This is a genomic window from Pokkaliibacter sp. MBI-7, assembly GCF_029846635.1.
Classification (GTDB): Bacteria; Pseudomonadota; Gammaproteobacteria; order Pseudomonadales; family Balneatricaceae; genus Pokkaliibacter.
This window is the reverse complement of the sequence record NZ_JARVTG010000001.1, coordinates 1985001-2042399: the sequence shown is the minus strand read 5'-3', so window position 1 is coordinate 2042399 and position 57399 is coordinate 1985001. Positions and strand designations below refer to the sequence as shown.

At 59.6% G+C, this 57399-nt stretch carries 51 protein-coding genes (2 of these 51 running past the window's edge); 21 read left to right on the top strand and 30 right to left on the bottom strand.

Annotation, left to right across the window (positions count from 1 at the left end; translation table 11 throughout):
- The 4 genes from QCD60_RS09090 to QCD60_RS09075 all read left to right on the top strand — a co-directional run.
- Positions 1 to 12, top strand: the final stretch of a protein-coding gene (locus QCD60_RS09090; protein ID WP_279784472.1) for a sigma-70 family RNA polymerase sigma factor. Its footprint begins 492 nt before the window's first position; 12 of the gene's 504 nt are visible here — the last part of the coding sequence; its start codon lies beyond the left edge, outside the window; the stop codon is at positions 10 to 12.
- 14 nt (positions 13 to 26) lie between these two features.
- Positions 27 to 998: a FecR domain-containing protein gene (locus tag QCD60_RS09085; RefSeq protein WP_279784470.1), complete on the top strand. Its 972-nt coding sequence runs from the start codon at positions 27 to 29 to the stop codon at positions 996 to 998.
- A 327-nt stretch (positions 999 to 1325) separates the two neighbouring features.
- Positions 1326 to 3761, top strand: a complete 2436-nt coding sequence (locus QCD60_RS09080; protein WP_279784468.1) for a TonB-dependent siderophore receptor — start codon at positions 1326 to 1328, stop codon at positions 3759 to 3761.
- 1 nt (position 3762) lies between these two features.
- Positions 3763 to 5004: a PepSY-associated TM helix domain-containing protein gene (locus QCD60_RS09075; protein WP_279784466.1), complete on the top strand. Its 1242-nt coding sequence runs from the start codon at positions 3763 to 3765 to the stop codon at positions 5002 to 5004.
- A 162-nt stretch (positions 5005 to 5166) separates the two neighbouring features.
- Here the strand turns inward: QCD60_RS09075 and QCD60_RS09070 are convergent, their stop codons facing one another.
- Positions 5167 to 6060, bottom strand: a complete 894-nt coding sequence (locus tag QCD60_RS09070) for an alpha/beta fold hydrolase (RefSeq protein WP_279784464.1) — start codon at positions 6058 to 6060, stop codon at positions 5167 to 5169.
- A 155-nt stretch (positions 6061 to 6215) separates the two neighbouring features.
- Complete coding sequence (locus tag QCD60_RS09065) at positions 6216 to 6521, bottom strand: LysR substrate-binding domain-containing protein (protein ID WP_279784462.1); 306 nt, start codon at positions 6519 to 6521, stop codon at positions 6216 to 6218.
- A 59-nt stretch (positions 6522 to 6580) separates the two neighbouring features.
- On the opposite strand from QCD60_RS09065, the gene QCD60_RS09060 reads away from it, so the two are divergent.
- From QCD60_RS09060 to QCD60_RS09050, 3 genes are all read left to right on the top strand, one after another.
- Entirely contained in the window at positions 6581 to 6751 is a 171-nt protein-coding gene (locus QCD60_RS09060) for a hypothetical protein (protein ID WP_279784459.1), read from the top strand.
- Between the two features lie 174 nt (positions 6752 to 6925).
- Positions 6926 to 7789: an aldo/keto reductase family oxidoreductase gene (locus QCD60_RS09055; protein WP_279784457.1), complete on the top strand. Its 864-nt coding sequence runs from the start codon at positions 6926 to 6928 to the stop codon at positions 7787 to 7789.
- A 155-nt stretch (positions 7790 to 7944) separates the two neighbouring features.
- Positions 7945 to 8343 carry a hypothetical protein gene (locus tag QCD60_RS09050; RefSeq protein WP_279784455.1) on the top strand — a complete coding sequence of 133 codons (399 nt, stop codon included), beginning with the start codon at positions 7945 to 7947 and terminating at the stop codon, positions 8341 to 8343.
- Positions 8344 to 8401: 58 nt separating this feature from the next.
- Here the strand turns inward: QCD60_RS09050 and QCD60_RS09045 are convergent, their stop codons facing one another.
- From QCD60_RS09045 to gabT, 5 genes are all read right to left on the bottom strand, one after another.
- A complete protein-coding gene (locus tag QCD60_RS09045) occupies positions 8402 to 8797 on the bottom strand; it encodes a T3SS effector HopA1 family protein (RefSeq protein WP_279784453.1) in 396 nt (131 codons plus the stop codon).
- Positions 8739 to 9653 (bottom strand): hypothetical protein, encoded by a 915-nt coding sequence (locus QCD60_RS09040; protein ID WP_279784451.1) that lies wholly within the window; start codon positions 9651 to 9653, stop codon positions 8739 to 8741. Before QCD60_RS09040 ends, QCD60_RS09045 begins: the two co-directional genes overlap by 59 nt.
- 81 nt (positions 9654 to 9734) lie before the next feature.
- Entirely contained in the window at positions 9735 to 10223 is a 489-nt protein-coding gene (locus QCD60_RS09035; RefSeq protein WP_104156918.1) for an Lrp/AsnC family transcriptional regulator, read from the bottom strand.
- 97 nt (positions 10224 to 10320) lie between these two features.
- On the bottom strand, positions 10321 to 10983 hold the full coding sequence (locus QCD60_RS09030; RefSeq protein ID WP_279784448.1) for a hypothetical protein: 663 nt from the start codon (positions 10981 to 10983) through the stop codon (positions 10321 to 10323).
- A gap of 199 nt (positions 10984 to 11182) precedes the next feature.
- Positions 11183 to 12475 (bottom strand): 4-aminobutyrate--2-oxoglutarate transaminase, encoded by a 1293-nt coding sequence (gene gabT, locus QCD60_RS09025; protein WP_279784446.1) that lies wholly within the window; start codon positions 12473 to 12475, stop codon positions 11183 to 11185.
- 274 nt (positions 12476 to 12749) lie between these two features.
- Between gabT and QCD60_RS09020 the strand changes: the two genes are divergently transcribed.
- Positions 12750 to 13676 carry a glyoxylate/hydroxypyruvate reductase A gene (locus tag QCD60_RS09020; protein WP_279784444.1) on the top strand — a complete coding sequence of 309 codons (927 nt, stop codon included), beginning with the start codon at positions 12750 to 12752 and terminating at the stop codon, positions 13674 to 13676.
- A gap of 92 nt (positions 13677 to 13768) precedes the next feature.
- Here QCD60_RS09020 and QCD60_RS09015 read toward each other — a convergent pair whose 3' ends face one another.
- The 14 genes from QCD60_RS09015 to QCD60_RS08950 form a co-directional block, all read right to left on the bottom strand.
- Positions 13769 to 14185: a hypothetical protein gene (locus QCD60_RS09015; RefSeq protein WP_279784442.1), complete on the bottom strand. Its 417-nt coding sequence runs from the start codon at positions 14183 to 14185 to the stop codon at positions 13769 to 13771.
- Positions 14182 to 15039 (bottom strand): DUF6402 family protein, encoded by an 858-nt coding sequence (locus tag QCD60_RS09010; RefSeq protein ID WP_279784440.1) that lies wholly within the window; start codon positions 15037 to 15039, stop codon positions 14182 to 14184. Before QCD60_RS09010 ends, QCD60_RS09015 begins: the two co-directional genes overlap by 4 nt.
- A 144-nt stretch (positions 15040 to 15183) precedes the next feature.
- The gene (locus QCD60_RS09005; RefSeq protein ID WP_279784438.1) at positions 15184 to 16659 is read right to left on the bottom strand and encodes an NAD-dependent succinate-semialdehyde dehydrogenase; all 1476 of its coding nucleotides are present in this window, start codon (positions 16657 to 16659) and stop codon (positions 15184 to 15186) included.
- Positions 16660 to 16762: 103 nt separating this feature from the next.
- Positions 16763 to 17917: an acetylornithine deacetylase gene (gene argE, locus QCD60_RS09000; protein ID WP_279784436.1), complete on the bottom strand. Its 1155-nt coding sequence runs from the start codon at positions 17915 to 17917 to the stop codon at positions 16763 to 16765.
- The gene (locus tag QCD60_RS08995; RefSeq protein ID WP_279784434.1) at positions 17914 to 19101 is read right to left on the bottom strand and encodes an FAD-binding oxidoreductase; all 1188 of its coding nucleotides are present in this window, start codon (positions 19099 to 19101) and stop codon (positions 17914 to 17916) included. Before QCD60_RS08995 ends, argE begins: the two co-directional genes overlap by 4 nt.
- A complete protein-coding gene (locus QCD60_RS08990) occupies positions 19098 to 20522 on the bottom strand; it encodes an FAD/NAD(P)-binding oxidoreductase (protein WP_279784432.1) in 1425 nt (474 codons plus the stop codon). Before QCD60_RS08990 ends, QCD60_RS08995 begins: the two co-directional genes overlap by 4 nt.
- Positions 20501 to 20812 carry a (2Fe-2S)-binding protein gene (locus QCD60_RS08985; protein WP_104157246.1) on the bottom strand — a complete coding sequence of 104 codons (312 nt, stop codon included), beginning with the start codon at positions 20810 to 20812 and terminating at the stop codon, positions 20501 to 20503. Before QCD60_RS08985 ends, QCD60_RS08990 begins: the two co-directional genes overlap by 22 nt.
- Before the next feature lie 220 nt (positions 20813 to 21032).
- Positions 21033 to 22898, bottom strand: coding sequence for an ABC transporter ATP-binding protein (locus QCD60_RS08980; protein ID WP_279784429.1), 1866 nt, complete (start codon positions 22896 to 22898; stop codon positions 21033 to 21035).
- A gap of 11 nt (positions 22899 to 22909) precedes the next feature.
- A complete protein-coding gene (locus QCD60_RS08975) occupies positions 22910 to 23755 on the bottom strand; it encodes an ABC transporter permease (RefSeq protein ID WP_279784427.1) in 846 nt (281 codons plus the stop codon).
- Positions 23752 to 24708 carry an ABC transporter permease gene (locus QCD60_RS08970; protein ID WP_279784425.1) on the bottom strand — a complete coding sequence of 319 codons (957 nt, stop codon included), beginning with the start codon at positions 24706 to 24708 and terminating at the stop codon, positions 23752 to 23754. The genes QCD60_RS08975 and QCD60_RS08970 overlap by 4 nt, the downstream gene beginning before the upstream one ends.
- Before the next feature lie 230 nt (positions 24709 to 24938).
- Positions 24939 to 26561 carry an ABC transporter substrate-binding protein gene (locus tag QCD60_RS08965; RefSeq protein ID WP_279784423.1) on the bottom strand — a complete coding sequence of 541 codons (1623 nt, stop codon included), beginning with the start codon at positions 26559 to 26561 and terminating at the stop codon, positions 24939 to 24941.
- 181 nt (positions 26562 to 26742) lie between these two features.
- Positions 26743 to 28017, bottom strand: a complete 1275-nt coding sequence (locus QCD60_RS08960; RefSeq protein ID WP_279784421.1) for an FAD-binding oxidoreductase — start codon at positions 28015 to 28017, stop codon at positions 26743 to 26745.
- 89 nt (positions 28018 to 28106) lie between these two features.
- Positions 28107 to 28781 (bottom strand): haloacid dehalogenase type II, encoded by a 675-nt coding sequence (locus tag QCD60_RS08955; protein ID WP_279784419.1) that lies wholly within the window; start codon positions 28779 to 28781, stop codon positions 28107 to 28109.
- Between the two features lie 896 nt (positions 28782 to 29677).
- Positions 29678 to 30394: a hypothetical protein gene (locus QCD60_RS08950; protein WP_279784417.1), complete on the bottom strand. Its 717-nt coding sequence runs from the start codon at positions 30392 to 30394 to the stop codon at positions 29678 to 29680.
- Between the two features lie 437 nt (positions 30395 to 30831).
- On the opposite strand from QCD60_RS08950, the gene QCD60_RS08945 reads away from it, so the two are divergent.
- The 3 genes from QCD60_RS08945 (at position 30832) to QCD60_RS08935 (ending at position 34933) form a co-directional block, all read left to right on the top strand.
- Positions 30832 to 32985 (top strand): ferritin-like domain-containing protein, encoded by a 2154-nt coding sequence (locus tag QCD60_RS08945; protein ID WP_279784415.1) that lies wholly within the window; start codon positions 30832 to 30834, stop codon positions 32983 to 32985.
- Between the two features lie 116 nt (positions 32986 to 33101).
- A complete protein-coding gene (locus QCD60_RS08940) occupies positions 33102 to 34058 on the top strand; it encodes a DUF692 domain-containing protein (protein ID WP_279784413.1) in 957 nt (318 codons plus the stop codon).
- Positions 34055 to 34933: a DNA-binding domain-containing protein gene (locus QCD60_RS08935; protein WP_279784410.1), complete on the top strand. Its 879-nt coding sequence runs from the start codon at positions 34055 to 34057 to the stop codon at positions 34931 to 34933. The genes QCD60_RS08940 and QCD60_RS08935 overlap by 4 nt, the downstream gene beginning before the upstream one ends.
- A 12-nt stretch (positions 34934 to 34945) precedes the next feature.
- Here the strand turns inward: QCD60_RS08935 and QCD60_RS08930 are convergent, their stop codons facing one another.
- Positions 34946 to 36427: an aldehyde dehydrogenase family protein gene (locus QCD60_RS08930; protein ID WP_279784408.1), complete on the bottom strand. Its 1482-nt coding sequence runs from the start codon at positions 36425 to 36427 to the stop codon at positions 34946 to 34948.
- A 499-nt stretch (positions 36428 to 36926) separates the two neighbouring features.
- Here QCD60_RS08930 and QCD60_RS08925 point away from each other — a divergent pair, with 499 nt between their 5' ends.
- The gene (locus QCD60_RS08925) at positions 36927 to 37784 is read left to right on the top strand and encodes a GNAT family N-acetyltransferase (RefSeq protein ID WP_279784406.1); all 858 of its coding nucleotides are present in this window, start codon (positions 36927 to 36929) and stop codon (positions 37782 to 37784) included.
- Between the two features lie 101 nt (positions 37785 to 37885).
- Here QCD60_RS08925 and QCD60_RS08920 read toward each other — a convergent pair whose 3' ends face one another.
- The 4 genes from QCD60_RS08920 to QCD60_RS08905 are packed head-to-tail and all read right to left on the bottom strand — an operon-like array spanning position 37886 to position 41759.
- A complete protein-coding gene (locus tag QCD60_RS08920; protein ID WP_279784404.1) occupies positions 37886 to 38698 on the bottom strand; it encodes an ABC transporter ATP-binding protein in 813 nt (270 codons plus the stop codon).
- Positions 38695 to 39780, bottom strand: a complete 1086-nt coding sequence (locus tag QCD60_RS08915; protein WP_279784402.1) for an iron ABC transporter permease — start codon at positions 39778 to 39780, stop codon at positions 38695 to 38697. The genes QCD60_RS08920 and QCD60_RS08915 overlap by 4 nt, the downstream gene beginning before the upstream one ends.
- A 24-nt stretch (positions 39781 to 39804) precedes the next feature.
- Positions 39805 to 40827, bottom strand: coding sequence for an iron ABC transporter permease (locus QCD60_RS08910; protein WP_279784400.1), 1023 nt, complete (start codon positions 40825 to 40827; stop codon positions 39805 to 39807).
- Between the two features lie 5 nt (positions 40828 to 40832).
- Positions 40833 to 41759, bottom strand: a complete 927-nt coding sequence (locus tag QCD60_RS08905; protein ID WP_279784398.1) for an iron-siderophore ABC transporter substrate-binding protein — start codon at positions 41757 to 41759, stop codon at positions 40833 to 40835.
- A gap of 395 nt (positions 41760 to 42154) precedes the next feature.
- Here QCD60_RS08905 and QCD60_RS08900 point away from each other — a divergent pair, with 395 nt between their 5' ends.
- The gene (locus QCD60_RS08900) at positions 42155 to 44131 is read left to right on the top strand and encodes a bifunctional 2',3'-cyclic-nucleotide 2'-phosphodiesterase/3'-nucleotidase (RefSeq protein WP_279784396.1); all 1977 of its coding nucleotides are present in this window, start codon (positions 42155 to 42157) and stop codon (positions 44129 to 44131) included.
- A gap of 262 nt (positions 44132 to 44393) precedes the next feature.
- On the top strand, positions 44394 to 44678 hold the full coding sequence (locus QCD60_RS08895; protein ID WP_279784394.1) for a PilZ domain-containing protein: 285 nt from the start codon (positions 44394 to 44396) through the stop codon (positions 44676 to 44678).
- Between the two features lie 104 nt (positions 44679 to 44782).
- Here the strand turns inward: QCD60_RS08895 and QCD60_RS08890 are convergent, their stop codons facing one another.
- From QCD60_RS08890 to QCD60_RS08880, 3 genes are all read right to left on the bottom strand, one after another.
- On the bottom strand, positions 44783 to 45742 hold the full coding sequence (locus tag QCD60_RS08890; protein ID WP_279784392.1) for an energy transducer TonB: 960 nt from the start codon (positions 45740 to 45742) through the stop codon (positions 44783 to 44785).
- Between the two features lie 18 nt (positions 45743 to 45760).
- Positions 45761 to 46714, bottom strand: a complete 954-nt coding sequence (gene gshB, locus QCD60_RS08885; protein ID WP_279784390.1) for a glutathione synthase — start codon at positions 46712 to 46714, stop codon at positions 45761 to 45763.
- A 174-nt stretch (positions 46715 to 46888) separates the two neighbouring features.
- Positions 46889 to 47650 (bottom strand): 16S rRNA (uracil(1498)-N(3))-methyltransferase, encoded by a 762-nt coding sequence (locus QCD60_RS08880; RefSeq protein WP_279784388.1) that lies wholly within the window; start codon positions 47648 to 47650, stop codon positions 46889 to 46891.
- 229 nt (positions 47651 to 47879) lie between these two features.
- On the opposite strand from QCD60_RS08880, the gene QCD60_RS08875 reads away from it, so the two are divergent.
- Together QCD60_RS08875 and mscL are read left to right on the top strand one after the other, a co-directional pair.
- Positions 47880 to 48662, top strand: a complete 783-nt coding sequence (locus QCD60_RS08875; RefSeq protein WP_279784386.1) for a DUF481 domain-containing protein — start codon at positions 47880 to 47882, stop codon at positions 48660 to 48662.
- Positions 48663 to 48851: 189 nt separating this feature from the next.
- Positions 48852 to 49319, top strand: coding sequence for a large-conductance mechanosensitive channel protein MscL (mscL, locus tag QCD60_RS08870; protein WP_104157265.1), 468 nt, complete (start codon positions 48852 to 48854; stop codon positions 49317 to 49319).
- A 108-nt stretch (positions 49320 to 49427) separates the two neighbouring features.
- Here mscL and metK read toward each other — a convergent pair whose 3' ends face one another.
- Entirely contained in the window at positions 49428 to 50618 is a 1191-nt protein-coding gene (gene metK, locus QCD60_RS08865) for a methionine adenosyltransferase (RefSeq protein ID WP_110189592.1), read from the bottom strand.
- Between the two features lie 293 nt (positions 50619 to 50911).
- Between metK and tkt the strand changes: the two genes are divergently transcribed.
- The 5 genes from tkt to QCD60_RS08840 form a co-directional block, all read left to right on the top strand.
- On the top strand, positions 50912 to 52909 hold the full coding sequence (gene tkt, locus QCD60_RS08860; protein WP_279784381.1) for a transketolase: 1998 nt from the start codon (positions 50912 to 50914) through the stop codon (positions 52907 to 52909).
- A 110-nt stretch (positions 52910 to 53019) separates the two neighbouring features.
- The gene (locus tag QCD60_RS08855) at positions 53020 to 54045 is read left to right on the top strand and encodes a glyceraldehyde 3-phosphate dehydrogenase NAD-binding domain-containing protein (protein WP_279784379.1); all 1026 of its coding nucleotides are present in this window, start codon (positions 53020 to 53022) and stop codon (positions 54043 to 54045) included.
- A 37-nt stretch (positions 54046 to 54082) separates the two neighbouring features.
- Entirely contained in the window at positions 54083 to 55246 is a 1164-nt protein-coding gene (locus QCD60_RS08850; protein WP_279784376.1) for a phosphoglycerate kinase, read from the top strand.
- Between the two features lie 155 nt (positions 55247 to 55401).
- The gene (gene fba, locus QCD60_RS08845) at positions 55402 to 56466 is read left to right on the top strand and encodes a class II fructose-bisphosphate aldolase (RefSeq protein WP_104157270.1); all 1065 of its coding nucleotides are present in this window, start codon (positions 55402 to 55404) and stop codon (positions 56464 to 56466) included.
- Positions 56467 to 56529: 63 nt separating this feature from the next.
- A protein-coding gene (locus tag QCD60_RS08840; RefSeq protein WP_279784371.1) for an alpha/beta hydrolase crosses the window boundary here: on the top strand, positions 56530 to 57399 show its 5' portion. Its footprint extends 141 nt past the window's final position; 870 of the gene's 1011 nt are visible here — the first part of the coding sequence; the start codon lies at positions 56530 to 56532; its stop codon lies off the right edge, out of view.

The following is a 57399-nucleotide window of genomic DNA, read 5'->3' as shown; positions in this document are numbered from 1 at the left end:
CTGCAGCCATGAAAGGAGTGTCAGACATGGGTGACAGTTCACCGCTACAGGGCGAGCAGCCAACGGCGCTGGATCAGGCCATTGACTGGATGGTGCAGATGCAGTCGGGCGAGGTTGGTGCCGACGAGCGGCATGCCTGGCAACGCTGGCTGGAGGCCTCAACGAGCCATCGTCAGGCCTGGGAGCAGGTGTCTCAGGCACTGGGGCGCACGGTGGTGCCACTGCGTCAGCACCATATTCCGGCACAGCTGCCACAGCAGGCCATGGCCGATACCGATGTGCGCGGGCTGTCACGGCGACGGCTGCTGGGAGGCAGTCTGATGCTGGCGGGACTGGCCGCTGGCAGTGGCTGGCTGCTGCATCAGCAGCAGTGGCTGGCCGATTTGCGTACCGGGGTGGCCGAGCGCCGCCGCTTCAGCCTGCCGGATGGCAGCAAGGTGCTGCTGGATGCCTGTTCGGCGGTGGATGTGCAGTTTGATCAGCAGCGGCGTGGGCTGTACTTGCGTCGTGGGGCACTGCAAATTCAGGGAAGCGAGGACGCTGCCCGACCGCTGCAGGTCAGCACGGCGGAAGGACAGGTACAGGTGCTCGGGCAGCAACTGATGGTACGTCAGGGTGAAGATCAGACACTGGTGCTGGCACAGGATCAGGGGGCCATGGTGGCCAATCAGGCCGGTCAGGTGCAATGGCTCAAGCAGGGGCAGGGCCTGTGGTTTACTGCTGACCGGGTGGGTACGCCGCAGCGCGACCTGCTGGATCTGGCGGCCTGGCAACATGGCATGCTGGTGGTACGTGACCGGCCACTGGCGGAAGTGGTGGCGGCGCTGCGGCCCTATCGACATGGCCTGCTGCGGGTCGCGCCAGAGGTAGCCGGGTTGCGTGTGCTTGGTGCCTTCCCGTTGGATGACAGTGACCGGCTGCTGACGTCGCTGGCACAGACGCTGCCGATCCGGGTGAGTTATTACAGTGATCTGCTGGTGATGATCGAGGCGGCCTGAGCGGTTGCCGTTATCTCTTGTTCCCAAATGGGCGACAGGAACGGGGCGGCTCCGTGCTGCCGTCTGTTCTGCCCCGTCGTTTGTTGCTTATCCTTCGCTCGCTGCCTTGTCACTGTCTTCGGCACCGCTGTCTTTTGCCTCTTCCCCCTCTGATGTGAATGGTCTGCCCGGTAGTTTTTTATAAAAAAATGCCCGGGCCATGAACACTTTTGCGTGGCTCGTTGCACATCCCTGATAGAAGCCAGAAATTTCCCCTGTTTAGCACCTGCGCCTTCGCGCTGCTGGCCAGCGCCGGACAGGTCATTACCTGTGTCACGAGGTTTGAGCATGTCATCCACTTTCTCCTTGCCAGCAGCAGCCACTGTCGTGGCTGTCTCATCCCCTTCAGTTGAACGCCGGCAAGGCTTTCTGCGGCCCACCCTGCTGGCCACGGCCATCGCACTGGGCAGCCTGTCGCTGCAGGTGCAGGCCGACAGTGTGCAGTCATTTCAGGTGCCCGCCGGGCCGCTGGCTGAAGTGCTGCTCAGTATTGCCAACCAGAGCGGGCAGGCTGTCTCGGTAGACCCTTCGCTGGTTCAGGGGCTGCAGGCTCAGGCAGTGCAGGGCACCATGAGTGTCGAACAGGCTCTGCGTGAGGCCCTTCAGGGGACGCAGCTGCAGGTCGAGACCACCGCCAACGGCACCTATACCGTGCGGCCCCTGACCACCTCATCCGGGGAAACCCTGCTGCCCGCGCTGGATGTCAGTTTCAGCCTGGGTAACAACCTTGGTGAAGTGGACGGCTATCAGGCGACCCACAGCAGTGTGGCGACCAAGACCAGCAAGGCCCTGCTGGAAACCTCGCAGTCGGTGTCGGTGGTCACCGCCGCCCAGATCGAGGATCAGGGCAGCAAGACGGTGCAGCAGTCGATGCGTTACACCCCCGGTGTGTTCACCAACCAGATCGGTGCTTCCAACCGTTATGACTATGTGGTCATGCGCGGTTTTGCCGATGGCAGCGTCGACAACATCTATATCGACGGCCTCAAGGCCATGGGCGACGCGGGTACCTACAGTACCCTGCAGGTGGATCCGTACTTTCTTGATCGTATCGATATCGTCAAAGGCCCGTCTTCCGTGCTTTATGGCCGCAGCCTGCCCGGTGGGCTGGTGGCGCTGACCAGCAAGAAGCCGCTGGATGAGGCCTATCACGAGGTACAGCTGACGGTGGGGACGCAGGGGCAGCGCGGGGCCGGCTTCGATTTCTCCGGCCCGCTGGGCAACAGTGGCAAGTTCAACTATCGGCTGGTCGGGCTGGCTGATTACTCCGACACCCAGTATGACTATGCCAAGGAAGAGCGCTATGCCATTGCGCCAACGCTGGATGTGCATCTCAGCGACGACACCGTCCTGACACTGCAGGCGTATCTGCAGCATGATCCCAATGGTGGTTACCACAGTGGCGTGCCTGCTTCCGGCAGTATCACCCGCCGTGACGGCCAAACCATCTCCAGTCATTTCTTCGATGGTGAACCTGCCTACGATGGCTTCAGCCGCACACAACAGCTGCTGGGCTACCAGCTCAGTCATCGCTTCAACGATACCTGGTCATTCCGCCAGAACGTGCGTTACCTGGACTCGAAGGTGGAAAACAGCCAGGTCTACGGTTACGGCTACAGCAGTGGTAACGAGCTGACCCGTTACTACTCAGGCGCTGACGAAAACCTGCACGCCTATGCCATCGACAACCTGGTACAGGCCGAGGCGGATTGGGGCAGCAGCCATCACACGGTGCTGGGCGGACTGGATTACCAGCGTCGCTGGGGGGATGTGCTGTGGACCTCCGGTACGGCGACCGGGCTGGACGTGTTTGACCCCAGCTATGGTGGCGCGGTGACCATCTACCCGACCTGGACCACCAGCTATGATCGCCGTCTGGAGCAGACCGGTGTCTATGTGCAGGATCTGATCGACTACGGTGCCTGGCGCTTCTCGCTGGGCGGGCGTCAGGACTGGGTGGATGTCAGTGTCACTGACCGGCTGTATGGCGGTACCACGGCAGACAGTCGTCAGGCATTCAGTGGCCGTGCCGGTGCGCTGTACCTGCTCGACAACGGCGTGGCTCCGTACCTGAGCTATTCACAGTCATTCAATCCCAACTCCTACAACGACGAGAACGGCAAGCCGCTGGCGCCGACCGAAGGCGAACAGTGGGAGCTGGGGCTGAAGTTCCAGCCGGACGACAGCGATGACCTCTATACTCTGGCGCTGTTCCATATCAATCAGAAGAACGTAGCCACCAAGGAGCCGCAGAACAACTGGTATTCCTCGGTCGGCGAGGTGCGTTCGCAGGGCGTGGAGCTGGAGGCCAAGAGCCATCTGACCGAGCAGCTCAGCCTGATGGCAGGCTACACCTACACGGACATCGTCTATGCCCGTGCCGAGGATGGCACCGAGGGCAACACGCCTAATCAGGCTCCCCGTCACATGGCCTCGCTGTGGGCGGATTATGCCTTTAGCCACGGCCTGAATCTGGGTGGCGGCGTGCGTTATGTCGGTACCAGCTGGGCGGACAAGGAAAACACCCTCAAGGTACCGGCCTATACGCTGGTGGATATGTCCGTGCGCTACGACCTCGGCCAGCTGGGGCTGAAAGGGCTGAAAGCCAGCCTCAATGCCAACAACCTGCTGAACAAGGAATATGTGGCGTCCTGCTATAACCTGTCGTACTGCTACTTCGGCGAAGAGCGCAACGTCACCGCCACATTCAAGTACCAGTTCTGACATGAGTCTGCGCCCCTGGCTGGTTCGCCTGCACCGCTGGTGCGGGCTGCTGATTGCGCTGTTTCTGCTGGTGTCCGGGCTGACCGGGGCGCTGATTTCCTGGGATCATGAGCTGGATGCCTGGCTCAACCCCCGGCTGTTTATCGCCCAGAGCGGGCCACAGCAACAGGTGCTGAGCGGGCTGGAGATTGCCAATCGCCTTGAGCAGACAGACCCGCGATTGCGGGTTAACTATGTCACCTTCGCGGAAGAGCCGGGCCATACCCTGCTGGTCTATGTGGAAGGACGTACAGACCCGGCCACCGGGCAGCCTTATGTCCTGCCCTTCAATCAGCTGGCTGTTGATCCGGCCACGGCACAGGTGCAGGGGCAGCGGATGTGGGGACAGGTGTCGTTCAGCCGGGAAAACCTGTTGCCCTTCCTCTACAAGTTGCACTACAGCATGCACCTGCCGCTGGCAGGCGGTTATGACACCGGCATGTTGCTGATGGGCAGCATTGCCATCGTCTGGTTCTTCGACTGTTTTATCGCCCTGTGGCTGTCCTTCCCCAACCTGCGCAGCTGGCGCAAATCACTGCAGTTTCGCTGGCGTGACGGTGGCTACAAGCTGCACTTCGACCTGCATCGTTCCGGTGGCGTCTGGCTGTGGCTGCTGCTGGCGGTACTGGCCCTGACCTCCATCTCGATGAATCTGGAAACCCAGTTGATGCGGCCGCTGGTGGCACGTTTTGCCACGCTCAGCCCTAATGCTTTCGATACCCGTACGGCTGGCAGTGCGCAGGATGCAACGCTCAGCCGTGAGCAGATTGTGGCACGGGCACAGCAGGATGGCCGTCAGCGCGGTTTTGCGTATCCCGCCGCCGGTCTTTTCTATGCCTCGGCCTATGGTCTCTATGGTGTGGGGTTCTTCGCTCCCGGCAATGATCACGGCGATGGTGGCCTTGGCAATGCCTGGCTGTATTACGACAGCACGACTGGGGCGGCGGCCGGTGGCGTGATCCCGGGGCAGGGCAGCTGGGGTGATATTTTCCTGCAGGCACAGTTCCCGCTGCATTCCGGGCGCATTATCGGTACACCGGGCAGAGTGCTAATGTCCCTGCTGGGGCTGGCGGTCGCCACGTTATCGCTGACCGGTCTGATTATCTGGGCCAAGAAACGCCACGCCCGACGGCAGCAGGATCGTAAGCGGCAGCGTGCCGCAGAGACAACGGGAATGCGGCCACTTTCGCCCTCTGGTGAGTGATTTTTTCGCCACAGGTCAGTATCCATCGGTGCGGTTCACTGCGTTCACCGCCGTCTATCGGGAGAAGGTGCTTCGTTATCTGGCTGGTGAGGAGGCATTGTCGGGTGAGGTTAGGTGAGGTACGAACCGCACCTCACCTCACCACGTGACCCATCCCATCATCTATTCCTCGATAGCCCTGGCCAGTAGCGGCCACAGCCCCTGATGACTACGGCGGAAAAAGTCGATATGCCCTATATGCTTGAGGCCATACTGCGCCGGTATCAGGGTCTGTACGTCAATCTGTGCGGCGGGGTAGAGGCGGGTCAGATCAGCCACGTTGCCGCGGGTAGCGATAGGGTCATCAACGGCATGGATAAAGGTCATCGGTAGCTGCAGCTGCTGGTGGTAATCCTGCTGGATGTCCGTGCCAAGGGCGTTGGCCACATAGCCCGGGCTGCTGCACCACTGTGACCACTGCCGCGCCACACCGGGTGGCAAGTCTTCTCCCCAGCCGATCCACTGACAGGGTGTGTAGCCCAGCACACCGTTGGCCAGTGGCATATACAGCTTCAGCAGGCCACCGGCCAGCAGGCGGAAATGCAGCGGCGAATAGCCGATATAGCCAGTAGAGGACGCCACGCCGACCATCCGCGCGATGCGCTGGTAGTTGGGTATCACTCCGGTGAACTGGCCTCCGGCACTGTGACCGAACAGCGTCACCTGCTCCAGCCCGGATTCACGGGCCAGCCATTCCAGCATGGCAGGGATATCCTGCTGCCCCCAGTCCTGCTTGCGGGCCTTGCTGTGACGCACATGGGTTTCGTGCAGTGAGGCCCCGATGCCGCGGTAGTCGAAGGTCAGCACGTCGTGGCCGCGTTCACTCAGCCACTGGGCAAAGCTGCGGTAGAAGCCCTGCTTGATTCCGGTGCCGCTGCAGATCAATACGGCCGAGGGCGTACTGCGAGGCGCAGCGGCGGGGTAGAAAGTACCGTGCAGCGTGGTGCCGTCGGCGGTGACCGTCGTTATCGGGCGGGGATGACTGATCGGGGTGTCCAGTGCCTGTGCTGATGACATATCCCACTCCTGAAAGCAGCTGTTGTCGTTGTTTTGGCAGGTAATCAGCAGTTAAGTGACTATTAAGTAAATTCAGTTCACTTAAGTTTTGGCAGTATGAACGGTCGCTGCGGGTTTGGGAATAGACTGGTGAGTCCAGTTTTATGCAGGTGGCATCACTGGCTGTCCTGTTCGCGGATAAAGTCGATAAAGGCCCGCAGTGGGGCAGGCACCAGACGGCGGCCGGAATAGTACAGGTAGGGGCCGGAGAAGCGTTGCCACCAGGGTTCCAGCAGGGGCACCAGCGCACCGCTGTCGAGATGCGGACGCAGCCAGTCTTCGAACAGCATGATGATGCCACTGCCCTGTAATGCGGCGGCCACCGCCAGATCGACCGCACTGCCGATGCTGACGGTCAGCGGGCCATGAGGCTCAATGCAGATCACCTCACCGTCTTTCTCGAACTCCCACAGGGCCCGCATGCCTGTGCTGTAACGTCCGCCCAGACAGGCATGGTGCAGCAGCTCGGTGGGGTGTTGCGATGGAACAGGCGTACACCCAGTTGCTCTTCGGCGCGGCGCACTGCAGTACTGAGCCGGGAGGGGTTGCTGCTGCTGGCGCGGGCGGCCTCGCGAAAGCCACCGGCCTGAGCCACGGCAACAACGGCATGCAGATCGGCAAGATCAACTTTCATGACAATACCTCCGAATGATCCGCTTCATGGTAGCAGGGCGGGGCGCATTCACTGTGCGGTTTCCTGCACAGGCTGTGCTGATTGCGCTGGATAGTCGCACAAGCCCCGGAGGGCTAGTATCACTTCACTCACTCACTCACTCACTCACTCACTCACTTGCTTGTTTTTTGATCATCTGTTGCGGAGGTTGCTATGCCCGCTATTCCAGCCAGCCATTTTGTTCTCGGTGATCGTCAGGTCAGTCGCATGGGATACGGCGCCATGCAACTGGCCGGCCCCGGCGTATTCGGCCCCCCGAAAGATCCGGCGCAGGCCCGGCAGGTGCTGCAGGATGCCATCGCCCTGGGCGTCAACCATATCGACACCTCGGATTTTTACGGCCCCTATGTCACCAACCAGCTGATCCATGACAGCCTGCATCCCTATCCTGAGGCGCTGTGTATCGTCACCAAGATCGGTGCCCGGCGTGATGACAAGGGGGCCTGGCTGCCCGCGTTCTCCCGTGCCGAGCTGATCCAGGCAGTGGAGGACAATCGCCGTCGTCTGGGGCTGGATGTGCTGGAAGTGGTGAATCTGCGCAGCATGCTGGGCATTCACGGGCCAGCGGAAGGGTCGCTGGAGGCGCCGTTGAGTGTGCTGGCCGAGCTGCGTCAGCAGGGGCTGATCAGGCATATCGGCCTGAGCAATGTCACCGCCACGCAGATCGCCGAGGCGCAGAAAATGGTGCCGATTGTCTGTGTGCAGAACCAGTACAACCTGGCTCACCGTGGTGATGATGCGCTGATCGATCTGCTGGCAGCACAAGGCATCGCCTATGTGCCGTTCTTCCCGCTGGGTGGTTTCAGCCCGCTGCAGTCGGAAGCGCTCAATACCGTGGCCGCGCAGTTGCAGGCCACGCCGATGCAGGTGGCACTGGCCTGGCTGCTGCAGCGCTCAGCCAATATTCTGCTGATCCCCGGTACATCGTCGCCGTTACATCTGCGGGAAAACCTGCAGGCGGCGCAGCTGCAGATCCCCGCCGATGCACTGGCGGTGCTGGAGGAAATCGGTCAATAGCAGGCATCGCAACCGCTAAGAGGGGCATTGCAGGGAAGTGATAGCAGGGAGATCAGAGCAGGGAGGTGTCGGGGTACGGCGATTAGGCTACAGTGTCGTGCACTGCGCCTGTCGGCGCGGGTGTCACAATTCCCTCAGGGCAAGGAGAAGCTCATATGGCCCGTTCACGTTTTTCTGCATTGCTGATCATTGCCTCTGGCCTGCTGCTGGCCTCCTCGCCGGCAATGGCAGACTGTTCCGGCCCGCCCGCGCGGTCGACCACGGTGGTGGTCAGGCATTGCAGTGTCATTGATCCGGCGCAGGAGCCGCTGCTCATGGACGCATTGCAGCAGTGGCGTGCCGATGACCGTAACAGGGTGCTGCCAAGCTACCGGGGGTTGCAGTTGCAAACCGATCAGGGGCCGGTTTTTGTGGCGGCCAGTCACCAGCTCAGCTGCGGACAGTTTGCCCTCAGCCAACCGGTGCAGATGACCCTTGATTCAGCCTGCTGTGATGGCGACAGCAATCCGCCCTGCTATCTGGGCTACCGCCAGTTTTTCACCCGCTTTGACTGAAAGCGTGAATACCTCCTCTGCGTACCTGCTGTGCAGGCCGCTGCGATTCAGACCACAGCTACGCCGGTAACTTTGAGGTTGCCAGAAAGGCCGGGTTTTCCCGGCTGTAGCCGTGGCGCTCGAAGGCATCCAGCAGTTTCTGCTCCAGCGTCCCCGGCCCTTTGTCCTTGATGGCTTCATGCATGATTTTCGCTCGCGCCATGCCATGGCTGGTGTCATCGCTGGCGGATGACTCCGAATAGTTAAACCCCTGAGACATCGGGTGCATGCCGAGAGTGTGGTGCTCAATAAAGGCCTCGGGCGGTAACAGTGTCTGCAGTTTCTGCGTTATGGCCTCTGCGTTCTCTATATCGGGAGGCAGGTAGATAATCGCCGATTCAGTGCGGCTGCCCTGATCAGACGGCGCGATCAGTTTGCCGCCAGTGTAGGGCGTATGGGCAATCAGATGGGCCATGGCTTTGGGCAAATTCGGGTTTGACATTGATGGTGATACGGGCCAGAGCGCCGCCATCAAGACGGGTTGAGGGTTTCTCGCTGGTCCGCTCCAGACGAATATGACTACCTGCGGCAATATGCGGCAGTTCCCGCGCGGTCTGTTTATAGGGGATATATTCAAAACTGGCATCGGTGTACTGCGACTTGATATGCAGGCGACCATCATAGTGGGCGCTGGCGTTGGCAATAGTCCTGATCATCGCCTGCTGCTGCGGCTTGTCCAGTGGTTGCAGGCCTTTGGGAATGTTATCGGTAATGCGGCGATAGATATCGTTATGATCCAGAACGGAGCGCTTTTTCATCTCCCTGGCCATCTGCTTTGTCAGTGTCTGCAGCGAGCTGCTGGCGTAGCTCGCAGGCGCCTCCGCTGGTTTGGCAGTGTGCCAGCCGCCGGCCAGCTTCTGCGCCAGACCCCCACGGGGTGGGGTGGCATAGGGTGGTGGCGCAGCGCTGGTGCTGGCTTCGGCCGCAGCAGGGCGGCGTTGTGGAGTGGCCCAGCCGGGTATACCCAGTCCGGCGTGTTCAGCGGGGGAGCGCCTGCCATTTAGTACGTCAGCTATGGCCGAGCTGCGTGAACCGAGGGAGCCTGCACTGAGGCGATGGCTGAACAGCTCCTGAGTGGCCTTGAAGAAGCCGATCTTTCCGCTGTCTTGCCGGTTGACCTGATATTCCCCGGAAGGCATCAGTCGTACCTGATACTCATTTCCTCCCACCTTGACCTTGCCACGCAATGCCAGTTCAAACGGGCGGATACTGGCGTTTTTAAGCTCCTCAACACTGGCGAAGGAGGGCGTTTGAGGGTTGATGCGTGGCATGGCTGCGAACACTCCGATCAGTTACACGGCATTATTAAGTGTGCTATCTGACTGAACAGGTTCCGCTTAACGGGGCACCGCTCAGCTGCGCAGCAGCTTCTTCAGCGGCATGTCTTCCTTGATCACCGGTGACTTGATGACGATATAGCTGAAGTATTTGGCCACGCCGATGTTGCGGTCGACGATATCCTCGATCACTTCCTGATAATGCTGGATGTTGCGGGTCAGAAAGCGCACCAGATAGTCATATCCACCGCTGATCAGATGGCACTCCATGACTTCGTCGATCTGGCGGATATTGGCTTCGAATTTGACGAAATCTTCACGCTTGTGACCAGTGAGGGAGACTTCGGTAAAGACCGTGACGAACTCGGTGATTTTCGACAGATTGAGAAAGGCTTTATAGCTGGTGATATAGCCTGCGCTCTCCAGCCGCTTGACCCGCTGCAGGCACGGGCTGGCCGACAGGCCGACGGCATCGGCCAGGCTGACGTTGGTCATCCGGCCGTTTTTCTGCAGCTGGGTCAGGATATTGATATCAATCTTGTCCAGCTTGGTTCCCATGGACATCGGTGCGGCCTCTTACTGCTGTTACCGTCACACTGCACATCGGGCGTTCAGGTAACGCCGTGCAGCATTTTCTGCTGTGTGGTATTCCCAAGCACAATCAGTGCCGTAATGACTCCTGATGCTGAAAAACCAGCTCGGCCAGACTGGAAATCCTCATTGTGGCTTTTGGCTGCTTCTTCATGGTGCTGCCGGGACGCTGCAGCAGGCAGATAGCCGGATAGCTGTTTTTGGCGGCCAGACAGGCATTGGTCACCAGCAGCAGATGGTCGGGATAGACGCCGCGTTCGGTCAGCTGGCGCTTCTCTTCGTCGATGGTCTCGCCGCGGATAATCACTTCTTTGGCACTGACGCCCAGACGCTCGCAGAGCGATGGCACGTCCTCGATCTCGCGGTCACAGCGCACCAGTACCCGGTAGAACTTGCGCAGGTAGAGCAGGGCGCCGGGGGCATCCTCAAACAGCGGCCAGTTCACCACTGCGCGGGCAAAGCGCAGGCTCTCGCGCCAGCTCGGCTGATAACCGTGGCTTTCCATCAGCTGCCGGTAGGCAAAACACAAGCAGCCGGTAAACCCCAGCTCCGGCAGACGTGGCATCAGCTCACCGAACGTGCGGTGATAGTCCGACATCAGTTGCTGGCGGTTGAGGGCATGCTGCGGCAGATTCTGCTGGAACTGCTGCAATGCCGACCAGATGCCCGATTCGTGATCGACCAGCACGCCGTCGCAGTCGATCAGCAGGGCCTGATAATCCGTCAGGTGCATTCAAGGCTCCTTAGCTTGGGGGGTCGCGGCACGGTTAACCCGGAGCAGCTGCCGGTACGGCAACTGAGCTGCCGCTCAGACACGTTCTGCAGTGGCCGGGCTAGTTCGGGCCTGCTTGATAAGCGAGTACCGTCTTTTTGTTCAACAATATGGGCGTTGATGGTGCACGGCATGATCTGCCGTGCCCATTTTGGTGCTGTCAGCCCAGCACCTTGCTGCAGGCGCGCTCCAGCATGGCCAGCGCCTCATTGAGCTGGTCATCGCTGGTTACCAGCGGCGCCAGGAAGCGGATCACATTGCGCTGCACGCCGCATTTGATCACCAGCAGTCCCTGCTCACGGCAGGCATCAATGATCTTTTGCGCGGTGTCGGCATCGGCACTACGGGCCTCATCGGCCTTGATGATTTCCATCGCCAGCATAAAGCCGGTGCCACGCACATCACCGATCTGGGCAAAACGCGACTGCAGGCTCTGCAGACCTTCCTTCAAGCCGTGGCCAAGGCGCTGACCCTGTTGCAGCAGATTGTCCTGTTCAAAGATATCCATCACCGCCAGTGCTGCGGCGCAGGCCAGTGCATTACCGCCATAGGTACCTCCCAGACCACCGGGGGCGGGCGCATCCATGATGGCGGCCTTGCCGACCACACCTGACAGTGGCAGACCGCCGGCCAGACTCTTGGCCACCGTGACCAGATCAGGCTGGATCCCGGCATGCTCGAAGCCAAACATAGTGCCGGTCCGGCCAAAGCCTGCCTGAATTTCATCCACGATCAGCACAATGCCGTGTTCTTCGGTGATCTTGCGCAATGCTTGCAGGAAGGGTGCCGGAGCGGGCAAGAAGCCGCCATCACCCTGTACCGGCTCGACGATAATGGCCGCGACACGGTCAGGAGCGACGTCGGTCTGGAACACCTCCTGCAGAGCGGCCAGCGCTTTTTCCGTGGTCATGCCGCGGTATTCATTGGGATAAGGGGTGTGGAACACTTCCGGGGCGAAGGGGCCGAAGTTCTGTTTGTATGGCTGGCTCATGCCCGTCAGACTGCAGCCCAGCAGGGTGCGGCCGTGGAAACCGCCACGGAAGGAAATCACCGCCGGGCGGTTGGTGTAGCCACGGGCAATCTTCACCGCATTTTCTACTGCTTCCGCGCCGGAAGTGAACAGTGCCGATTTAAAGGCCTCACCTTTACCCACCAGCTGGTTCAGGCGGCGGCAAACCTCGATATAGGGTTCATAGGCGACGACCTGAAAGCAGGCGTGAGAGATACTGGCCAGCTGTGCCTGAACCGCCGCGGTAACTTTAGGATGGTTGTGGCCAACGTTGAGTACGCCGATGCCGCCGACGAAGTCCAGATAGCGGTTGCCGTCGGCATCCCATAATTCAGCCCCTTGCGCTCTGGCAATGGCCAGCGGATGGGCGGTGAGGACGCCACGGGCCGTATGTTGGCTTTTCTGCTCCAGCAGGGCGGCAGTGTGAGGGTGTGATGCAGTCATGACATGCTCCGGGTGAAATGCGTGAGGCATAAATAAGGTGATGACTGTTAGGGTACGGGATCAGCAGAAATGCCTACGCCAAACTTACCGCGTCGCACCACAGGATCGACTGTTGTTGGCAGCTCAAACAGTACAAAGTACCGGCCCGGTGGAATCTGCGTTTTGCCCGCTGACGGGCGGCGAAAGTGCCCCGCAGCAGCGGAAATAACCGCAGAATCTGCGCAGCCCGGCAGGCAAGATAAAAGCCATCCGATCACGTTTTCAGGAATGCGTTATGAGTCTTCTGTACAAGTCCGACCCGGTACGCGGCCAGCGCTGGCAACAGCTGTTTGCCGAGCAGGCACCGGAGATGCGTTTTCATCAGTGGCCTGAGTGCCAGCAGGGTGATGACATTCGCTATCTGGTGGCGTGGGAGCTGCCGGATAATCTGCTGCAGCGTTTCCCCCGGCTGGAGGTACTGTTCGCCGTCTCGGCCGGGGTCGATCAGCTCAATATGGCGGCGGTGCCTGCCCATATCCCGGTAGTGCGGATGCTCGACCCCGGTATCAGCCGGGGCATGGTGGAGTACGCCTGCTTTGCGGTGATGAGCCTGCACCGCGATATGCTGCGCTACCGCCAGCAACAGCAGCAGGGGGTGTGGCAGTCGCACCCGCTGGTGCCGGCCAGCCGTCGCCGCATCGGCGTCATGGGGCTGGGCCAGCAGGGGCAGAATGTACTGAATGCCCTTCAGCCTTTTGGTTTCCCACTGTCGGCCTGGTCACGGCGGCCACATCAGCTGGAAGGAGTGAGCTGTTATGCCGGGGAAGAACAGCTCGGCGACTTTCTGGCACAGAGCGATATTCTGCTCTGCCTGCTGCCGCTGACCCCGGCCACCGAAGGCATTCTCAGTCAGCCGCTGTTTGACCGGCTGCCCAGAGGCGCTGCGCTGATCAATATGGGTCGCGGCGGCCATCTGCAGGAGCAGGATCTGCTGGCCGCCCTGAACAGTGGCCAGCTGTCCGCCGCTGTGCTGGATGTATTACAGCAGGAGCCCGCCAGTGCCGACCATCCGTTCTGGCAGCATCCCCAGATTCTGCTGACGCCGCATATTGCCGCCGCGACCCAGCCCGACAGCGCCTTTGAGGTGCTGCTGGCCAATATACGCCGCTATGAGCGGGGTGAGCCGATGCTGGGTGTGGTGGACCGGGAAGAGGGGTATTGAGAAGGCTTAAAGTGATGTGTATTTGGCTGGTGATTTTTACTCAGTAGTCAGAATGACTGCCGCTGTCCCATAGGGTGCGGCAGTTTCATTGCTTACTTTACGATCTCCATCATGGGTTCAGCGTTGCTGCCATTATTGAGTGGCATTATTTTCCCCTGAACTATCAGCGGGATATTTTTGAAAAATACCCCCGGTTGTGAAAATACATGTATTTCATTGTCTCGTGCAATTTCCCAAAAGGCCGGGCCTATGCCTGATAACTCAACCACGGGAGATGAACCTAAAAGGGTATTGTCGGTGGCTCTGTAGAGTTTCACCCGGCCGGGCGTGATCATATTGATGTTCATGATCCAGTCGAACTTGGAGGGTGAGTAGTACTCCAGCCGATACCCTCCGTCAGGGCTATAAACTGAGAAATCCAGCTGGCTTCGGCTTCCCCAGAGAGTGAAGAAGGAAATAACGAGTATAAAAATCAGCTTTTTCTTGTGATTGAGCATAAAGGTGATCATAGGATCACCTTTATGGGTTGAGGGAGCCTTTTGATTAATACATCGGAATAAATAATAAAGTCCCCACCTTTTTGGTATTTTTTGCGATAGCTTGCAAAGTCATCATTCTGTACGGCGTATCTTTTATGCACATCATATTGATTATCGGCAATTGAGTAAGGGTCTATGGGAATATCCCAGCGCATCTGTGGTGTCATAGATACACCAAGTGGACCCCAATACCCTAAGGGCTGTGATATCCACGCACCATCGTCATTAAAGTCATAGCTATCGCGCAGATAGAAACCCAAAGTATCAATTAACAACTCATATTTTCCCTGCTGGGTGTAACTGACCTCGCCTGATACCGCCAGTTTTAAAATGGCGCGTCCCATGGCGCCGTAAAATTCGTCCAGCGGGTCCCCCAGGTATTGACCCACTTCCCGGACATTGACCTGACAGGTTTTGTCCAGAACGCTTCCTTTTTGTGATAAGTCCCCAAAACGCCACTGCGGTTTGTCAAAGGCACCACCAACGTATGCCCGTTGTATTCCCTCAAGAAGTTCCTGTTTGCGAATCAGGTCTCGTAGACGTTGCAAGCCATTGGGTGAGTTCCACTCCCGTTCCAGTACGGTGCAGGCAAGTTGCACACGGGCAAAGCGTGTCGCCCAGCGCATAGTGATGCTACTTTCATCTACGTATGTCGGAGGTGTGTAGGCATCACCTGTTTTTTGAGCCTTGGATAGCGTATATGCCGGAGCTTTGAACCAGCGCTCCATCAGAGAGGCTGCGACTGGCCAACGCATCATATGGCGCATCGCATCAGGGATACTGGTCAGAGAAAAGCCAGCCTGGGTATGTAGTGCCGTGTTCATGTGCTTGCCTTATCGATCCATTGAATGTGCAGTTTTGCCTACTGCGGACACTGTCACTGTGTCAGGCGCGAACACTATAACGAGGTGTTGCTAATCAAGGCAAACCGCCTCCCTGCGGTTTGCCTGTACCAACATCACTGCCCCTTACAGCCCGCCGATATGCAGGGCCTTTACTTCCAGATATTCATCCAGACCGTACTTCGAGCCTTCGCGGCCCAGCCCCGACTGCTTGATGCCGCCAAAGGGGGCGATATCCATAGAGATAATGCCGGTATTGAGGCCGACCATGCCGAACTCCAGCGCCTCGCCCACCCGCCATGAGCGGCTCATATTCTGGGTGAAGTAGTAGGCGCCGAGGCCGAAAGGCGTGGCGTTGGCGATGGCCAGCGCTTGTTCTTCCGTGCTGAAACGCAGCAGCGGCGCTACCGGGCCGAAGGTCTCTTCCTGAGCCAGCAACATATCGGTATGGCAGCCACCCAGTACGGTGGGCGTCACGTACAGGCTGTCCCCGCTGGGGATCTCGCCGGTCAGCAGGGTCGCGCCCTGACTCAGGGCATCTTCAATATGGCGTTTGACCTTGCTTACCGCTGCCGTGTTGATCAGCGGGCCGATAGTCACACCCGGCTCCATGCCGTGGCCGACCTTGAGTTTGCGCACTTCCTCCACCAGCCGGGCGGCGAAGCGGTCGTAGATACCGTCCTGCACCAGAATGCGGTTGGCGCAGACGCAGGTTTGTCCGGCATTGCGGAACTTACTCAGCATCACCCCGGCTACCGCCTGCTCCAGATCCGCATCGTCAAACACGATAAAGGGCGCGTTGCCGCCCAGTTCCAGACTCATGCGCTTGATGTGGGCGGCGCTCTGCTCCATCAGCAGGCGACCGACGGCGGTGGAGCCGGTAAAGGTAATCTTGCGCACGGTGCCGTTGCCGGTCAGCTCCTGACCGATGGCGGCAGGCTGGCCGGTAATCACGTTGAACACCCCGGCAGGTATGCCGACGCGCTCGGCCAGTACCGCCAGTGCCAGCGCTGACAAGGGCGTCAGGTCAGCCGGTTTGACGATGATCGGGCAGCCTGCGGCCAGTGCCGGCGCGCATTTGCGGGTGATCATGGCGTTGGGGAAGTTCCATGGCGTGATCGCTGCGCAGACCCCCACCGGCTGTTTCAGGGTCAGCAGGCGACGATCATTACTGGGGCAGGGAATGGTTTCGCCGTAACTGCGGCGCGCTTCCTCGGCAAACCATTTGACGAAGCTGGCGCCATAGCGGATCTCACCCTGCGCCTCGGCATAGGGCTTGCCCTGCTCGCTGGTCATGATCAGCGCCAGATCATCGACATTGTCGAGCATGGCCTGATACCAGCGCTCCAGATAGCCCGCCCTTTCGGCAGCCGGTTTGGCTTTCCATGCGGCCCAGCTGGCGTCGGCGGCGGCAATGGCGCGGCGGGTTTCTTCCGCACCGAGATTGGGGATGGTCGCAATACACTGGCCATCTGCCGGGTTGATCACCTCCAGCGTGGCGCCGCTGTCGGCCCCGATCCATTCGCCGTTAACGTAGGCACGGTTGACCAGCAGGCCGGGGTCGTTGAGTTGGGCCAGCAGGGTAGGGCAAAGAAAAGTCATGGTGCACTCCTCAGCGCTTTTCGCGCAAAAAGTGGCCCGTTGCGCCCGGTGACCGCGGCGCAAGGGGGGTAAAAAGAGGGATCAGCGCCACAGGGCGCAGGGCTTAGCTGATGCTGGCGACCACCGCCCGCAACAGGCTGTGGCAGGCCTCCAGCTGGCTCAGCTCGACATACTCATCGGGCTTGTGGGCCTGCTCGATGGAGCCGGGACCGCAGACCACCACCGGTACATCAAAGTGCTCGGCAAACAGCCCGCCTTCGGTGCCAAAGGCGACCTTCAGCTGCCGGGTATCCGGCTTTGCCAGCCCGGCGAGGAAGCGCACCGCCTCCACACTGGGGTGGGTATCCAGCCCCGGATAGGCATTGAGCAGCTGGATGTCGATAGCCGCCTTGCTGTTCGGGCAGTCCGTCAGGGCACGGGCGACGATCTGCTCGGCCTGTTGCTGCAACTGCTCCAGCAGGGTGTCGACGTCATCACCCGGCAGGTGGCGAATCTCGAATTCCATCTCGCAGCGGTTGGGCACGATATTCAGTGCTTTGCCGCCGTCGATGGTGCCGACATGCACGGTGCTGTAAGGCACATCGTAGGCATCGTCCTGCCTGCCACTGTGGCGCAGCTGCTGCTGGCTCTGGCGCAGGGCGCCGACCATATCACTGGCCAGATGGATGGCATTGACCGACAGCGGTGACAGTGAAGAATGTGCCTCCTGCCCGTGGCAGCAGACCTGATAGGACGCCTTGCCTTTGTGGCCGACGGCGAACTGCATACTGGTCGGCTCACCAATGATGCACAGGAAGGGGCGGAGGTCAGGCTGATCAAGGATATCCAGCAGTCGGCGCACGCCGACGCAGCCAATCTCTTCATCATAAGACAGCGCCAGATGCACTGGCCGCTGCAGCGGCTGGTCAGCGGCCTCCAGCATCACCGCGATAGCGACCGCAATAAAGCCTTTCATGTCGCAGCTGCCGCGGCCATAGACCCGGCCATCGCGAACGGTGGCGGCGAACGGCTCGACACTCCAGGCCTGCCCGGCGGCAGGCACCACATCGGTATGCCCCGACAGCAGAATGCCGGGTACCCCTGCCGGGCCGATGCTGGCGAACAGATTGGCCTTCTGGCCACTGTCGTCATGCACCAGGGTGCTGGCGATGCCACGGCTGGCCAGCAGCTCGCGCACATAGTGGATCAGCGCCAGATTGGAGTCGGCGGAGACGGTATTGAAGCCGATCAGGCGGCTGAGAATCTCAACAGGGGTCATACAGCCACGCTCTTGTGCTGATCCGCTGCGGCAAAGCGGCGGATATGGAAGGAGTCGATATGGGTGGAGGTCTGGCCGGTACTCAGCAGTTCGGCCATCACATCGCCGACGCCCGGGCCCAGCTGGAAGCCGGCACCGCAGAAGCCGAAGGCGTAATACAGGCCGTCCACCTGTGAGCTTGGGCCCATGACCGGCAGCGAGTCGGGCAGATAGCTTTCGATCCCTGACCAGCTGCGGATGATATTGATATTGCCCAGTTGCGGAATCACCCGGCGCATCTGCTGCATCTGCAGCTTCATGGCCTGCGGCTCAAAACTGACCCGGCGGCTGACCATGTCTGGGATGGCGCGATGACAGCCACCGATGATGATGTTGCCGCGGGGAATCTGGCGGAAATACACCACTTCCTCTTCCCGTTTGGTGTACACACCGATGACCGTCTTCAGCCGGTAGGGCAGCGGCTCGGTCACGCTCATCTGCGGCCCACGGGGCACCAGCGGTACGGGTTCACCGAACTGGGTGGAAAGCCTGTCACCCCAGGCCCCGGCGGTGATCAGCAGCTGCGCCGAGCGGAATTCACCCTGACCTTCGGTCTGCACCCGGAAGCCGCTGCCGGTTTTCTCCACCTGACTGACGTCTACCCCCTCCAGAATGTCGGCTCCGGCACGGCGGGCGGCGCGGGCAAAGGCCGGGGCGGCCAGACGTGGATTGGCATGGCCATCGTGCGGGGCATAGGAGCCGCCCACCACTTCCGGGCCAAGATAGGGAAAGCGTTCACGCAGGGCCTTGCCGCTCAGTACCTGCAGCGCCAGCTCGCGCGCTTCCGGGGCGGCGGCATAGGCTTCCAGCTCGGCAATCTGTTCAGGCTGATAGCACACCCGCATATGGCCGCTGGGCAGAAATTCCAGATCGTCATCGATCAGTTCCGGCAGCTGGCTCCACAGGGCGCGGGAGCGATTGGCCAGATCCAGCTGGCACAAATAGCGGCCCTGACGGCGGACATTGCCGAAGTTCACGCCACTGGCGTACTGGCCGATCATGTCGCGCTCCAGCAGGATCACCGACAGCCCGCGCTGGCGCAGGAAAAAGGCCGAGGCTGCGCCCATAAAGCCGCCACCGACGATGATCACATCGGCTTCGCGCCGGCTGATCGGGGTGGGCTGGGTGGTGGCCATGATACTCATGACAGCTCCTCCGTAGCGCAGACGGTATCGGCCGCAGGCTCATCGTCGATGGCATAGAGGCTGATGGGTAAGGGTTTAACCGGTGCCTGACCACGCTGGCGGCCGACCTTCTGCAGGGCTTCACCGCTGGCGGCGGCGATCACTTCGGCACCGACATGGGCACAGTAGCGACCCTGACAGCGGCCCATACCGACCCGGCTGAAGGCCTTGGCCCGGTTCACTTCAGCCGTGCCTTTGGCCTGTACGGTACGGCGCAGTTCGCCGGCACTGATCATTTCGCAACGACAGATGATGGTATCGTCGCTGAGCTGGGCAGCATGGCGGGCAGGCCAGGGGAAGGCTTCACTGAGGCCTTCGGCAAAGCGGCTGAGTACCGCCAGCTCGCGCTGCAGTTGCTGCTGACGGGCAGCCAGCTCTGGCGTACCGCGATTGAGATCCTGCAACAGGGCGATAGCGGCCAGTTCACCGGCCCGTTCGGCGGCATCGGCACCGCGAATACGGGCACCGTCGCCGGCGGCATAGACCTGTGGCACGGAAGTGCGACCCAGCTCATCCAGCTGCAGCAGCCACTGGCGGCTCAGCTCATCAAACTGAAAGGCGCAGCCCGCCAGATCGGCCAGCTGAGTCTCCGGGCGCAGGTGATAACCGAGGGCCAGCGCATCACAGCAGATTTCACTGATGCTGCCATCGGCACGGGCAAAGCGGATGGCACTGACGCCATGCTCAGCCGAGCCCAGCACTTCCAGCGGACGGATACCAAAGTGCAGTGACACGCCGTGGCGCAGCAGGTCGGCCAGCAGCAGCGAGCCGCGGGCGGTGACCGGCGCCCGGCTGAGCAGCTTGGGCAGTGCGCTCAGGCGCTTGCTGAAGGCCGAGGTATCGAGCACCGCAGCCACACTGGCACCGGCTTTCAGGTACTGGCTGGCGACCAGATAAAGCAGCGGGCCGCTGCCCATAAACACCACTTCGCGACCAATGGCGACGGCCTGATGCTTGAGGGCAATCTGCGCCCCACCGAGGCTGAAGGTGCCCGCCAGCTGCCAGCCCTGCACCGGCATCACCCGGTCAGTGGCGCCGGTACACAGCAGCAGATGATCAAACTCAAACTCCAGTGGCCGGCCGTGCTGATGGGCATACAGCCGCTGCCCGCTGAGATTCCAGACGCTGGTGTCGGGGTAGTAGTCGAGTTGAGGCCGCAGGCGGTCGAAGCTGTCATGCAGGGCTTTGGCCTTGTCGGCTTCACTGCCGTACAGGGTGCGGTAGTCGCGCTGAAAACCGTCGGGCTGACGGCGATAAATCTGGCCGCCATCACGGCGGTTTTCATCGATCAGGGTCGGGCGCAGGCCATGTCTGACCAGGGTTTCGGCGCAGCGTACCCCGGCAGGTCCGGCCCCGACGATCAGGATTCGTGAACTGGCCATGCTGCCTCCGGTTGATAGGTAAGAATGTCCATGCCGCTGCTGACAGGGGTAGAGCAGGCACGCAGCCGTTCGCCCTGTCGGGTCCATACCCAGCAGTCCTGACAGGCGGCCATCAGGCAGAAACCGGCACGCAGGCCGCTGTCGAATTCCGACTGGCGCAGATGGCGGCTCTGGGTCAGCAGCGCCACCATCAGGGTGTCGCCTTCAAGGGCGTCCACTGGCTGACCATTGACCTGCAGGGTGACCCGCGGGCGGTGCTGTTCGTCCAGCCGGACAAAGCGAGAGATCATGTGTGCAATCCCTATCCCGTAGTGATTTCGTTTACTGCATGTTGCAACGTGTGTAGCTCAACCGGTGCGGTTCACTTCGTTCACCGGCACCCTACCGAGAGTTCATTTTTCGTTATCACCGTAGGGCGCTGGTGAGGGGCGAACCGCACCTTGTGTAGCCCAACCGGTGTGGTTCACTTTGTTCACCAGCCCTACCAAGAGTTCATTTTTCGTTATCGCCCTACCCATTCACCTTATACAGCCGGGGTTCCTGTGCGCTGGGTTGTGCCAGCACCGGCAGGAACGGCAGCATGGCCTCTTCGTCCAGATGACAGAGGGTGACGCTGCCGTTACTCAGGGTCTTGCGCCCCGGTGCGGTGCTGTTGCACAGGCCATTGATGCGTTTCGGGCAGCGGTCGAGGAAGGTGCAGAGTTCGCCGTTGTCTTGATAGTCATCCAGCGCAGGTAGTTCCAGACGGGCCAGATCGCGGTTCTCTTCCAGCCAGCCCTGACGTAGTTCCGGCACCGAGCGCACCAGCAGGTCGGTGTAAGGGTGCGCGGGCGGTTCCAGCAGGGCGGCGGTGCTGCCGGTCTGTACCTGATGGCCCTGGTACATCACTACCACGTCGTCGCACAGGGCGCGCACGCTGGAAATATCGTGACTGATAAACAGGTAGGCCAGCCCCAGCTCCCGGCGCAGATCAGCCAGCAGCTCAAGGATGGCCGCGCCGACCACGGTATCCAGCGCCGATGTCACCTCGTCACAGAGAATCAGATCCGGTTTGGCGGCCAGCGCCCGGGCCAGATTGACCCGTTGTTTCTGGCCGCCTGACAGGGCGCCGGGTTTGCGGTCGATCAGGGTATGCGGCAGCCGCACCTGATCCAGCAGCTCCAGCACCCGCTGGCGCTGGGCTTTGCCGGTCAGGCCGAAGTAGGCCTTGAGCGGACGGCCAAGCAGGGTGCCGACGGTGTGCATGGGGTTGAGAGCGGTATCGGCGTTCTGGAACACCAGCTGGATACGGCGGAACTGCTCGGTGTTGCGCTGTGACAGCTGGCCGGGCAGCTCTTCACCGCGGAATCTGACCTTGCCGCGGGCGGCAGGCAGCAGACCGGCGACCACCCTTGCCAGGGTGGACTTGCCCGAGCCGGACTCGCCGATGATGCCGATGGCCTGACCGGGGTGAAGGTCCAGCTCGATATCTTCCAGAATACGGCTGGCGGGCAGGCCCAGTGCATCGGGTTTACCGTAGCCGGCAATCAGCCCGCGGATGCTCAGCAGCGGCTCCTGTGCTGCAGGAGCACTGGCTACTACCTTGGGTTTGCTGTGCGGATGGGCAGCGCCCAGCAGGCTGCGAGTATAGGCATCTTCGGCATGATGCAGGATGCGGTCGGTACGGTTGTGTTCGCGGATCTCGCCGCCGTTGAGTACCACGATGTGATCGGCCATCTGCGCCACCACGGCCAGATCATGGGAGACATAAACCGCGGTGGCATGGCGGCGTTTGACCGCATCGCGGAAGGTTTGCAGTACTTCCACCTGGGTAGTCACGTCCAGCGCGGTGGTGGGTTCATCAAGAATCACCAGCAGCGGGTCGGCAATCAGGGCCATTGCCGCCATCAGCCGCTGCAGCTGGCCACCGGACACCTGATGAGGGTAGCGCTGACCGATGTGCTCGGGGTCGGGCAGGGCCAGATCGCGGAACAGCTCGATGGCTTTGCGTTCCAGCTCGGCGCGGCTGCCCACACCGTGCAGCAGCGCCGATTCGATCACCTGATCGAGCAGACGCTTGGACGGGTTGAACGCCGCTGCCGCACTCTGGGCAATATAGGCAATGCGATGGCCGCGCCACTGTTGCAGGGTCTTGTCATCAAGGCTGAGCACGTCGGTGCCGTCGACCCAGATTTCACCACCGGCAATACGGCAGCCGTGGCGGGCATAACCGAGCAGCGACAGGGCGATGGTGGTCTTGCCGGAGCCCGACTCACCGATCAGCGCCAGCACTTCGCCCTTGCGCAGCGAGAAGCTGACGTCACGTACGATTTCAATTTCCCCGGCGCCGCCACGAGCGTTCACGCGCAGGTTTCTGACGTGCAGAAGTTCAGTCATACGGCCTCCGGTCAGCGTCCGTTACGGTGAGAAGAAATACGGTCAATCAGCAGGTTGACGCCGACCGTCAGGGTGCCGATGGCCAGTGCCGGGGCGATCAGGGCGGGTGCGCCCTGGCTCAGACCGCCGATGTTTTCCCGCACCAGTGAGCCGAGGTCTGCATCCGGCGGCTGTACGCCCAGCCCGAGGAAGCTCAGGCCACTGAGCAGCAGCACAATAAACACGAAACGCAGGCCCAGATCAGCCAGCACCGGGTTGAACATGTTAGGCAGTATTTCGCGCAGGGCGATATACAGGCGGCCTTCGCCGCGGGTCTGTGCCACCTGCACGTATTCCATGGTGTAGAGGCTGGCGGCCAGACTGTAAGCGATGCGGAACGAGCCGGGGGCATAGCCGATGACTGCAGTGATGATCAGCAACGGTACCGAGCTGCCGAAACCGGCGACGATCACCAGCGCCAGCATCTTGCTGGGGATGGAGATCAGCGCGTCCATCAGGCGGCAGATGCCGTCCTCCAGCCAGCGCGGTGACACTGCCGCGGCCAGTGCGATAAAGGTGCCGACCATTGACGACAGCAGTGCAGCCACCAGTGCCAGTCCCACCGTGTAGCGGGCCGCTACCAGCATACGGCTGAGCATGTCGCGGCCCATGTAGTCAGTGCCAAGCGGGTACTGCGCAGACAGCGGGCCAAAGATGTCATCGGAGACGATCTGACCGACATCATGGGGAGTGAGCCAGGGGCCGATCACCGCCAGCAGCAGCCAGAACAGACAGACAATGGCACCGAGACTGCGCCAGGGGGAGCTGAGCGCTGGCAGCGCCGCTGCACGGGAAGAACGGGATGCGGTACTGCTCATCGGTTTCTCAGCCTCGGGTTGGACAGAATGGCGCTGACATCAGCGATCAGTACCAGCAGCAGATAGCCGCTGCAGAACAGCATGGTGCAGGCCTGTACCAGTGCGATATCACGGTTGGTCACCGCATCCACCATCAGGCTGGCAATGCCGGGATAGTTGAAGATGCTTTCGACGATCACTACTCCGCCGAACAGATACGACAGGCTCAGCGCGATGGCGTTGGCGATGGGGCCGACGGCATTAGGCAGGGCATGAACCAGCGCGATGCGCAGGCTGCCAAGGCCTTTCAGCCGGGCCATCTCGGCGTAACTGCTGTCGAGCTGATCCACCACCGCGGCGCGGGTCATGCGCGCCATCTGGGCGATGATGACAAAGCACAGCGTCATCACCGGCAGGGTGTAGGTACGAATAAATTCCAGCGGGGAGCTGATATCGCTGGCGAACGACAGGGCCGAAAACCAGCGCAGTTTGACGGCAAAAATCAGCACCGCGAGGGTGGCGACCAGAAACTCAGGAACGGCCACCAGGGCCAGTGTCAGGGTGCTCAGGCACTTGTCCATGCGGCCACCGCGACAGATGGCGGCGGTGATGCCCAGCAGCAGCGCAATCGGTACCGAGACCACCGCGGTGACCAGTGCCAGCATCAGGGTGTTACCCAGACGGCCCTGCATCAGTTCGGTGACGGGCATGTTGTTGCTCATGGATTCGCCGAGATTGCCGCTGAGCAGACCGGCGAGCCAGTCCAGATAGCGGACGATGGCGGGTTGATTGAGGCCCAGTTGCTGGCGCAGGGCTTCGATCTGCTCCGGCGTGGCAAACTGGCCGAGGATCTGCTGGGCGGAGTCGCCGGGCAGAATGGCGGTAATGGCAAAGATCACCATGGAGACGATCAGCAGGGTCAGGACAGCGGCCGCCAGCCGTCTGCCGATCAACCACAAAATATGAGTGCTCATCTGTTCTCCCATCCAGCTTGTTATTGTCAGCGTGTTATCGATAGTGCGGCTCACGGTAGCCTCCGCACACCAGACCGCGTCACAGGCTGGTCTGTTATTGTCGGTACTCCCCCTGTTGATGGGCATCCTGCCCGGGGTGCCGGTACGCTGCTCTGCAGCGGCGTGCTCACCGGAGCGGCAGCTGACTGCCCGCTCCGGTGATCTGGCGTCCTGCCGTCAGTGGCCGGTGATCAGGCGTCCAGCCATACCTGTTCGGCAAACATGTAGCCCATGAAGCCGCCCAGCGGGTTGGTGCCGTAACCTTTGACGCGCGAATCAACACCGTCGATGTTGCTGATAAATACCGGGATACCGATACCGCAGTGGTCATGCACCAGCGTCTGCATTTCGGCATACATCTGGCCGCGTTTGGCATCGTCGGTCTCGGCACGGGCCTGAATCAGCAGCTGGTCGAAACGGTCATTTTTCCAGCCCGATTCATTCCAGGGCGCGGTGGACTGGAAGAACTGCGAGAAGATGATGTCGGCGTTGGGACGTGGGTTGATGTTGCCGAAGCTCAGCGGGTGCTTCATCCAGTGGTTAGACCAGTAACCGTCAGAAGGCATGCGCTTGACGTCGAGGTTCAGCCCGGCTTTCTTGGCGGACTGCTGCAATAACACGGCCATATCCACCGAGCTGGTGGCCGCTTCCGAAGCGATCACCGGAATCCTGGCACCGGCCAGCCCGGCTTTATTGAGCAGGAATTTGGCCTTGTCAGGATCGTAAGTGGTCTGCTTCAGGTCAGCATTGAAGAAGCGTGAACCGGGCGCGATGGGGGTATCGTTACCGACCACGGCAAAGCCACGGAATACCGCGCTCTTGATCTGCTCGCGGTCGAGCAGCAGTTTCATCGCCTGAGTGAAGTCGTCACTCTGGCCGGGCATCTGGTCACGCCGGATGATCAGGTCGGTATAGTTGCCGGACGGTGCGTCGACGAAGTGGTGGCCGGCACTGGCTTCGATGCGTTTGGTCGAGCGCGGGTCGACGTTGTTGATCAGCTGGACTTCACCGGCCAGCAGGGCGTTAACGCGGGACGCTTCGTCAGGAATGGCGATGAATTCGATCTGATCCAGATAGGGCAGGCCGGGTTTCCAGTAGTTTTCATTGCGCACGGCAACCGAACGCACGCCGGGCTTGAATTCCTGCACCTTGAACGGGCCGGTACCGTTACCCTTGTTGAAGTCGGTAGTGCCTTCGGCCACGATCAGCATGTGCGATACCGCCAGAATCGACGGCAGTTCGGCATTGGGGCCGCTGAGGGTGATGGTCACTTCGAGGGGGCCGGTGGCCTTGATGTCCTGCATCTGCTCGGCCAGTTTCATCACTTTGGAGCCGACCGCCGCATCTTTGTGACGGTTGAGCGAGAACACCACGTCGGCAGCGGTCAGAGGCTTGCCATCATGGAACGTGACACCGCTGCGCAGGGTGATCACCCAGGTGGTGGCGTCCTTGGATTCCATGCTTTCGGCCAGTTCCATTTTAGGTGTCAGCTGGCTGTCGAAACGGGTCAGGCCGTTATAGAACATGTAATGACGGGTGTAATCGGTGGACAGGGCGCCTTTGGCGGGGTCCAGTGTATCCGCAGTGGAGCTGGAAACGCCGGCCACACGGATGCTGCCACCGCGTTTGCCCACTGGCGCGGTGCTTTCACCGGCGGCCAGCACGCTGGAAGAACCAAACAGACTGCCTGCACCGGCGGCCATCACCCCCGCCGCACCCAGCATGCGCAACGCATCACGGCGTGATACGCCACGGTGCATGGCCTCGAATACCCTTACACTCTCTTCTCCGGAAATCAGCTTCTTATCTGTCATTACTGCGCTTCCTGTCGGTTTTTGGGAAAGGCGCTAGCGAGGTGCGTTACTGGCACCGGCAGGCCGCCATTCCGGGTTTAGTTGGCCATGCGTCGGGCACGGCAATCAGGTTAGGGTTTCGGGCATGCAGCAGGTGGCTTGCTACGAGGTTGTCAGGCTCCCGTGCAGTCAGTCGTTGTAATCAGTGCAAGTGGTCCTGCAGCCGGTAGTAGGCACCGACCAGCGGCAGGAACCAGGGTTTGCCGAAATGGCCGGGAATCGCCGGCCAGTTCAGTTCGCGCCAGGGGTTGGCGGCAGCATTGCCGCCCATCACCTCGGCCATGACCTGACCCATATGGGTCGACATCTGCACCCCATGGCCGCTGTAGCCCATGGAGTAGTAGATGCCTTCGTGCTCACCGGCGCGTGGCAGGCGGTCGGCGGTCATGTCGACCAGCCCGCCCCAGCAATAGGCAGGTCGCACTCCTGCCAGTTGCGGGAACATCTCTGTCATGGCCTTTTTCAGTACGTCGCCACTGAGGGCGTCGGAACGGGGATTGGACATGGCAAAGCGGGCGCGTCCGCCAAACAGCAGACGGTTATCGCCGGTGAGGCGGAAGTAGTTACCGATGATGCGGCTGGTGACATAGGAGCGTTGCATCGGCAACAGCGACTGCAGGCGTTCCGCCGCCATCGGCTCGGTGACGATGATAAAGCTGCCGACCGGCGCGATGCGGCGGCGGTACCAGTTCAGCGGGCCGACCTGGCTGGCGCCGGTGGCCATCAGCAGCTGGCGGGCCTGAATCTGGCCACGGGCGGTTTCCACCCGATAGCCCCCGGCCTGCTTCTGCCAGCCGGTGACGGCGGCATTTTCGTAGATCAGCGCGCCGTGACGCACGGCCGCCTCGGCCAGACCCACACCAAACTTGCCGACGTGCATCTGGATACCGTGGCGTTGCAGCAGCCCGGCATAGAACTGATCGGACTGCACCTCACGGCGCACCTCGTCCTGTGACAGCATGGCCACATCGGCATCCACTTCCCTGCGGATCAGCTCATAGGTTTTTTCCATCCCCGCCACGTGCTGTGGCTTGGCGGCCAGCTTGAGCTTGCCGTTACGGCTGAAGTCACAGGCGATCTGTTCCTGTTCGATGATCTGCTGTACCGACGTCACCGCATCGGCATAGGCCTGATAAAACGCCCGCGCCTGATCCACCCCACGGCTGGCGGCCATGGCCCCGAAATCCTGGGCAATACCGGTGTTGCACTGACCGCCATTGCGGCCTGAAGCCTCACCGATCACCTGCCCGGCTTCCAGCACCACCACACTGGCCCCCTTCATCGCCAGCGCGCGGGCCGCCGACAGGCCGGTCAGACCGCCGCCGACAACCACGACATCCACCTGACCTTCGACCGCACCGCGCTGTGCGGAGGTAAAGGTTGGCGCCGTATCGAGCCAGTAGGATTCGCTGCTCATGGGGGTTCCTTCAATGCCTGAGGTGAATAGCTGAGAGACGCGGTGCCGGGCAGGGAGGCAGGCGAGTCTGCCTCCCTGCCGCTGCGGCGTTATTCCAGACCGACCAGACCTGCCAGACCGCCGATATCGGGAATCTGGTGGTATTCGTAGATGCTGTTGGCAGGCTGTTCGTGGCCGCGGGCAACGAAGGCCTTGTTCTTGATGCCCATGTCGTGGGCGGAGAACAGGTCGTAACGGAAGCTGGAGGAGACGTGCAGTACGTCTTCAGGACCACAGCCGAGGTTATCCAGCATGTACTCGAAAGCGGCCAGACGGGGCTTGTAGGCCTGTGCCTGCTGGGCAGTGAAGACCTTGTAGAAAGGCGCGCCCAGTTTGTCGACGTTGGACATGATCTGGTCATCGCAGGCGTTGGAGAAAATGACCAGCGGGATTTCTTTGGCGACTTTGGCCAGACCGGCAGGCACGTCTGCATGAGGGCCCCAGGTGGGCACGGCGTCGTAGTACAGCTGGCCTTCTTCGTCCTTGTAGGCGATACCCCAGCGTTTGCAGGTGCGTTCCAGCGCGGTTTTCACTACTTCTTCGTAGGGCTTCCAGGCGCCCAGTACTTCGTCCAGACGGTAGCTGCCGAAATCCTTGACGAACAGCGGCATCTGCTCGGCGCTGATGCGGTCAGCAAACAGCTCACGGGTCATGGCGGCCATCTGAAAGTTGGTCAGGGTGCCGTAGCAGTCGAAGGTGATGTATTTGGGACGAATGATACTCATGGTGCAATCCAATCCTGTTGGTCGTCGGGCGATGGATCTGAGTCCAGCACACCCTGCCGTGGTCTGAGTGCCTGCCTTCCGGCCCGTGAAAGCCGGGCACAAAATGCAGTAGCGGCGCTGCAGGGCAGATACCGTGCTGGCTTGATGAAGTCATTACAGCACAGGGAAATCAGCATAAGACGTTTAAACAAGGGGTGTGAAAACACAAAAGCACTTTTTTAGCAGGGTTCACAGCAGAGTCTGCGGCGTGCTTCAGCGGTGCGCATCTGGGTGTTTTTTGCACTGTTTTGATTCGTGATTGCCCTGCAGACCGCATGATTAGTGGATATGCGAGCGTTCGCTGGATAACCGGGCCGCAGCCGGGTGGCCACCAGAGCCATCCCGGCAGCAGGGAATGCTGTGATCTGGCCGTTAAGGCAGCAGAAAATGCTTGTGGCGGGGCAGGGGGAGATCACTGGGGCATTGCCCGCAGCACCGGTGCAGTGCTGTGGTCTGATAGGGGCCGTTGCGTGGGGTGGTGAGGTTGACCGCACCTTAACAGGCTCTCTACGTGATGGCGGGCAGAGAAAATGATTGAGCTGACTGACGCCAGCTCAAGTCTTGAGCGATAAACCCGAATAGACTTACCAGTTGATAATTGCGTTTGCTTTCTGAATTCGCGAGTTGAAAGTTGAATTTATTTTTCAGAGTTGCGTAGCAGGTGTTTTAATTTCTTTACACCCCAGAAATAGCCTGCTATTGCCAGCGTAATATAGAGTACAGATATTGTTGCTAATGCATAGGCAGGTAAAGTGAGGTCAAATATGACCACGATGCCTATTAAAAGGACTGCACAGTAAATAATCTCCAGAAGCTCACCAATGAATAAATACTTCGTGAGTAGCCTGAGTATGTTTTTATTTATCATTGTCGTTAGATTTTTTGCTATAGGTGTCGGAAATTATTTTGGCTAAACGAGCCTGATTGGTATTGGCGAACTCAATCGTGCTGATGTATTCGTGCATGGGCTTTTCAACTAAAAAGTACAGCAGCTGCAGGTTGCCGGCCACGTGCAGTTTGCTGAATAGCTCAGGGCACTTTTTCCTTAGACGGAGTGCTGCGTGAGATGAACGTTGCATCACCCCTTGCAGCATCAGCAAGCCTATTGGGATGCCTACTCCCGTTGCTGATGCCGCAGCAGATACACCCAGCTTTTTAGCCATCTGTTTGTAGGCTGTTGTAGTCGCAATGACCGTACATATCTTTAACGCAATGGTTTTTGCCAGTTTTTGCCCTATTAGCATTCTTCCAGCCATATACCCAGCACCGACGCCAGCTTTTGATGCGAGTTGCTGCAGGATCTCTTCTGGAAATTTAGAGTAGTACTCTTCAAGAATGTTGTAGATACATTTATATAAAGGATTCCTTTCGTCACTAATGCTTGTGCGAGCAAAGTCGATAAGAATATTCTTCATCGCACTATTTTCATATCCTATTTCTGCCGAGCGGCCATCCTTTCCAAGTCCCCAACCTTCGCCAGTTCTCTCTGCACCCAAAACAATATCTTCACCTACTGAATATATTCCGTTGCCTAATGCAGTCGCTATATTTATAGCCTCTTCGCTAAATGACATTCCATTTCCTTTTGGTTTTCAGAGGGGCGTACTATTTACTTGTATGCATATTGGGAAGTCAATATTTGTGAAATATATTGAAATTTATTATATGTATTACTTTGATAGCCCTGATCATCTCAGGGATAGCTCCGAAAATTGCACTACCTGAACACCAGTATTATTAAAATCAGTGTGTTGTGGGCTGCTTTTCTACAGCGTTAAAACTCATCGTGGTCTAAATCGTTTCAGCCTGTTCCTTTTTATAATCACAGTCTATAGTTCCACTTGGCTGTTAACTGACAGCCATGCTGGATAAGACGGATCTGAATAAAAACAACCACTTTCCGCTCCCGTCGTGCCTGTACCGGCAATCATTACGTCGTACTGAATACCAAAACGAACACAATAACGGATAACCCGATAACACCTGATCTGGCTTGTAATGGGAGAATTCCATGGATTTTCGACGTCTGGCGGCTTTTCACGTAGAGCACAACGCGGCTATCTCCAATCGCAGCATTACCCATCTGGCGGCAGACATGAATGCTGTCCACTGTCTGGCACAGGCCGCAGTGAATGTGGAGCTGTTCACCATTCCGCTGTATATGACCACCATGTATTCCATTCAGGGGATGCACCGCATCACCGAAAAGGCCCAGCCGGGGCAGACGGGTTTGTACTACGGCCGCAGCTGGCCGGGCATCAGCCCCACCCCTAATCCGCAGACCGCCAATCAGCAGGCCTGCAACCTCTACTTCAGCGTATTCATTCAGGAAATGCTGCACCTGCAGATGGCGGCCAATATCTGCAGTGCCCTCGGCAACAGCTATCAGTCATCGGCCAGTGGCCCGGTGCTGATGGCGCGGCACCCCAACTTCAACTCACCCCTGCTGATGGATAAGAACAATGGCTGGACCTGCTATGGCCCGACCAATACCGCCATCCCCCATATTCTCGATGTGACCGATCTGGACGATCCGGTGTACAGCAACGTCAAGGTGGCGCTGAATGAGCTGAACGACAACGCCATCAATCTGGCGCTGCTGATCGAAGAGCCGTCCGATGTATTGTCCAGCCGCATCAAGGTCACTGCGCGCGGTAAATATATCGCGACCAAACCCGGTGGCGTGCTGGGCGGCGTGCCCTTTGCCAGCTGGACCGCTACCTCGACGGAAGCCGAGCTGCCGCTGTTCGGCACCATCGCCACCATGTATGAGTGTCTGGCGGCCTACCTCAATATCACCTACGACGTCAGCGGGGCGGATCAGGCGCTGCTGACGGCGCTGGGCCAGCAGAATCTGGTCAAGGGGTCGACCGTCAGCCTGTTTGAGGTGTTGTTTAATGCCTCGTCACAGCAGCGCGATCTGTTCAATACCGAAGGGCAGGGCCATCCTCTGGCGGAGTTCCCACGCATGAAGACGGTGGTGGATGCCAAAACCGCGGATCAGGCCAAACAGCAGATCTTCCAGCTGATGAACGCCATTACCGATCAGGGCGAAGGGGCCACCATGAAGGTCGACCCCACGCCGATTATGCCCAAGGGGCTGCTCGGCGCGCCGGTACAGCAGAACTATCAGCCCAACTATCAGGCGCTGAAGGAAGACTATGTGCAGTACGACGAAGCAGGTCAGCCGCTGCCGGTGTCGGCCAGCGCTCATGCCCGCTTCTTTGGCGGTGTGGTGGATCACTATGACCGTTTCCAGCAGGTGAAAGGCCTGCTGGGCTCAGGTGAAATCACCACCTGGGTGGACTGGCATAATGCCGGCAACCTCTGGCAGGCCGATCTGCTGCAGACCGCCGACTATGCCAGTAACCCCAATAAAGCCACGCTGCCCAGCGCGGACGCCGTCGCCCAGGCACTGAATAACCTCAAGGCCGGTGGCGAGCCCAACTTTACCGAGATGAGCCGGGTTGCTGCCGGTGCCATTGCCGGTATTACCACGGTGCTGAATCAGTACTGGACGTTGGACAATGTCGACTTTCCCTTCCCTTCGATGTCGGGCTCCGGTGACCGTGTGTCCATCTGCTGGGCGGTATTCGGGCAGGCGCCTGATCTGAGTCTGGGCGAATACGCACGCCTGCCGGGCTCGCAGCGTGATTATCTCTACCACGCCTGTCAGGGTATGGCATTTCAGCCGGTCCCCGGTGAGGTGGCCAATGCCTGTGCCTCCAAAGAAGTGTTCCACACCTGCCGCGGCTCCAATGCCTGTAAAGGTGAAGGTGGCTGTGGCTTTGTGCAGAAGACCGGCGGAGGAGGCGCAGGTTGCCGCGCACTTGCTGCCACACCCGGCAGCACGCAGGCGGGCTGTGGCGCACCCACGCTGTATTCACCCCCGGCAGATAATGCCTGCGGTGCACTGGGGGGCTGTGCTGTGCCCATCTCTGCCTCGCAGCTGTACCCGGACAGTGGCCTGATGGCGCTTTATGACCTGCAGCCCAATCAGTCGCCGGAACGGGTCGCCAATGAGGGGGTAACCTTCAGCCGCGGTCAGCTGGTGCACGATGTGGCCTGGGAGGCTTACTCCAAAGTGCTGCAAAGTCAGGGCAAGCAGCCCGGTGACAAGCCTCAGCCATCGGATCTGCGTCTGGCGTTCCCGCCGTCGACCTGATCCGTACCTGAGCGGTCGTGGTGTGTGGCAGGGTGCTGCACGCCACGCTGAATATCAGGCTCCGGGCGGCGTATCACGCAGTGATGGCCGCGCCGGGCCATCAGCAGAGCATCACTATGTCGGATATATCTGCCACGGCGGCGCACCACGCTCCCCCGTCATCACTGGGTTTTGGGGTGGGGCTGCGGTCCTGTCACTTTCCCTGGCTGGAACGCCATCTGTTACCGCAGCAGAGCGGTGTCGACTGGTTTGAAGCCATCACCGAAAACTATCTTGATCACCACGGCTATGCCCGGCATATGCTGTTTCACCTGCGCGAGCATTACCCCATCGTGCTGCATGGCGTGTCACTGTCGATCGGCGCCAGCGATCCGCTGGATCTCAGCTATCTGCACAAACTCCGGCAGCTGGCGGGTGAGCTGCAGCCGGCGTGGATCTCTGATCACCTGTGCTGGACCGGCATGCTCGGGCTCAACAGTCACGATCTGCTGCCGCTGCCCCTGACCCGTGAAAGTCTCGATCACGTCTGTGCCCGGGTAGAACAGGTGCAGGACTGGCTGGCACGGCCTCTGGTGCTGGAGAACCCCAGTACTTACGTCAGCTTCCGGCACAATGACTACACGGAGTGGGCGTTTCTGGCCGAGCTGGTGCAGCGCACCGGCTGTCAGCTGCTGGTGGACGTCAACAATATCTACGTCAGCAGCGTCAATCTGGGCTTTGATCCGCACACCTATCTGGCCGCGCTACCGCTGCAGGCAGTGGTGCAGTGTCATCTGGCCGGGCCGACGGATATGGGTACCCATCTGATAGATACCCACGATCAGCCGGTACCGACGGCCGTCTGGCAGCTCTATCAGCAGCTGGTGCAGGCCTGCGGACGGCCCCTGTCGACCCTGCTGGAATGGGATGCCCAGATTCCGGACTTCCCTGATCTGGTGGCAGAGCTGAATCTGGCTCGTGAGGTGCTGCAGGGCACGGTGCCGCAGCGTGGGCTGACCAGCGCCAGTGTCTCGTTGTCAACGCCCGTGGCCGCAGGGCTCGGGCGGTCACTGCAAAGGGAGGAGGTGTTATGACCTGCAGCAGTAACACGGCCCCGCGCCCTGCTGTCAGTGCCCTTTATTCACTGCAGGCGCAGCAGCAGTGGCTGTTACAGCGGGTGCTGCTGGGGCCGGCCGCCAATATCGGGGTGGCGGAGCGGCTCAGAGGCTCAGCGCAGCTGTCTGCTGAGCAGCGGCTGGCAATTTATCAGGACGGCTATCGCCTGCGTCTGCTGGAGTGTATGCAGGCGGAGTTTCCGGCGCTGCAGCTCTATCTGGGGGAGGCGTTGTTTCGTCTGTTTGTTATCGGCTATCTCGAACGGCAGCCATCCCGCCACTATAGCCTCTATCAGCTGGGGGCGGGGCTGGCTGACTTCCTCGCTGCTACCCGTCCGGCCGGAGCGGCACTGCCGGCGGATACTGCGGCTTTGCTGCGGTTGCCGGAGCAGCTGGCAAGACTGGAGCGGGCACAGGCCGAGGCTCTGCGGGCGCCGGGCTGTGAACATCTGCCTGCGGCGAGCCTGTCGGAGAGAGGGTGGCTGAGCTGGCCGGCGCTGGCCCTGCCTGCCACCAGTCAGCTGGTGCAGACTGAGTTCGGCTTGCTGGCGTATTTACAGCAGGCCGATCATTACATGCTGGCCCGGCAGCGTGGCGAAGAGGCCATCTTGCCGTTGCCGCCGTCCGCCGAGCCGCAGTCGCTACTGGTTTACCGGCATCAGTACCGGATTAACGTGGTGCGGCTGGAACCCTGGCAGGCGGCACTTATCCGTCAGCTGCAGCAGGGCACGGGGTGTGACTGGGCACAGCTGGCCGCTGTTCTGGCGCTGCCGGAGAGCGAGCTGCTGACCCGCCTCAGTCTGTGGCTGCCACAGGCCACCGCGCAGAGCATGGTATTGCAGCACCAGCTGTGACGGGGCCGCGGGTCAGGTGCCGGCAATATCAATCAGCACACTCTTCACCCGCAGGTTGGCCTCAAAGGCTTCCTTGCCGACGTCCTTGCCGATACCGGAGCGCTTGTAGCCCCCTGTCGGCACGATATGGTCGAAGCTGCGGCCATAGCGGTTGATCCACACCGTCCCGGCTTCCACCCGGCGCATGCCACGCAGGGCCCGGTTAATGTCGGCGGTGTGGATGCCAGCGGCCAGCCCGTAGGTATCGTGGCTGGCCAGCTGCCACGCCTGTTCTTCATCATCAAAGGTCTGCACCGTCAGTACCGGGCCGAAAACCTCTTCCTGTACCGCCGGATTACTGCTGTCCACTGAGGTCAGCAGGGTGGGTTGATAGTAGGCGCCGGACATCCCTTCAAACAGGGCGCCTCCCGTCAGGCATTCTGCGCCCTGATCAATACTGCGGCGGACGATCGCGTCGATACGCTGGGCCTGCAGGGCAGAGATAATCGGTGGCAGGGTGGTACTGGCCTCCCAGGTGGGGCCGGGGCGCAGCGCCTGAAAATGCTGCTGCACCTGACTGACGAACGACTCCATCGCCCGGCGCTCGATCAGCAGCCGCGAACCGGAAACACAGACCTGTCCGGCATTGCCGGTGATGGCCGCGGCCACCTGCTGAGCAGTTTTCTTCAGGTCCGGCGCGTCAGCGAAGACGATCTGCGGGCTCTTGCCGCCCAGCTCCAGCGTGGCCGGTTTAGGCCCCGACAGTGCACAGGCCGACATGATGCTGGCGCCGGTGGCGGTGGAGCCGGTGAAGGTCACCTTGCCGATACGCGGGTGACGGCAGAGGGCGTCACCGGTGGTACGGCCATCACCCTGAATCACGTTGAACATCCCCGCTGGCAGCCCGGCCTGCACCGCCAGTTCAGCCAGCCGCAGGCTGGAGAACGGGGTCAGTTCAGAGGGTTTGAGCACCACCGCATTGCCCGCCGCCAGTGCCGGGCCGACTTTCCAGGCCCCCATGCTGAGCGGGAAGTTCCAAGGGGCAATCGCGCCGATGACGCCATAAGGTTCGCTGATCATCATGCCCAGCCGATCCTGCTGTGTTGCCGCCACCTGACCGCCATGTTTGTCGGCCAGTTCGGCAAAGAAGCGGATGCAATCCGCCACATAGGGAATATCCCAGGCCATCACATCACGCACCGGACGACTGGAGCCGACGGCTTCCAGTGGTGCCAGATAAGCGCTGTCGGCTTCGATCAGATCGGCCCAGCGGAATAGCACTCTGGCGCGGTCACGGGGTGGGCGCTTGGCCCAGTCCGTGTGACGAAACGCCTGCCAGGCATTGTCGACGGCCTGATCGACCCGGTCAGCGGTGGCCACCGGCAGCTCGGCATAGAGCTGGTGGTCAGACGGGCGATATACGCCCAGTACCTCGGCGTGGCTGTCTGTCACATACTGGCCGCCGATAAAATGGCTGCTGCGCACCATCACGCTGTGGGGATCAAAACGGTCCATGCAGGGAGTCTCATCGCAAATCAGAATGCCTTTCATGCTAAAGAAATCACCGCAGCATGTGCTGCCGAGCTATGGGGGCGATTTAGTCAGTCTGCTGACTGGCAGTGGATTCTGCAGTGGAATCTGCCGAATTACAGTCGGGCTCTTGCAGGCGCGGTGTGGCAGTGGAATAAAGGCTGCATTCACTCAGCCGTTTAGCAGGTCGTTGAAAATCTATCTGAGTTGTCGAATACCGCGTCAAAAACAGGCTCACAGCCAAAGGCTGAACGTGCTTTAGCACGGCCCCGAAGGGGCGAGCGGAGCGAGTCAAATGCTCATTGAGTTCACTAAACTCCGCTTTTTCGCCTGTTTCTTGTGCCCTCCGGGGTACTTCCTTGTCTCGGCGGCCTCGATAACGTTTTTCAACAGCCTGCTATGGCTTTCAGGTGCAAAGGGCTGAGCCCTTGCAGGTTTACTTTCTGTTCGCCAGATTGCGCTGGCGCCAATGTTGGAGTGCGTTATGGATCAAGCCATCTATCACTTCCGGGCCATGACTCCGGAGGATCTGCCCGCGGCTCATGGCCTGTCGCAGAAGCTGAAGTGGCCTCATCGTCTGCAGGACTGGGCGACTAATTTTGCGTTGAGCAAGGGCGTCGTGGTGGAGGCAGGCGGTCAGGTGATCGGCACCGCGCTGGCCTGCCCGCAGGGAGACTATGCCGCGATCGGTCTGGTGATTGTCAGTGATGACTATCAGGGTAAGGGGCTGGGCCGGCAGCTGATGGGGCTGGCCATGGCGGAAGCAGGCGACCGTGCGCTGTGTCTGGTGGCGACCATTGCCGGTGCGCCGCTGTATGCCAGGCTGGGGTTCGTTAATTACGGTTATATCCGCCAGCATCAGGGGGTGGTCAGCAGTGCGACGCTGTCTGCACCTGCGGCATTGCCGGTGGCTGAGTCATTGCGTGTGCTTGATGACGCAGACGCCCCGGCATTACAGACGCTGCTCAATCACGGCAGCGGCATGGAGCGCAGCGGAGTGTTGCAGGCCTTTCTGGCGATCACCGAACGTGGCATCGGTATTGAGCGCGATGGTCAGCTGGTGGGATTTGCCCTGCTGCGTCCGTTCGGTCGCGGCAAGGCCATCGGCCCGGTCGTAGCAGAAAATGCGGCGCAGGCGCGCACCATGATTCATGCCCTGCTGCAGGGGGAAGACGGCAGCTTTGTGCGCATGGATACCCCGGAACAGCTGGGCCTGTGTGAGACACTGGTGGACTGGGGGCTGCTGGAAGTGGATCGGGTAGCGCAGATGGTCAAGGGTGATGCACCCCGTAGCCGGGATGGCTTTATCCAGTTTGCTCTGGCCAATCAGGCGCTGGGCTAACGCCTTCCCTTATGCCACCGGTGACGGTCCTGTCGTCACCGGTGGCGCTGACTTCTCCTGACCCGGCGCTGCCTGTGTAAAGCACGGAGGGGGAGGTCCGATCACACCCGGCTGAGGCCGACTATCACCGGCGTACCACTCAGCGGATCGGGCAGCAGGGTGCAGCGTACGCCGTAGAGCTGCTCCACTAACTCCTCCGTGACAATCTGTGCGGGCTGGCCCTGAGCCACCACGCGGCCCTGATGCATGGCGATCAGATGATCGGCGTAGCGGCAGGCGCAGGACAGATCATGCACCACCATCACCACGGTTTTGCCTTCCTGTGCCGACAGCTGGCGGATCAGTTCAAACACTTCAATCTGATGGCCCAGATCCAGTGCCGAGGTCGGTTCATCCAGCAACAGCAGTGGCGTGGACTGGGCGATGGCCATGGCGATCCAGGCACGCTGACGCTGGCCGCCGGACATTTCATCCAGCGGCCGGTGGGCCAGTTCAGTAATGTCGGCGGCGGCCAGTGCACGTTCCACCAGCTGATGGTCTTCGGCTGACCACTGCCGCAGCAGCCCCTGATGAGGCTGGCGGCCAAACTGGATCAGCTCATAGGCTGTCATGCCGTCCGGGGCCTGAGTATTCTGTGGCAGCAGCGCCAGCTGGCGGGCGACATCCCGTGAGGGCAGGCGATTGATATCGCGACCATTGAGCAGCACCTGACCGGCGGCGGGTTGATGCAGCCGTGCCAGTCCAGCCAGCAGGGTGGACTTACCACAGCCATTGGGGCCGACGATGGCGATCACCTTGCCTGCCGGCAGCTGCAGATCCAGCCCCGCAATAATGGCGCTTTTGCCGTAGTGCAGATGCAGGCGCTCGGTGGCCAGCGGGCTGGCGATGGCAGAAGACAGGGCAGCAGTAGTCATTGGCCACTCCGATGGGGACGACGTAACAGAATCCAGAGCAGATAGGGGCCACCGACCACGGCGGTAATCACTCCGACAGGGATTTCAATGGGGGCCAGTACGGTACGCCCGACCAGATCGGCAAGGATCATGATCAGCGCTCCGGCCAGCCCGGCATTCAGTACCGGCACACCCTGCTGACCGCACAGATAACGTGCTAATTCCGGCGCCATCAGGGCGACCAGCCCCACCGGCCCGGCCACGGCTACGGCCAGTGCGGTGATCACGACGGTTACAGTCAGCACCAGTATTCGGGTCATTGCCAGACGGACACCCAGACCACAGGCCACGGCATCACTGAAGCGCATCAGTGCCAGCCGGCCAGCCAGATACTTGGCCACGGGCAGGCACAGCAGCAGGCCTACGGCCAGCATCAGGACCGCTTCCTCGGGGCGGGCATTGAGGCTGCCCACGGTCCAGGGGTAGGCCTGATTGGCGCTGTCGATGTCAGTGCGGGCCAGCATCAGGTTAGTGACCGCACCGAACAGGGCGCCGATCCCCAGACCCACCACAATAAACCGATAACCCCGCGCACCCGCGCCACCACCGAGGCCAAAGGCCAGGGCCGTAGCAGTCGCTGCGCCGGTCAGGGCGAGATAGGAAGGCGCCAGAGAGGTAGGTACGGCAACGATGGAGGCCACCGCAAAGGCAGTGGCGCCGTCATCAATGCCAATCACCCCCGGCGTGGCCAGCCGGTTGCGGGCCAGCGTCTGCAGCAGGCAGCCGCCGACACCAAAGGCGATACCGGTCAGGGCCGCGGCCAGCAGCCGTGGCAGCCGCAGCTCCTGAATCAGGAATAGATGCATCTTGCTGCCGATACCGACGGCTGCCAGCAGCGCCTGCTGTACCGACAGACTGGTACTGCCCGCCGACAGGCTGATGCCGCTGCAGAGCAACAACAGCACACTGAGCAACAGCGCACTGAACAGCCCGCGCCGGTGCAGCAGCACGGAATAATGGCCCGCTGCCAGCCGCCAGTAACCCGGCGGTGCGGGCAGCGGCGGACGGCGGAGCGGGGGGGAGAGGGCGGCAGAAATATCCATGCGGTTTCCAGCAGACATAGAGTGCTACAGCGTCGGCAAGCGGCGGCTGCGCACGACGGCAACCAGCACCGGTGCACCGATCATGGCGGTGATCACCCCGATCGGCAGTTCATAGGGTTTGACCGCCAGCCGTGACAGCACATCGGCTAGCAGCAGCAAGGTCGGGCCAATCAGCAGTGACAGCCAGAGGGTGCGGCGAATATCGCTGCCTGTCTGAGCGCGGGCGACAAAGGGCACGATCAGACCGATAAAGGCGATGGGGCCAGCGACGGCGGTGGCGATACCGACCAGCACGGCAACAATCAGCAGGGTCAGCAGTCGGATCAGGCGCGGATGGTGGCCAAGGCCGGTAGCGATGTGTTCACCCAGTGCCAGTGCAGCCAGTGGGCGCACCAGCAGGGTCATCAGTGCCAGTGCCAGCAGGATGCCGGGGGGACTCCACCACAGGGCGACAGACGAGCGTCCGGCCAGGGTGCCGATCACCCAGAAGCGGATCTCGTCGGCGCTGCGCTGGTCGAACAGCAGCATCAGGGTGGTGATGGCACCGAGCATGGCACTGAAGGCGGCACCGGCGAGCACCAGACGCACCGGGTCATCGCCGACATAGCGCACCTGGGTCACCAGCAGCACCAATAGACAGCCCACCATGGCACCGATGATGGCAACCGAGAAATGCACCGTGGCTGCACTGGCGCCGAGGCTGATCGCCAGCACCACGGCAAAGGAGGCTCCGGCACTGACGCCGAGCAAACCGGGTTCGGCCAGCGGGTTGCGCGTGGCGGACTGCAGCAGGGTTCCGGCGGCACCCAGTGCCATTCCGACGATGATGGCCAGCAGCGTGCGCTGGCCGCGCAACTCATACACCACAAAACGGGCGTCGTGGTCCTGGTTGCCGGTCAGCACCGCCAGTGCCCGGGCCGGTGAAACCTGCCCGGCACCCATCAGCAGGCTGGCAACGACTGTCACGGCCAGTAGCGCCAGCCAGGCGCTGCAGAAGGTGAGCAGCGAGCGCTGTCGGCGCGCGCTGACAATTGAGGTCACTGGCATGAAGGTCAGTTCGCCAGATTCTGTTCCAGATCATCCAGCAGGCGGTTGGCCGCCAGAATACCGGAGCCGCTGGACCAGACCTGGCCATCGACCGCTACCACATGATTGCTCTGCGCGGCCTTCAGGCGCTGGAACGCCGGTTGCTGGCGGGCATTGTCGAGGGCTTCCTTGCCTTTTTCATTGAGGGTGGCAAGGAACATCCAGTCACCATCAACCTGCGACAGGTTTTCCAGACTGAGGATGTCGGAGTGGGGTTTCTTGACCAGCGAGTCAGACAGCGCGGTGGTTTTCAGACCCAGCGCCTGCAGGGTTTCACCCACGATCAGGTGGCTGGACATTACCAGCGCCCCCTGCGGCATCCAGCGTACGACAGAGACGGTCGCACCGGCGGGCATCTTCGGTTTGAGGGCAGCGATGCGGGTGTCGATCTGCTGCAGTGCCTGCTGGGCCTCGTCGGCCTTGTTCATGGCGGTGGCGTAGGTCATCACCGAGTCTTTCCACTGTGCCAGTGAGGAAGTGGGCACGATGGTCGGCGCAATCTGACTAAGCTTGTCGTACATGGTCTTGTCCAGACGGGCACCGGCCAGAATCAGATCAGGCTGGGCGGCCAGCACCGCTTCGAGATTGATCTCGCGGCTGGTGCCAACGATGGGAACGCCCTCTGCACGGTCTTTCAGGTAGTTCGATACGCCTTCTGCACCGCGGGTCGCCAGCGCACCGGCAGGCTTCGCGCCAACCGCCAGGACGGTGTCCACCGCCTGTTCATCCAGCGCAACGACATGCCCGGGCGTACCGCTGACCGTTACCTTGCCATAGGCCGTGTCGATAACGCGATCATCCGCGTGGGCGGCAAGAGACACTCCTGCCAGCAGCGACAGGGTGAGTGAGCAGTGGCGCAGGGCGCGGCGTGAAGCAGGGAAGCGGGTCAGCATGGCAACACTCTCGGTAGCAAAGAATAAATTGAATCTAAAGAAGAATCGTTATCAATGGTGCGAAATTGTGCGCCCATCCGCCGTGGATGCCAAGCCATCAAAGTGTTGCACAGGATGACCTTGTCTGTGGTCAGGAACGGCGCGGGCTGGCGCTGTTTTAGGACGGCACCGGCAGGGTATTGGATTTCAGTCTGTATCACGCCCCGGAGTCTGTTGACGCTCTCAGACTGCCGCTTAAAACCCGTCAGCAGGTGGGTGGATACATTTTGACCTTATGGTCAGAAAATAATTGATTTGTCACAGGGGCGGGGTAGTCTGGTTTTTCCGTTACTGAACGCTGTTCCGACCCGAGCGGTGCGGCGTGTCCTCATTCTGCCAAGTACAAGGAGTTGTCGATGAAGCACCGCGTTATCCCCTCTCTTCGTCCTCTGTCGATCGCTGTAATGCTGTCAGTGGCTACTGCGGCAAGCAGTGCTGGAGCGGCCACCGTGCAGCTGCGCCTGCTGGAAACCTCCGACCTGCATGCCAACATGATGGACTTCGACTACTACAAGGACCAGCCGACCGAGCGTTATGGTCTGGTACGCACCGCCACCCTGATCGAACAGGCCCGCAAGGAAGTCACCAACAGCGTGCTGGTGGATAACGGCGATCTGATTCAAGGCAGCCCGCTGGGGGATTACGAGGCCGCCAAGGGGCTCAAACCGGGCGAAGTGCATCCGGTGTACAAGGCCATGAATACCCTCGACTACGAGGTGGGCAATATCGGTAATCATGAGTTCAACTACGGTCTGGGCTTCCTGCGCGAAGCCATCAACGACGCGAACTTCCCCTACGTCAATGCCAACGTCATCGACAGCCAGACCGGTAAGCCGATGTTCACACCCTATCTGATCAAGGAGACCAGGGTTCGTGACAGCGATGGCAAGGAGCAGGTACTGAAGATCGGCTATATCGGTTTTGTACCGCCGCAGATCATGCAGTGGGACAAAGCCAATCTCGATGGCAAGGTCACCGTGCGGGATATCAAACAGACCGCTGAGGCGTGGGTGCCGAAGATGCGTGCGGAAGGGGCTGATCTGGTGGTGGCCATTCCTCACTCAGGTTTGTCGTCAGACCCCTATAAGCTGATGGCGGAAAACTCGGTGTATTACCTTGCCGATGTCAAAGGCGTGGATGCCATTCTGTTTGGTCATGCCCATGCGGTCTTCCCCAGCAAGGATTTTGCCTCCATTCCCGGTATCGATATCGACAAGGGCACCATCAATGGCATTCCGGCAGTGATGCCGGGACAGTGGGGGGATCACCTCGGGGTGGTCGACATGACTCTCAGCAACGAAGGTGGCAGCTGGAAGGTGACAACGGCCCGTACCGAGGCGCGGGCGATCTATGACAAGACAGCGAAAAAGGCCCTGACCACACCGGATGAGCGCCTGCGTGCGCTGCTGGAGCAGGATCATGAAGCCACCCGTGCCTTTGTCGGCAAGCCCATCGGCCAGGCCTCCGATGTGATGTACAGCTATCTGGCGCTGGTGCAGGATGATCCGACCATCCAGATCGTCAATAACGCGCAGAAGGATTACGTCGAGCGTTTCATTCAGGGGGATCCTGATCTGGCCAGCCTGCCGGTGCTGGCCGCGGCAGCACCGTTCAAGGTGGGTGGCCGCAAGAATGACCCCACCGGCTTTACCGAGGTGGAGAAGGGCCAGCTGTCGTTCCGTAACGCGGCAGACCTCTATCTCTATCCCAATACCCTGGTGGCGCTGAAGGTCACCGGCAAGGAGCTGAAAGAGTGGCTGGAGTGCTCGGCGGCGCAGTTCAATCAGATTGATCCCCAGTCCGCGGCGAAGCAGAGCCTGATCAACTGGGATGGCTTCCGCACCTACAACTTCGACGTGATTGACGGCGTCGACTATCAGATTGATGTCACCCAGCCTGCCCGTTATGACGGTGAGTGCCAGCTGCTCAATGACCAGGCAGAACGCATCACCCATCTGACCTGGCAGGGCAAGGCGGTTGATCCGGCTCAGGTCTTCCTGGTGGCCTCCAATAACTACCGTGCCTACGGTGGTAAGTTTGCTGGTACTGGCAGTGACCATATCGCCTTTGCCGCCCCGGATGAGAACCGCAGCGTGGTGGCGGCCTATATCTCGGCGCAGACCAAAGCGCAGGGTCAGGTGGTGCCGAGTGCTGACAACAACTGGCGTCTTGCTCCCATTGCCAGTGCCGAGCCGCTGGATGTGGAGTTTGAGACGGCCCCCAGTGACAAGGCTGCCGCCTTCATCAACAGCCATCAGGCTTATCCGATGACCCGCGTCGGGCAGGATGACGTCGGCTTCGCCCTCTATCGTCTGGATCTGCGCCCGCACTGACCGGCAAGTAACCCGTGAACCACGCCCCGCCGGCCTGCCTGCGGGGCGTTTTTATTTCCGCCAGCGGGGCGGGCAACGGCAACATGCGTGCGGTGGTTGTCGGCTTGAAGTGTTTCCATGGCTGGAGCAGCGAAAGAAGCTGGCTATATACTGAGCAGGCTCGGACGTGATGTCTGGATGTCCGGGTAATAACGGAATAGCTGCTGCCATGCTGGCGCTGTTGCCTGCAGGTGGCTCCCAATCAATATGGAGGACAGAGACAGTGATAGGACACGACGACCGGCGAAATTTCTATCGCATGATGATCAATGCGGAAGTGGTGTTGTGGACGGCCAGCAAGGCGGCGCCCCTGAGAGGGGTCTGTCAGGATCTGAGTGCCACGGGGATGGGGGTGATCGTCAGTGCGCCGCTGCAGACGGGTGAGGAGATCATGGTCAAGCTGGCCTCCCAGAGCAATAGTCTGGAAGCCGAAGCCCGGGTAGTTCGTTGTGACAGTAAAGGGCCGCAGGAATATCTGATCGGGCTGGAAATCATTCGCATGAACTGATACCCGTTATTGCCAGCCACCGGTTATTCACCGGTGGTATAACCCGATTCCGGGACGGTGATGCCCGCCGCCCCGGCGATCGGATGCAGGCCCTGACGATGTGCTCAGTAGAGCGTGCGGCTGCGCTCAAATACCCAGGTACGAATAATTTCCAGCTCATCCACATCAGCGCGCATCTGCGGTGGAAAGGGGGCAAACGGCGAGGCCAGCTTGACGATCTGTTTGGCGGCATCATCCAGCATCTTCTGTCCTGAGGATTGCAGAATCTGCATCTCCTTGACGCTGCCATCCGGGCGCAGCACCACCAGTAACCGCAACTTGCCGTAGATCCCCTGCTGGCGCGAGGCCGCCGGGTAGTGCATGTTGCCTACCTGCTGAATCTTGTCTTTCCAGGCATTGAGATAGAAGGCGTCTTCACTGCGCTGGGTGGAGTTGGAGTCCAGGGTGCGTTTGCGCGGACGCTTGGCATATTCCTGCCGCATCATGTCGAGGGACGCTTCGAGGCTGGCAATCTCCAGACTACGGGCCGTCAGTGACGGGCCGTCAGTGCTGTTGCTCGGCGTGCTGGCCGGTTTGGGTTTCTGCTTTTTGGTTTCGTTGTGGGTGCCGCTGCTGGCGTCGGTCTTTTTCGTGGTGGCGACTGTTTTCTGCTTGTCGTGTGGCACCGGCTTGGGTTCCGGTTTGGCGACCACCGGGACCGGTTGCGGCTCGGGTTCAGGCACGGGTGTCGGCTGGCTGACAGGCTCTTCCGGCACCGGTTGTGGCATCGGCTGATGAGCGGCCAGTTCATTGATCTTGCTGTCACTGAAGTCGGCGCGTTCGGTGGTGCTCAGGCGTGTTTTTTCCTCCTGCTCACCACTGCCTTGCTGATTATGCTGGGCAACAAAGTCGGCCTGTTCAGGCTTTTCCGGCTCGCTGCGGGTAGCCAGCGTGACTTCCAGGCTGTTCTGCACCCGCTTGGTGGGCATCTGCCACTCGAAGCCAATGCCCAGCAACACCAGTGCATGAACCACCAGAGCAACAGCAAGGGCACGGGAAAAACGGGCCGAACTGTGCTCGGCCATGACCCACTGCATTCAGTACTACACTCCGAGTTTGGCGGCGATGGCATCCATCAGCTGCGCGCCGATGTTGAGGCCAAACTGGTTGTCCAGCTCGCGGATACAGGTCGGGCTGGTGACGTTGATTTCGGTCAGGTAGTCGCCGATGACATCCAGACCGACAAACAGCAGGCCTTTTTCTCGCAGTACCGGGCCGACCTGTTCGGCAATATAGCGATCCCGTTCACTCAGCGGGCGACCTTCGCCCCGGCCCCCGGCCGCCAGATTGCCGCGGGTTTCGCCCTGTGAGGGGATACGTGCCAGACAATAATCCACAGGTACGCCGTCGATCATCAGAATACGTTTATCCCCAGCACTAATTTCGGGGATGAACTTCTGCGCCATGATCTGCTGTTTGCCGAAGGCGGTCAGGGTTTCCAGAATCACGTTGAGGTTGGGGTCTCCGGCACGCACACGGAAGATGGCGCTGCCACCCATGCCATCCAGCGGTTTGTAGATCACATCCTGATGCTCACCGAGGAAGGCGCGCAGCAGATCGGCGCGACGGCTGACCAGTACCGGTGGCGTCAGCTGCGGGAACTGGGTAGCAAAGACTTTCTCGTTGCAGTCACGCAGGCTCTGTGGCTTGTTGACCACCAGCGTACCCTGGGTCTCAGCCTGCTCCAGCAGATAGGTGCTGTAGATGAACTCGTTGTCGAAAGGAGGATCCTTGCGCATCAGGATAACCTGCATGTCTGACAGGGGACGGTGAACCACGTCACCCAGTTCGTACCAGTGCTCAGGATCGTAGGCAACCTTGAGGGGGCGCATCACCGCCATCGACTGACCGTCACGGGAGTAGAGATCCTTCTGCTCCATGTAATGCAGCTGCCAGCCGCGCTCCTGCGCCGCGACCAGCATGGCCAGGGAACTGTCTTTCTTGTAGTTGATCGCCTGGATCGGATCCATGACGACGCCAACATTGACTACGGACATAGCGCTCTCCCTTTGTTCGTTCCGGCCGCAACCGCTGGTGCGCGAAACCAATGGAATGATGTCTGAACGGCAGGCCGGTCTCTCGTCGCGAGCCGGGCCGACCGGAAAATTCATTTGCCTAAATAGGGACTTGGCGGGTATTCCGCAAGTGCATCACCGTCATCGCACGATGAGTCAGAGATCGCCCCACAGCATCTGACACACCGACAGGGCCGTCACCGGTGCGGTTTCGGTACGCAGTACCCGTGGACCGAGGGTGACTGGCAAGAAGCCAGCGGCCTCCGCCTGAGCGATTTCTTCTTCGCTCAGGCCCCCTTCCGGGCCGATCAGCAGGGCTACGGAGCCTGGTCTGGGCAGCTCACGCAGAGGGGAAACCGTTCGGTGATGCAATACCAGCTTGAGGTCGGCCTCGACACTGTGCAGCCAGTCTTTCAGCAGCATCGGTTCGTTAATATCGGGTAATACCGGGCGAATGCATTGCTCGCAGGCACTGATGGCCACCTGCTGCCAGTGCTGCAGGCGTTTGTCCTGGCGTTCCCCCTGCAGTTTGACTTCACAACGCTCGGTAAACAGCGGTGTCATGCTGGCCATGCCCATTTCGGTGGCTTTCTGCACGGCATAGTCCATGCGCTCGCCACGCGACATGGCCTGACCGATATGTACCCGTAGTGGTGATTCGTTGTCATGGGGAAAAAAGTCATACAGTTCGACACTGGCCTGACGTTTTCCCACCTCCAGCAGGCGGGCACGGAAATAGCCCCGGAGCTGGCCATTGAACAGTTCCAGCTCATGGCCGGGCTGCAGCCGCAGCACTTTGACGCTGTGTTGGAAAGCACTGTCGGACAGGGTAAGTACCTGACCCTGCTGGACAGCGTCGGCCTGGTAGATTCGCGGTATGCGCATGACAACAAACTGACTGATGAACGGAGCCGACATGCTATCACAGTTACCTCATATCACAGTTACCCCATGGCTCCACCCGCGTGCGGATGCACAGCTGGCGCCTTCCCCTTCTATCAGAGTGGTGGCCATGGCTCCACCCGCGTGCGGATGCACAAGGAAACAGACTGATAACCCGTTGTCTCGCCAACTATCCGAACATAGTCCGGCCAGTGGCGGCACAGCAGCGGGTGGCAGCGGTGCTGAACAGAGGGAGATGACAGACATGAACAGAGGGCGGGAGCGGCACGGGCGCCGGAGGCTATGGAAATGTGCAGGTTGTCTGCTGGGCTGTATCAGTGGGCCGGTATGGGCGGATGATAATGCCAGCGAGCCGCCGTGGAGTGCGGATGCTGAACTGGGGCTGATGCAAACCACGGGTAACACCAGTACGTCGTCGGTCAAAGCCAAACTGGATGTCAGTCAGGAACTGCCGCAATGGCGTAATGAGTACACCTTTGATGGCCTCTATACCCGAGATAAGACCGATGACAGCGACACGGGGTACAGTACCTCGGCGCAGCGCTGGTTCGCTTCGGCACAGGGTAACTACAAGCTGGATGAAAAGAACAAAGCGGTATTTATCTATGGCTCTTACGAGCAGGACCGCTTCAGTGGTTATCAGTATCAGGGCTCGGTGGCACTGGGTTATGCCAACCGGCTGCTGGCCGGCCAGCAGCAGACGCTCGACGTCAACATCGGTCCGGGCGTGGCGTTCAATCAGGAAGAGCAGGGCGGCAGTGCACGGTATGGCATTCTGCGCCTGTCGGCATCCTACAAGTACAAGATCAGCCCCACCACGCGGTTCAGTCAGACCCTGAGCAGTGATCTGGCACTGGATGCCGCCCAGAACAGCCGCTTCAAGTCGGAAACAGCACTACGCGTCAATATCAACAGCACGCTGGCATTGAAGACCTCCTTTGCCGTCAGCCATAACACCCAGGTGGATGAAGGGGTCGATAAAACCGACACCCAGACGGCAGTAACGCTGGTGTACACCTTCAAGTAGGACTGATCTGCGTCTATCTGGGAGTAACGGTAAAGAAACGGTACTAATGACTGGATTTCACTAAGCATTCCCGGCGTTCTCAACGTACACTTGCCTGTGATCACCACCCGTGGGGTCAGGGTGCGCCTGTCAGGCGTATAGCTCGTCATCTGAGGAATGGCAAGATGGTCATGCAAAGGAGCGAGAGCAATGCTGGAAGAGTTTAAGAAGTTTGCCCTGCGCGGCAACGTAGTGGATATGGCCGTAGGTATCATCATCGGTGGTGCGTTCGGGACAATCGTCAAAAGCATGGTGGATGATGTGCTGATGCCACCGATCGGCATGCTGCTGGGGAATGTCGACTTCAGTGATCTGTTCGTCACGCTGAAGCCTGCAGCCGAAGGGGCGCACTACGCTACTCTGGCAGCGGCCAAAGCGGCAGGGGCGGTTACCCTTAACGTCGGGCTGTTTATTAACTCTGTCATCAGCTTTGTGATCATGGCATTTGCGCTGTTCATGCTGATCAAGGCCATGAACAAGTTGCAGGAGAGTGGCAAGGCCGAGGAAGCGCCCGCTGCAGCACCGACCACCAAAGAGTGCGGCTTCTGCTTCAGCGCCATCCCTCTCAAGGCTACCCGCTGCCCGTGCTGCACTTCGGAGCTGACCAGTTCGGTCTGATCCGCCGCCTTTGCTGGTGGCAGAAAGCACAACACCCCGCCGAGGCGGGGTGTTGTGCTATTGGGCTGCCATGGCTGACGGCCCGGTCATAATGCGGCAATCAGCGCATTACAGACCCGCGTCAGCACGCAGTGCTTCGGCTTTGTCGGTACGTTCCCAGGTGAAGGCAGTGAAGGTTTCACCGTTCACAGTCATTTCATAGGGGTTACGACCGAAGTGACCATAGGAAGCGGTCGCCTGATACATTGGATGCAGCAGGTCCAGCATGGTGGTGATGGCATACGGACGCAGGTCGAAGTGGCGACGTACCAGTTCGATCAGACGCTCTTCGCTTACCTTGCCAGTGCCGAAGGTATTGATAGAGATAGAGGTCGGCTGGGCAACGCCGATGGCGTAGGAGACCTGAATTTCGCACTGATCTGCCAGACCGGCAGCCACGATGTTCTTGGCAACATAGCGGCCAGCGTAGGCGGCAGAACGGTCCACTTTCGATGGGTCCTTGCCGGAGAAGGCGCCACCACCGTGACGAGCCATACCACCGTAGGTATCAACGATGATCTTGCGGCCGGTCAGACCACAGTCACCTACCGGGCCGCCAATGATGAACTGGCCGGTGGGGTTGATGTGGAACTGGGTGTCCTTGCTGATCCATTCTGCGGGCAGAACGTGCTTGATGATCAGCTCCATGACCGCTTCACGCAGGTCAGACTGCTTCACGTCAGGATTGTGCTGGGTAGACAGTACGACGGCGTCGATACCGGCAACCTTGCCGTCTTCATAGCGGAAGGTGACCTGGCTCTTCGCATCGGGACGCAGCCAGGGTAGCAGACCGGATTTGCGCGCTTCTGCCTGACGCTCAACCAGACGGTGGGCGTAGCAGATAGGGGCGGGCATCAGTACATCGGTCTCGTTGCTGGCATAGCCAAACATCAGACCCTGGTCACCGGCGCCCTGATCTTCTGGCCTGGAGCGGTCTACGCCCTGAGCGATGTCGATGGACTGTTTGCCGATGATATTCAGAATGCCGCAGGTAGCACCGTCAAAACCGACGTCGGAAGAGGTGTAGCCGATGTCGCAGATGACTTTGCGCACCAGGTCTTCCAGATCTACCCATGCAGAGGTGGAGATTTCTCCGGCTACGATTGCCACACCGGTCTTGACCAGTGTTTCACAGGCCACGCGGGCATATTTGTCCTGACTGATGATGGCATCGAGTACCGCGTCGGAGATCTGGTCCGCGATTTTGTCGGGATGACCTTCAGAGACGGATTCGGAGGTGAAAATACGATAGCTGCTCATTTGTGAGATAAGCCTCATAATTGAGTACTCCCGAGCTGGGAGCAGTGACTTAATTACGGGCCTTGCGGGCCGTGGGAGTTCTGCCGGAGCGACAGAATCGGCAAGTATACCCGTCTGGGCAGGGGTGGGCCATGGATGAGGGCGAATTTTCCCGAATTTCATCGCCACTTGGGCTAAATGAGGCAAAATCAACGCCAATCAGCAAGCAGACATTGCAGTTCAGGGAATGGACAGGGACAATATGGCGCAATTTTCATCACGGGCTAATGCGACCATCCCCCAGGAGACTGATAATGCCTTCTCGTCGAGATCTTGCCAACGCTATCCGTGCACTGAGTATGGATGCCGTGCAGAAAGCCAACTCCGGCCATCCCGGTGCCCCGATGGGCATGGCAGATATTGCCGAAGTGCTGTGGAACGACTTCATGCAGCACAATCCTACCAATCCGCACTGGTTCAACCGCGACCGCTTCGTGCTGTCCAATGGCCATGGTTCCATGCTGATCTACAGTCTGCTGCATCTGACTGGCTATGACGTCAGCATTGATGACCTGAAAAACTTCCGCCAACTGCATTCCAAAACCGCCGGGCATCCTGAGTATGGTTATTGCCCCGGTGTCGAAACCACCACGGGTCCGCTGGGACAGGGGATTGCCAACGCCGTGGGTATGGCTCTGGCCGAAAAGGTACTGGCGGCCAATTTTAACCGTGATGGCTTTGATCTTGTGGACCACCACACCTACGTGTTCCTCGGTGACGGCTGCATGATGGAAGGTATTTCCCATGAAGTATGCTCACTGGCGGGTACGCTGGGGCTGGGCAAACTGATTGCGTTCTATGACGACAACGGCATTTCCATCGACGGGGAAGTGGAAGGCTGGTTTACCGACGATACCGCCAGGCGCTTCAAGTCCTATGGCTGGCATGTCATCAAGGATGTCGATGGTCACGATGCCAAAGCGATCAAGGAAGCCATTAAGGAGGCGCGTCAGGAATCTGACAAGCCCACTCTGATCTGCTGCAAGACCATTATCGGTTTCGGTTCACCGAACAAGCAGGGTAAAGAAGACTGTCATGGTGCGGCACTGGGTGAAGCCGAAGTGGCGCTGACCCGTGAAGCGCTGGGCTGGTCTCATCCTGCATTCGAAGTACCGGAAGATATTTACGCCGAGTGGAATGCGCAGAAGCGTGGCACTAAACAGGAAAACCAGTGGAATGACCTGTTTGCCCGTTATCAGGAAGCTTACCCTGAGCTGGCTGCTGACCTGCTGCGTCGCATCAGTGGCGAGCTGCCTGCCACGTTCGTGGCCGATGCTGATGCCTATATTCGTGCCTGTCAGGAAAAAGGCGAAACTATCGCTTCACGCAAGGCTTCACAGAACAGCATCAACGCTTTTGCGCCCATGCTGCCTGAGCTGCTGGGCGGCTCAGCGGATCTGGCGGGTTCCAACCTGACTCTGTGGAAAGGTGCCAAGGGCGTATCGGCTGAAGATGCTGCGGGCAACTACATTTATTACGGCGTGCGCGAATTCGGTATGAGCGCCATCATGAATGGTCTGACGCTGCACGGCGGCTTCATTCCTTATGGCGCTACTTTCCTGGTCTTCATGGAATATGCCCGCAATGCCGTGCGCATGGCGGCGCTGATGAAACTGCGCAACATCTTCGTTTATACCCATGACTCCATCGGTCTGGGTGAAGACGGCCCGACTCACCAGCCTATTGAGCAGCTGGCCAACATGCGCAGCACGCCGAATCTGGACGTATGGCGTCCCTGTGATGCGGTTGAGTCAGCTGTGGCCTGGAAGCAGGCTGTTGTGCGTGCAGATGGTCCCAGCGCGCTGGTGTTCTCCCGTCAGAATCTGATGCACATGCCACGCAGCGACGAACAGCTGGCCAATGTGGCACGTGGCGGTTATGTGCTGGTGGATTGCGATGGTCAGCCGCAATTGATTCTGATTGCTACTGGTTCGGAAGTGGAGCTGACGGTGAAGGCCGCTGAGCAGCTGGCTGCCGAAGGCGTCAGGGTACGTGTGGTATCCATGGCTTCTACTGACGTCTTTGACCGTCAGGAAGCGGCGTACCGTGAGGCTGTTCTGCCCGCTGCAGTCACTGCACGTGTAGCGGTTGAAGCGGCTCATGCTGACTTCTGGTACAAGTACGTGGGCCTGAACGGCAAGATCGTCGGTATGACAACCTTTGGTGAGTCAGCTCCGGCCGGTGCGCTGTTCAAGTTGTTCGGCTTTACCGTCGACAACGTCGTGGCCACGGCCAAGTCGCTGTTGGTCTAATCGACAGCCAGTTTACAAAGGGGGCATTATTAGCCCCCTTTGTGCATCTTCATGCTGCTGAATCCATTCTGCAGTGGTTGTGCGGGTATCTTTGCAAGGTGACGTGATTCATGGCGTACCGTGTTGCCATCAATGGTTATGGAAGGATCGGGCAGTGCGTTTTGCGTGCACTGTATGAAGGCGGATATCGTGAACAGCTACAGGTCGTGGCACTTAACGAGCTGTCAGATATTGATACAGTGGCCTACCTGACGCGTTACGACACTACTCATGGGCGGTTTCCGCTACCGGTCAGTCGTGAAGGCGAGGCGATGCGCATCGGCGATGACCGTATTCTGGTGCTGAATGAACGCCAGCCAGAAAACTTGCCCTGGGCTGAGCTCGATGTGGATCTGGTGCTGGAATGTTCAGGTTCATTCAGCGAGCGCGCTGCGGCGGAGACACACCTGCAGGCAGGCGCACAGCGGTTGCTTTTCTCACAGCCTGCTTCTGCTGATGTGGATGCCACCATCGTTTACGGTATTAACCATCAGCAGCTGGCTGCCGGGCAGCGTATCGTATCAGCGGCATCCTGCACCACGAACTGTCTGGTGCCGGTACTGGATCTGCTGGATCGGCAGTTCGGTATCGAGTGTGGTGTGACCACGACGATTCACTCGGCCATGAATGATCAGCCGGTCATTGATGCCTATCATCATACCAATCTGCGTCTGACCCGCAGTGCGCTGAGTTCCATTATTCCGGTGGATACCGGTCTGGCGCGCGGTCTTGACCGTCTGCTACCGCATCTTTCTGGTCGTTTCCAATGCCTTGCCATGCGTGTGCCAACCATTAATGTGTCGGCCATGGATATCACCCTTAATCTGAATCAGGCAGTAACGGCGACGGAAGTGAATGCACTGCTGCGCAAGGCCAGTGAGCTGGAGCCGTTGCGTGGTTTGCTGGGGTACACCGAAGAGCCGCATGCCTCGGTGGATTTCAACCATGATGTGCGCTCCGTTGTTGTAGACGGTACCCAGACGCGGGTCAGTGGTGAGCGGATGCTGAAACTGATGTGCTGGTTTGATAACGAGTGGGGCTTTGCCAACCGCATGCTGGATGTGTCGCGGTACTGGCTCGGCCTTGCCACTCGCTGAAATTCTATTTGTTAACTGACTGTCCTCAGGAAGACCCATGAACGTAATCAAGATGACTGATCTGGATCTGGCTGGTAAGCGTGTGCTGATCCGTGAAGACCTGAACGTCCCCGTCAAGGATGGCAAGGTCACGTCGGATGCCCGTATTCAGGCCTCCTTGCCCACCATCAGACTGGCCATGGAGAAAGGTGCCAAGGTCATGCTGATGTCGCATCTGGGCCGTCCCGAGGAAGGCGTGTTTGATCAGGCCAGTTCGCTGCAGCCAGTGGCTGAACATCTGGGCAAGTTGCTGGGTCGTGAAGTGCCGGTGATCCGCGACTGGCTGGATGCCGAGCTGAAGCTCAACGATGGTGATGTCGTGCTGTTCGAGAACGTGCGTTTCAACAAGGGTGAAGGCAAGAACAGCGAAGAACTGTCGAAGAAAATGGCAGCACTGTGTGATGTATATGTGATGGATGCCTTTGGTACCGCGCATCGCGCTCAGGCTTCCACCCACGGTGTCGGTCAGTTTGCTCCCATCGCTTGTGCTGGCCCGCTGCTGGCAGCAGAGTTGGATGCGCTGGGTAAAGCGTTGGATAAACCTGCCAAGCCCATGGCGGCCATTGTTGGCGGCTCCAAGGTATCTACCAAGCTGGATGTGCTGAACTCACTGAGCGTGATCTGTGATCAGCTGATCGTGGGGGGGGGGATTGCCAATACTTTCCTGGCCGCTGCTGGAAAAAACGTCGGTAAGTCACTGTATGAGCCTGATCTGCTGGAGACTGCCAGGGCGCTGATGGCCAAGGTCAGCATTCCTCTGCCGGAGGACGTGGTGGTTGCCAAGGCCTTTGCAGCGGATGCTGAAGCAACGGTGAAGAGTGTTGATGATGTCAGTGATGACGACATGATCCTGGATATCGGTCCAAAAACTGCAGAGAAGTTGGCGCAGATGCTGACATCCAGTCAGACCATCCTGTGGAATGGTCCTGTAGGTGTTTTTGAATTTGATCAGTTTGGTGAAGGTACCAGAACATTGTCTATGGCCATTGCCTCCTCGTCGGCGTTCTCTATCGCTGGTGGTGGCGATACGCTGGCGGCCATTGATAAATATGGTATCGCTGAACAGGTGTCGTATATTTCCACCGGTGGTGGGGCCTTCCTCGAGTTTGTGGAAGGGAAAGTATTGCCCGCGGTGGCGATGCTGCAGGAACGTGCTGCCTGAGCAGTATGCTTCCGGATGGCAGGCAAGGTGACTTTTTGCCATCCCATGCACTCTGCTGCAGGCTGCCAGCCTGCGCAGATTGCACCATTGCCTGTCAGGGCAGAGATGACTATCTATTAATCGGACGAACCCGAACGTCCAGAGAGGATTAACACATGGCTCTTATCAGTATGCGTCAGCTGCTGGATCACGCTGCCGAGTTCGGTTATGGCGTACCAGCATTTAACGTCAACAACCTTGAGCAGATGCGCGCCATTATGGAAGCGGCGGATAGAACCAACTCTCCGGTGATTGTGCAGGCCTCTGCCGGTGCCCGCAAATACGCAGGTGCGCCTTTCCTGCGTCATCTGATTCTGGCTGCCATTGAAGAGTTTCCGCATATCCCTGTGGTGATGCACCAGGATCATGGCACCAGCCCTGCCATCTGCCAGCGTTCCATTCAGCTGGGCTTCAGCTCGGTCATGATGGACGGTTCTCTCAGAGAAGATGGTAAGACTCCTGCTGATTATGACTATAACGTTGATGTGACTCGTCGCACCGTAGAAATGGCACACGCTTGCGGCGTGTCTGTGGAAGGTGAGCTGGGCTGTCTGGGTTCTCTGGAAACCGGTCAGGCAGGTGAGGAAGATGGTGTTGGTGCTGAAGGAACGCTGGATCACAGCCAGTTGCTGACTGATCCTGAAGAAGCGGCTCAGTTCGTTAAAGCCACTAATGTGGATGCACTGGCGATTGCCATTGGTACCAGTCATGGTGCGTACAAGTTCACCCGTCCACCGACCGGCGACATTCTGGCTATCGAGCGCATCAAAGCAATTCACCAGCGTATTCCTAATACCCATCTGGTTATGCATGGTTCTTCCTCTGTGCCTCAGGACTGGCTGGCGATCATCAATGAGTTCGGTGGTGAAATTCCTGAAACTTACGGTGTGCCAGTCGAAGAGATTGTGGAAGGCATCAAGTACGGTGTGCGCAAGGTCAACATTGATACTGACTTGCGTCTGGCTTCTACCGGCGCCATCCGCCGCTTTATGGCACAGAACAAGAGCGAATTCGATCCTCGCAAGTATCTGGCCAAAACCGTGGATGCAATGCGTGACATCTGTATCGCGCGTTATGAAGCGTTCGGCACAGCGGGGCAGGCAGACAAGATCAAGGTGATTTCTCTTGACGCCATGTCTGTTGCGTATGCAAAAGGTGAGTTAGACGCGAAAGTCGTTTAATCCTCTACCGCCTCACACAATGCCTGTCGGTTCGCCGGCAGGCATTTTGCTTTAAAGGTATCTATGGATTTTCCTTCGCTTGCCGCACTACAGGAGCAGCTGCCTATTTTTCCCTGTGACTTGACCGATCTGCCAGTCAGTCTGCAGCAATATGCCGAGCACTATGGTCTGCGCCAGCTGGCACAGCGTTGCTGTGCGACGGTCGAACTGGGTGGGTGTGATATTGCCGGAATGCAGATCAACCTGTGTCACTTCGTTCCTTCGGTCACGCCATTGGGAACGCTGCTGGTGGTCACTGGCTATACCGATCACATTGGCCTGTTTGGCAAGGTTTATGAGCTGGCTCTGCAACATAGTCTGCAGGTCTACGTGTTCGATTTGCCGGGGCATGGGCTGTCGTCGGGTGAGCGAGCAGGTATTGATGACTTCGCTACTTATCAGTCTGTACTGCGTGTAGTCGTCAATGAGTATTGCTTGCCTGCAGCAGGGCCATTGTTTGCTGTGGGGCAGAGCACGGGGGGAGGTATTCTGCTCGACGCATTGCTGCATGACGACGAATTGGCAGCTGCTTTTAGCTGTGTCTCTGCTCTGGCGCCATTGTTGTATCCGCGTCGCTTTTTCCAGATCCGTTGTCTCTATATGTTGTTGTCGCCGTTTTTGAAGAAAGTGCAAAGAGCCTTTCGGTCGGTGAGTCACGACGAAGGCTTCAATTGTTTTCTGCAGCAGCACGACGCTTTGCAGCCTGAGTCTCTGTCTGTCAGCTGGATCGGGGCATTGATTCGCTGGACTGCCATGATGGAACAATCGGCACCTTCAGGCTTTCCTCTCCAGTTGCTGCAGGGAACAGACGATACGACGGTTGATGCAGGTACCAACATGAAGGCATACCGACAGCTGTTCCCGGAATCGCAACTTCATTGGATAGAGGGGGCG

Excerpts from the sequence above, each read along its gene's own strand:
- QCD60_RS08965 (WP_279784423.1), bottom strand. The coding sequence starts at position 26,561 with ATGACAGATAAGAAGCTGATTTCCGGAGAAGAGAGTGTAAGGGTATTC.
- QCD60_RS08960 (WP_279784421.1), bottom strand. The coding sequence starts at position 28,017 with ATGAGCAGCGAATCCTACTGGCTCGATACGGCGCCAACCTTTACCTCC.
- QCD60_RS08995 (WP_279784434.1), bottom strand. The coding sequence starts at position 19,101 with ATGAGTATCATGGCCACCACCCAGCCCACCCCGATCAGCCGGCGCGAA.
- QCD60_RS09020 (WP_279784444.1), top strand. The coding sequence starts at position 12,750 with ATGAGTCTTCTGTACAAGTCCGACCCGGTACGCGGCCAGCGCTGGCAA.
- QCD60_RS09075 (WP_279784466.1), top strand. The coding sequence starts at position 3,763 with ATGAGTCTGCGCCCCTGGCTGGTTCGCCTGCACCGCTGGTGCGGGCTG.
- QCD60_RS09080 (WP_279784468.1), top strand. The coding sequence starts at position 1,326 with ATGTCATCCACTTTCTCCTTGCCAGCAGCAGCCACTGTCGTGGCTGTC.
- QCD60_RS08905 (WP_279784398.1), bottom strand. The coding sequence starts at position 41,759 with ATGCTGACCCGCTTCCCTGCTTCACGCCGCGCCCTGCGCCACTGCTCA.
- QCD60_RS08890 (WP_279784392.1), bottom strand. The coding sequence starts at position 45,742 with ATGGCCGAGCACAGTTCGGCCCGTTTTTCCCGTGCCCTTGCTGTTGCT.
- QCD60_RS09015 (WP_279784442.1), bottom strand. The coding sequence starts at position 14,185 with ATGATCACCTTTATGCTCAATCACAAGAAAAAGCTGATTTTTATACTC.
- QCD60_RS08910 (WP_279784400.1), bottom strand. The coding sequence starts at position 40,827 with ATGCCAGTGACCTCAATTGTCAGCGCGCGCCGACAGCGCTCGCTGCTC.
- QCD60_RS09005 (WP_279784438.1), bottom strand. The coding sequence starts at position 16,659 with ATGACTTTTCTTTGCCCTACCCTGCTGGCCCAACTCAACGACCCCGGC.
- QCD60_RS09055 (WP_279784457.1), top strand. The coding sequence starts at position 6,926 with ATGCCCGCTATTCCAGCCAGCCATTTTGTTCTCGGTGATCGTCAGGTC.
- QCD60_RS08900 (WP_279784396.1), top strand. The coding sequence starts at position 42,155 with ATGAAGCACCGCGTTATCCCCTCTCTTCGTCCTCTGTCGATCGCTGTA.
- QCD60_RS09045 (WP_279784453.1), bottom strand. The coding sequence starts at position 8,797 with ATGGCCCATCTGATTGCCCATACGCCCTACACTGGCGGCAAACTGATC.
- QCD60_RS09040 (WP_279784451.1), bottom strand. The coding sequence starts at position 9,653 with ATGCCACGCATCAACCCTCAAACGCCCTCCTTCGCCAGTGTTGAGGAG.
- QCD60_RS09060 (WP_279784459.1), top strand. The coding sequence starts at position 6,581 with ATGGAACAGGCGTACACCCAGTTGCTCTTCGGCGCGGCGCACTGCAGT.
- gabT (WP_279784446.1), bottom strand. The coding sequence starts at position 12,475 with ATGACTGCATCACACCCTCACACTGCCGCCCTGCTGGAGCAGAAAAGC.
- tkt (WP_279784381.1), top strand. The coding sequence starts at position 50,912 with ATGCCTTCTCGTCGAGATCTTGCCAACGCTATCCGTGCACTGAGTATG.
- gshB (WP_279784390.1), bottom strand. The coding sequence starts at position 46,714 with ATGTCCGTAGTCAATGTTGGCGTCGTCATGGATCCGATCCAGGCGATC.
- QCD60_RS08950 (WP_279784417.1), bottom strand. The coding sequence starts at position 30,394 with ATGTCATTTAGCGAAGAGGCTATAAATATAGCGACTGCATTAGGCAAC.
- metK (WP_110189592.1), bottom strand. The coding sequence starts at position 50,618 with ATGAGCAGCTATCGTATTTTCACCTCCGAATCCGTCTCTGAAGGTCAT.
- QCD60_RS09050 (WP_279784455.1), top strand. The coding sequence starts at position 7,945 with ATGGCCCGTTCACGTTTTTCTGCATTGCTGATCATTGCCTCTGGCCTG.
- QCD60_RS08980 (WP_279784429.1), bottom strand. The coding sequence starts at position 22,898 with ATGACTGAACTTCTGCACGTCAGAAACCTGCGCGTGAACGCTCGTGGC.
- QCD60_RS08975 (WP_279784427.1), bottom strand. The coding sequence starts at position 23,755 with ATGAGCAGTACCGCATCCCGTTCTTCCCGTGCAGCGGCGCTGCCAGCG.
- QCD60_RS08955 (WP_279784419.1), bottom strand. The coding sequence starts at position 28,781 with ATGAGTATCATTCGTCCCAAATACATCACCTTCGACTGCTACGGCACC.
- QCD60_RS09030 (WP_279784448.1), bottom strand. The coding sequence starts at position 10,983 with ATGCACCTGACGGATTATCAGGCCCTGCTGATCGACTGCGACGGCGTG.
- argE (WP_279784436.1), bottom strand. The coding sequence starts at position 17,917 with ATGACCCCTGTTGAGATTCTCAGCCGCCTGATCGGCTTCAATACCGTC.
- QCD60_RS08920 (WP_279784404.1), bottom strand. The coding sequence starts at position 38,698 with ATGACTACTGCTGCCCTGTCTTCTGCCATCGCCAGCCCGCTGGCCACC.
- mscL (WP_104157265.1), top strand. The coding sequence starts at position 48,852 with ATGCTGGAAGAGTTTAAGAAGTTTGCCCTGCGCGGCAACGTAGTGGAT.
- QCD60_RS09085 (WP_279784470.1), top strand. The coding sequence starts at position 27 with ATGGGTGACAGTTCACCGCTACAGGGCGAGCAGCCAACGGCGCTGGAT.
- QCD60_RS08875 (WP_279784386.1), top strand. The coding sequence starts at position 47,880 with ATGAACAGAGGGCGGGAGCGGCACGGGCGCCGGAGGCTATGGAAATGT.
- fba (WP_104157270.1), top strand. The coding sequence starts at position 55,402 with ATGGCTCTTATCAGTATGCGTCAGCTGCTGGATCACGCTGCCGAGTTC.
- QCD60_RS08945 (WP_279784415.1), top strand. The coding sequence starts at position 30,832 with ATGGATTTTCGACGTCTGGCGGCTTTTCACGTAGAGCACAACGCGGCT.
- QCD60_RS08970 (WP_279784425.1), bottom strand. The coding sequence starts at position 24,708 with ATGAGCACTCATATTTTGTGGTTGATCGGCAGACGGCTGGCGGCCGCT.
- QCD60_RS09035 (WP_104156918.1), bottom strand. The coding sequence starts at position 10,223 with ATGTCCATGGGAACCAAGCTGGACAAGATTGATATCAATATCCTGACC.
- QCD60_RS08925 (WP_279784406.1), top strand. The coding sequence starts at position 36,927 with ATGGATCAAGCCATCTATCACTTCCGGGCCATGACTCCGGAGGATCTG.
- QCD60_RS08940 (WP_279784413.1), top strand. The coding sequence starts at position 33,102 with ATGTCGGATATATCTGCCACGGCGGCGCACCACGCTCCCCCGTCATCA.
- QCD60_RS08855 (WP_279784379.1), top strand. The coding sequence starts at position 53,020 with ATGGCGTACCGTGTTGCCATCAATGGTTATGGAAGGATCGGGCAGTGC.
- QCD60_RS08930 (WP_279784408.1), bottom strand. The coding sequence starts at position 36,427 with ATGGACCGTTTTGATCCCCACAGCGTGATGGTGCGCAGCAGCCATTTT.
- QCD60_RS09010 (WP_279784440.1), bottom strand. The coding sequence starts at position 15,039 with ATGAACACGGCACTACATACCCAGGCTGGCTTTTCTCTGACCAGTATC.
- QCD60_RS08850 (WP_279784376.1), top strand. The coding sequence starts at position 54,083 with ATGAACGTAATCAAGATGACTGATCTGGATCTGGCTGGTAAGCGTGTG.
- QCD60_RS08990 (WP_279784432.1), bottom strand. The coding sequence starts at position 20,522 with ATGGCCAGTTCACGAATCCTGATCGTCGGGGCCGGACCTGCCGGGGTA.
- QCD60_RS09070 (WP_279784464.1), bottom strand. The coding sequence starts at position 6,060 with ATGTCATCAGCACAGGCACTGGACACCCCGATCAGTCATCCCCGCCCG.
- QCD60_RS08880 (WP_279784388.1), bottom strand. The coding sequence starts at position 47,650 with ATGTCGGCTCCGTTCATCAGTCAGTTTGTTGTCATGCGCATACCGCGA.
- QCD60_RS08935 (WP_279784410.1), top strand. The coding sequence starts at position 34,055 with ATGACCTGCAGCAGTAACACGGCCCCGCGCCCTGCTGTCAGTGCCCTT.
- QCD60_RS09065 (WP_279784462.1), bottom strand. The coding sequence starts at position 6,521 with ATGCGGGCCCTGTGGGAGTTCGAGAAAGACGGTGAGGTGATCTGCATT.
- QCD60_RS08985 (WP_104157246.1), bottom strand. The coding sequence starts at position 20,812 with ATGATCTCTCGCTTTGTCCGGCTGGACGAACAGCACCGCCCGCGGGTC.
- QCD60_RS08915 (WP_279784402.1), bottom strand. The coding sequence starts at position 39,780 with ATGGATATTTCTGCCGCCCTCTCCCCCCCGCTCCGCCGTCCGCCGCTG.